59 protein-coding genes, 1 tRNA gene and 1 pseudogene (1 of these 61 running past the window's edge) are annotated in these 55901 nt (G+C 59.0%); 18 read left to right on the plus strand and 43 right to left on the minus strand.

Annotated features, from left to right (window positions below; genetic code table 11):
* Nucleotides 1–308: 308 nt before the first annotated feature.
* The 7 genes from SHIM_RS12320 to SHIM_RS12350 form a co-directional block, all read right to left on the minus strand.
* Nucleotides 309–383 (minus strand) — tRNA-Phe (locus SHIM_RS12320).
* A 79-nt stretch (nt 384–462) separates the two neighbouring features.
* Nucleotides 463–645, minus strand: coding sequence for a DNA gyrase inhibitor YacG (locus tag SHIM_RS12325; RefSeq protein WP_054002977.1), 183 nt, complete (start codon nt 643–645; stop codon nt 463–465).
* Entirely contained in the window at nt 642–1664 is a 1023-nt protein-coding gene (locus SHIM_RS12330) for a ribonuclease E/G (protein ID WP_054002978.1), read from the minus strand. Before SHIM_RS12330 ends, SHIM_RS12325 begins: the two co-directional genes overlap by 4 nt.
* A gap of 11 nt (nt 1665–1675) precedes the next feature.
* The gene (locus SHIM_RS12335) at nt 1676–2251 is read right to left on the minus strand and encodes a Maf family protein (protein ID WP_054002979.1); all 576 of its coding nucleotides are present in this window, start codon (nt 2249–2251) and stop codon (nt 1676–1678) included.
* Nucleotides 2252–2282: 31 nt separating this feature from the next.
* Nucleotides 2283–2501, minus strand: a complete 219-nt coding sequence (gene infA, locus SHIM_RS12340) for a translation initiation factor IF-1 (protein WP_007205486.1) — start codon at nt 2499–2501, stop codon at nt 2283–2285.
* Between the two features lie 214 nt (nt 2502–2715).
* Entirely contained in the window at nt 2716–3186 is a 471-nt protein-coding gene (locus SHIM_RS12345; RefSeq protein WP_054002980.1) for an arsenate-mycothiol transferase ArsC, read from the minus strand.
* A 4-nt stretch (nt 3187–3190) separates the two neighbouring features.
* A complete protein-coding gene (locus SHIM_RS12350; protein WP_054002981.1) occupies nt 3191–3670 on the minus strand; it encodes a UPF0262 family protein in 480 nt (159 codons plus the stop codon).
* Between the two features lie 127 nt (nt 3671–3797).
* Between SHIM_RS12350 and SHIM_RS12355 the strand changes: the two genes are divergently transcribed.
* Nucleotides 3798–4634, plus strand: coding sequence for an SDR family NAD(P)-dependent oxidoreductase (locus SHIM_RS12355; protein ID WP_241488865.1), 837 nt, complete (start codon nt 3798–3800; stop codon nt 4632–4634).
* Here the strand turns inward: SHIM_RS12355 and SHIM_RS12360 are convergent.
* From SHIM_RS12360 to SHIM_RS12420, 12 genes are all read right to left on the minus strand, one after another.
* Nucleotides 4631–6268 carry an ABC transporter ATP-binding protein gene (locus tag SHIM_RS12360; RefSeq protein WP_054002982.1) on the minus strand — a complete coding sequence of 546 codons (1638 nt, stop codon included), beginning with the start codon at nt 6266–6268 and terminating at the stop codon, nt 4631–4633. The genes SHIM_RS12355 and SHIM_RS12360 overlap by 4 nt on opposite strands.
* Complete coding sequence (locus tag SHIM_RS12365; RefSeq protein ID WP_054002983.1) at nt 6265–7080, minus strand: ABC transporter permease; 816 nt, start codon at nt 7078–7080, stop codon at nt 6265–6267. Before SHIM_RS12365 ends, SHIM_RS12360 begins: the two co-directional genes overlap by 4 nt.
* Before the next feature lie 10 nt (nt 7081–7090).
* Nucleotides 7091–8047, minus strand: a complete 957-nt coding sequence (locus SHIM_RS12370) for an ABC transporter permease (RefSeq protein WP_054002984.1) — start codon at nt 8045–8047, stop codon at nt 7091–7093.
* A gap of 1 nt (nt 8048) precedes the next feature.
* Complete coding sequence (locus tag SHIM_RS12375; protein WP_054002985.1) at nt 8049–9632, minus strand: ABC transporter substrate-binding protein; 1584 nt, start codon at nt 9630–9632, stop codon at nt 8049–8051.
* Nucleotides 9633–9918: 286 nt separating this feature from the next.
* A complete protein-coding gene (locus tag SHIM_RS12380) occupies nt 9919–11907 on the minus strand; it encodes a CocE/NonD family hydrolase (RefSeq protein WP_054002986.1) in 1989 nt (662 codons plus the stop codon).
* A 73-nt stretch (nt 11908–11980) separates the two neighbouring features.
* On the minus strand, nt 11981–12616 hold the full coding sequence (locus SHIM_RS12385; protein ID WP_054002987.1) for a trimeric intracellular cation channel family protein: 636 nt from the start codon (nt 12614–12616) through the stop codon (nt 11981–11983).
* The gene (locus tag SHIM_RS12390) at nt 12609–14003 is read right to left on the minus strand and encodes an FAD/NAD(P)-dependent oxidoreductase (RefSeq protein WP_054002988.1); all 1395 of its coding nucleotides are present in this window, start codon (nt 14001–14003) and stop codon (nt 12609–12611) included. The genes SHIM_RS12385 and SHIM_RS12390 overlap by 8 nt, the downstream gene beginning before the upstream one ends.
* Entirely contained in the window at nt 13990–14328 is a 339-nt protein-coding gene (locus SHIM_RS12395) for a (2Fe-2S)-binding protein (RefSeq protein ID WP_082358386.1), read from the minus strand. The genes SHIM_RS12390 and SHIM_RS12395 overlap by 14 nt, the downstream gene beginning before the upstream one ends.
* Nucleotides 14282–15391: an NAD(P)/FAD-dependent oxidoreductase gene (locus SHIM_RS12400; protein WP_054002990.1), complete on the minus strand. Its 1110-nt coding sequence runs from the start codon at nt 15389–15391 to the stop codon at nt 14282–14284. The genes SHIM_RS12395 and SHIM_RS12400 overlap by 47 nt, the downstream gene beginning before the upstream one ends.
* Before the next feature lie 307 nt (nt 15392–15698).
* Nucleotides 15699–16973, minus strand: a complete 1275-nt coding sequence (locus SHIM_RS12410; protein WP_054002992.1) for a bifunctional folylpolyglutamate synthase/dihydrofolate synthase — start codon at nt 16971–16973, stop codon at nt 15699–15701.
* Nucleotides 16974–17033: 60 nt separating this feature from the next.
* Nucleotides 17034–17999, minus strand: coding sequence for an acetyl-CoA carboxylase, carboxyltransferase subunit beta (accD, locus tag SHIM_RS12415; protein ID WP_054002993.1), 966 nt, complete (start codon nt 17997–17999; stop codon nt 17034–17036).
* A 60-nt stretch (nt 18000–18059) separates the two neighbouring features.
* The gene (locus tag SHIM_RS12420; protein WP_054002994.1) at nt 18060–18941 is read right to left on the minus strand and encodes a CPBP family intramembrane glutamic endopeptidase; all 882 of its coding nucleotides are present in this window, start codon (nt 18939–18941) and stop codon (nt 18060–18062) included.
* Nucleotides 18942–19127: 186 nt separating this feature from the next.
* Here SHIM_RS12420 and SHIM_RS12425 point away from each other — a divergent pair, with 186 nt between their 5' ends.
* The 5 genes from SHIM_RS12425 (at nt 19128) to SHIM_RS12445 (ending at nt 24102) form a co-directional block, all read left to right on the plus strand.
* The gene (locus SHIM_RS12425) at nt 19128–19898 is read left to right on the plus strand and encodes a DUF6478 family protein (RefSeq protein ID WP_054002995.1); all 771 of its coding nucleotides are present in this window, start codon (nt 19128–19130) and stop codon (nt 19896–19898) included.
* Between the two features lie 21 nt (nt 19899–19919).
* A complete protein-coding gene (locus SHIM_RS12430) occupies nt 19920–20297 on the plus strand; it encodes a hypothetical protein (RefSeq protein ID WP_054002996.1) in 378 nt (125 codons plus the stop codon).
* A gap of 7 nt (nt 20298–20304) precedes the next feature.
* Nucleotides 20305–20613: a hypothetical protein gene (locus SHIM_RS12435; RefSeq protein ID WP_054002997.1), complete on the plus strand. Its 309-nt coding sequence runs from the start codon at nt 20305–20307 to the stop codon at nt 20611–20613.
* 349 nt (nt 20614–20962) lie between these two features.
* The gene (locus tag SHIM_RS12440; protein ID WP_054002998.1) at nt 20963–22990 is read left to right on the plus strand and encodes an NADPH-dependent 2,4-dienoyl-CoA reductase; all 2028 of its coding nucleotides are present in this window, start codon (nt 20963–20965) and stop codon (nt 22988–22990) included.
* 206 nt (nt 22991–23196) lie between these two features.
* The gene (locus tag SHIM_RS12445; RefSeq protein WP_054002999.1) at nt 23197–24102 is read left to right on the plus strand and encodes a LysR family transcriptional regulator; all 906 of its coding nucleotides are present in this window, start codon (nt 23197–23199) and stop codon (nt 24100–24102) included.
* 114 nt (nt 24103–24216) lie between these two features.
* On the opposite strand, the gene SHIM_RS12450 is transcribed toward SHIM_RS12445, so the two are convergent.
* From SHIM_RS12450 to SHIM_RS12465, 4 genes are read right to left on the minus strand one after another with little or no spacing between them, the layout of a single operon-like run.
* The gene (locus SHIM_RS12450) at nt 24217–25158 is read right to left on the minus strand and encodes an OmpA family protein (protein ID WP_054003000.1); all 942 of its coding nucleotides are present in this window, start codon (nt 25156–25158) and stop codon (nt 24217–24219) included.
* A complete protein-coding gene (locus SHIM_RS12455) occupies nt 25155–25727 on the minus strand; it encodes a peroxidase-related enzyme (RefSeq protein ID WP_054003001.1) in 573 nt (190 codons plus the stop codon). The genes SHIM_RS12450 and SHIM_RS12455 overlap by 4 nt, the downstream gene beginning before the upstream one ends.
* A gap of 12 nt (nt 25728–25739) precedes the next feature.
* Nucleotides 25740–26468, minus strand: a complete 729-nt coding sequence (locus SHIM_RS12460) for a GNAT family N-acetyltransferase (protein ID WP_054003002.1) — start codon at nt 26466–26468, stop codon at nt 25740–25742.
* Complete coding sequence (locus SHIM_RS12465) at nt 26465–27184, minus strand: competence/damage-inducible protein A (protein ID WP_054003003.1); 720 nt, start codon at nt 27182–27184, stop codon at nt 26465–26467. The genes SHIM_RS12460 and SHIM_RS12465 overlap by 4 nt, the downstream gene beginning before the upstream one ends.
* A gap of 60 nt (nt 27185–27244) precedes the next feature.
* On the opposite strand from SHIM_RS12465, the gene sfsA reads away from it, so the two are divergent.
* Nucleotides 27245–27955: a DNA/RNA nuclease SfsA gene (gene sfsA, locus SHIM_RS12470; protein ID WP_054003004.1), complete on the plus strand. Its 711-nt coding sequence runs from the start codon at nt 27245–27247 to the stop codon at nt 27953–27955.
* 243 nt (nt 27956–28198) lie between these two features.
* A complete protein-coding gene (map, locus tag SHIM_RS12475; RefSeq protein ID WP_054003005.1) occupies nt 28199–29065 on the plus strand; it encodes a type I methionyl aminopeptidase in 867 nt (288 codons plus the stop codon).
* A gap of 170 nt (nt 29066–29235) precedes the next feature.
* Here map and SHIM_RS12480 read toward each other — a convergent pair whose 3' ends face one another.
* The 3 genes from SHIM_RS12480 to SHIM_RS12490 all read right to left on the minus strand — a co-directional run bounded on the left by SHIM_RS12480 (nt 29236) and on the right by SHIM_RS12490 (nt 31742).
* Entirely contained in the window at nt 29236–29760 is a 525-nt protein-coding gene (locus tag SHIM_RS12480) for a hypothetical protein (RefSeq protein WP_054003006.1), read from the minus strand.
* Between the two features lie 200 nt (nt 29761–29960).
* Nucleotides 29961–30524: a 16S rRNA (guanine(966)-N(2))-methyltransferase RsmD gene (gene rsmD / locus SHIM_RS12485; RefSeq protein ID WP_054003007.1), complete on the minus strand. Its 564-nt coding sequence runs from the start codon at nt 30522–30524 to the stop codon at nt 29961–29963.
* 9 nt (nt 30525–30533) lie between these two features.
* The gene (locus SHIM_RS12490) at nt 30534–31742 is read right to left on the minus strand and encodes an NAD(P)/FAD-dependent oxidoreductase (protein ID WP_054003008.1); all 1209 of its coding nucleotides are present in this window, start codon (nt 31740–31742) and stop codon (nt 30534–30536) included.
* 86 nt (nt 31743–31828) lie between these two features.
* Here SHIM_RS12490 and SHIM_RS12495 point away from each other — a divergent pair, with 86 nt between their 5' ends.
* Nucleotides 31829–32317, plus strand: a complete 489-nt coding sequence (locus SHIM_RS12495) for a peroxiredoxin (RefSeq protein ID WP_054003009.1) — start codon at nt 31829–31831, stop codon at nt 32315–32317.
* A 42-nt stretch (nt 32318–32359) separates the two neighbouring features.
* On the opposite strand, the gene SHIM_RS12500 is transcribed toward SHIM_RS12495, so the two are convergent.
* The 6 genes from SHIM_RS12500 to SHIM_RS12525 all read right to left on the minus strand — a co-directional run bounded on the left by SHIM_RS12500 (nt 32360) and on the right by SHIM_RS12525 (nt 38268).
* Nucleotides 32360–32656 (minus strand): 4a-hydroxytetrahydrobiopterin dehydratase, encoded by a 297-nt coding sequence (locus SHIM_RS12500; protein ID WP_054003010.1) that lies wholly within the window; start codon nt 32654–32656, stop codon nt 32360–32362.
* Nucleotides 32653–33840, minus strand: a complete 1188-nt coding sequence (locus tag SHIM_RS12505; RefSeq protein WP_054003011.1) for a GNAT family N-acetyltransferase — start codon at nt 33838–33840, stop codon at nt 32653–32655. The genes SHIM_RS12500 and SHIM_RS12505 overlap by 4 nt, the downstream gene beginning before the upstream one ends.
* Nucleotides 33841–33903: 63 nt before the next feature.
* The gene (locus SHIM_RS12510; protein ID WP_054003012.1) at nt 33904–34674 is read right to left on the minus strand and encodes a glycerophosphodiester phosphodiesterase family protein; all 771 of its coding nucleotides are present in this window, start codon (nt 34672–34674) and stop codon (nt 33904–33906) included.
* A gap of 9 nt (nt 34675–34683) precedes the next feature.
* Nucleotides 34684–35145 carry a RidA family protein gene (locus tag SHIM_RS12515; RefSeq protein ID WP_054003013.1) on the minus strand — a complete coding sequence of 154 codons (462 nt, stop codon included), beginning with the start codon at nt 35143–35145 and terminating at the stop codon, nt 34684–34686.
* A gap of 76 nt (nt 35146–35221) precedes the next feature.
* Nucleotides 35222–36538: an HlyD family type I secretion periplasmic adaptor subunit gene (locus SHIM_RS12520; RefSeq protein ID WP_054003014.1), complete on the minus strand. Its 1317-nt coding sequence runs from the start codon at nt 36536–36538 to the stop codon at nt 35222–35224.
* Nucleotides 36535–38268: a type I secretion system permease/ATPase gene (locus tag SHIM_RS12525; protein WP_054003015.1), complete on the minus strand. Its 1734-nt coding sequence runs from the start codon at nt 38266–38268 to the stop codon at nt 36535–36537. Before SHIM_RS12525 ends, SHIM_RS12520 begins: the two co-directional genes overlap by 4 nt.
* A gap of 176 nt (nt 38269–38444) precedes the next feature.
* Between SHIM_RS12525 and SHIM_RS12530 the strand changes: the two genes are divergently transcribed.
* Nucleotides 38445–39224 carry an MlaA family lipoprotein gene (locus tag SHIM_RS12530; RefSeq protein WP_241488866.1) on the plus strand — a complete coding sequence of 260 codons (780 nt, stop codon included), beginning with the start codon at nt 38445–38447 and terminating at the stop codon, nt 39222–39224.
* On the plus strand, nt 39211–39813 hold the full coding sequence (locus SHIM_RS12535) for an MlaC/ttg2D family ABC transporter substrate-binding protein (protein ID WP_054003016.1): 603 nt from the start codon (nt 39211–39213) through the stop codon (nt 39811–39813). The genes SHIM_RS12530 and SHIM_RS12535 overlap by 14 nt, the downstream gene beginning before the upstream one ends.
* A 116-nt stretch (nt 39814–39929) precedes the next feature.
* Here the strand turns inward: SHIM_RS12535 and SHIM_RS12540 are convergent, their stop codons facing one another.
* A complete protein-coding gene (locus tag SHIM_RS12540; protein WP_054003017.1) occupies nt 39930–42098 on the minus strand; it encodes a transglycosylase domain-containing protein in 2169 nt (722 codons plus the stop codon).
* A gap of 258 nt (nt 42099–42356) precedes the next feature.
* On the opposite strand from SHIM_RS12540, the gene SHIM_RS12545 reads away from it, so the two are divergent.
* Both SHIM_RS12545 and amt read left to right on the plus strand, forming a co-directional pair.
* Entirely contained in the window at nt 42357–42695 is a 339-nt protein-coding gene (locus tag SHIM_RS12545; RefSeq protein ID WP_054003188.1) for a P-II family nitrogen regulator, read from the plus strand.
* A gap of 25 nt (nt 42696–42720) precedes the next feature.
* A complete protein-coding gene (gene amt, locus SHIM_RS12550) occupies nt 42721–44037 on the plus strand; it encodes an ammonium transporter (RefSeq protein WP_054003018.1) in 1317 nt (438 codons plus the stop codon).
* 86 nt (nt 44038–44123) lie between these two features.
* Here the strand turns inward: amt and SHIM_RS12555 are convergent, their stop codons facing one another.
* Nucleotides 44124–44477 carry a DUF1992 domain-containing protein gene (locus SHIM_RS12555; protein ID WP_206541365.1) on the minus strand — a complete coding sequence of 118 codons (354 nt, stop codon included), beginning with the start codon at nt 44475–44477 and terminating at the stop codon, nt 44124–44126.
* A gap of 176 nt (nt 44478–44653) precedes the next feature.
* Between SHIM_RS12555 and hemP the strand changes: the two genes are divergently transcribed.
* From hemP to SHIM_RS12565, 3 genes are all read left to right on the plus strand, one after another.
* Nucleotides 44654–44812 (plus strand): hemin uptake protein HemP, encoded by a 159-nt coding sequence (hemP, locus tag SHIM_RS20010; protein ID WP_082358387.1) that lies wholly within the window; start codon nt 44654–44656, stop codon nt 44810–44812.
* Between the two features lie 65 nt (nt 44813–44877).
* Nucleotides 44878–45285: a hypothetical protein gene (locus SHIM_RS12560; RefSeq protein ID WP_152926542.1), complete on the plus strand. Its 408-nt coding sequence runs from the start codon at nt 44878–44880 to the stop codon at nt 45283–45285.
* A gap of 186 nt (nt 45286–45471) precedes the next feature.
* The gene (locus SHIM_RS12565; RefSeq protein ID WP_152926543.1) at nt 45472–46059 is read left to right on the plus strand and encodes a DUF3885 domain-containing protein; all 588 of its coding nucleotides are present in this window, start codon (nt 45472–45474) and stop codon (nt 46057–46059) included.
* 103 nt (nt 46060–46162) lie between these two features.
* On the opposite strand, the pseudogene SHIM_RS12570 reads toward SHIM_RS12565, so the two are convergent.
* The 3 genes and pseudogenes from SHIM_RS12570 to SHIM_RS12580 all read right to left on the minus strand — a co-directional run.
* Nucleotides 46163–46819 (minus strand): annotated as a pseudogene (locus SHIM_RS12570) (aminotransferase class I/II-fold pyridoxal phosphate-dependent enzyme); the annotation flags it as partial.
* 156 nt (nt 46820–46975) lie between these two features.
* Nucleotides 46976–48148, minus strand: a complete 1173-nt coding sequence (locus tag SHIM_RS12575; protein WP_054003022.1) for a mandelate racemase/muconate lactonizing enzyme family protein — start codon at nt 48146–48148, stop codon at nt 46976–46978.
* Nucleotides 48145–49755 carry a GMC family oxidoreductase gene (locus SHIM_RS12580; RefSeq protein ID WP_054003023.1) on the minus strand — a complete coding sequence of 537 codons (1611 nt, stop codon included), beginning with the start codon at nt 49753–49755 and terminating at the stop codon, nt 48145–48147. Before SHIM_RS12580 ends, SHIM_RS12575 begins: the two co-directional genes overlap by 4 nt.
* A 109-nt stretch (nt 49756–49864) precedes the next feature.
* Between SHIM_RS12580 and SHIM_RS12585 the strand changes: the two genes are divergently transcribed.
* Nucleotides 49865–50749, plus strand: a complete 885-nt coding sequence (locus tag SHIM_RS12585; RefSeq protein WP_054003024.1) for a LysR substrate-binding domain-containing protein — start codon at nt 49865–49867, stop codon at nt 50747–50749.
* A 190-nt stretch (nt 50750–50939) separates the two neighbouring features.
* On the opposite strand, the gene plsY is transcribed toward SHIM_RS12585, so the two are convergent.
* From plsY to SHIM_RS12615, 6 genes are all read right to left on the minus strand, one after another.
* Nucleotides 50940–51548, minus strand: coding sequence for a glycerol-3-phosphate 1-O-acyltransferase PlsY (gene plsY / locus SHIM_RS12590; RefSeq protein WP_054003025.1), 609 nt, complete (start codon nt 51546–51548; stop codon nt 50940–50942).
* Nucleotides 51549–52826 carry a dihydroorotase gene (gene pyrC / locus SHIM_RS12595; protein ID WP_054003026.1) on the minus strand — a complete coding sequence of 426 codons (1278 nt, stop codon included), beginning with the start codon at nt 52824–52826 and terminating at the stop codon, nt 51549–51551.
* Between the two features lie 64 nt (nt 52827–52890).
* Complete coding sequence (locus SHIM_RS12600; RefSeq protein ID WP_241488867.1) at nt 52891–53343, minus strand: hypothetical protein; 453 nt, start codon at nt 53341–53343, stop codon at nt 52891–52893.
* Nucleotides 53340–53840: a hypothetical protein gene (locus SHIM_RS12605; RefSeq protein ID WP_054003027.1), complete on the minus strand. Its 501-nt coding sequence runs from the start codon at nt 53838–53840 to the stop codon at nt 53340–53342. The genes SHIM_RS12600 and SHIM_RS12605 overlap by 4 nt, the downstream gene beginning before the upstream one ends.
* Nucleotides 53837–54400, minus strand: a complete 564-nt coding sequence (locus tag SHIM_RS12610; protein WP_054003028.1) for a hypothetical protein — start codon at nt 54398–54400, stop codon at nt 53837–53839. Before SHIM_RS12610 ends, SHIM_RS12605 begins: the two co-directional genes overlap by 4 nt.
* Nucleotides 54401–54509: 109 nt before the next feature.
* Nucleotides 54510–55478: an aspartate carbamoyltransferase catalytic subunit gene (locus tag SHIM_RS12615; RefSeq protein ID WP_054003029.1), complete on the minus strand. Its 969-nt coding sequence runs from the start codon at nt 55476–55478 to the stop codon at nt 54510–54512.
* 172 nt (nt 55479–55650) lie between these two features.
* Between SHIM_RS12615 and SHIM_RS12620 the strand changes: the two genes are divergently transcribed.
* A protein-coding gene (locus tag SHIM_RS12620; RefSeq protein WP_054003030.1) for a uracil-DNA glycosylase crosses the window boundary here: on the plus strand, nt 55651–55901 show its beginning. The gene runs 541 nt beyond the window's last position; the window shows 251 of its 792 coding nt (coding positions 1–251); its start codon is at nt 55651–55653; its stop codon lies off the right edge, out of view.

The raw sequence follows: 55901 nt of genomic DNA on the forward strand, positions 1-55901 counted from the left end.
CGATGACCTCTCAAAGTCAAACTGCCATCTGTCTCAAATTATCTGATGACGGACACGGTCGCTTTCCCTAGGGACGTCGATCATACATCGCTCGTCATCAATTGGTCGAGCACCCGATCACGGCAGGAAAGAGGATTCAGCTCAATGTTTCCCAGACGCCTGCATACTCTTCTAGTCGAGAGAACACATCTGGTATTAGCTTCAATTACTCACTAGTCGATGGCACCCATACGGCACCCAAGCCAGATGCGACGACTAGGATCGCTATGTTCCCGGTCGTGTTTATTCAATAACTTCAAATAATTAAATGGTGCCCAGGGGCGGAATCGAACCACCGACACGAGGATTTTCAATCCACTGCTCTACCCCTGAGCTACCCGGGCACGGGTGAACGTTCAACGTTCGGGTTGCGGCGTTTTATGTCACGCTCGGCATGGTGTCCAGAGGGATTCGCGAAATAATTCAGTGCAAACGGGACGCTTGCTTTTCCAGGTCTTCCAAAGCTTCAGCCGCCCCTTCAGGATCTTCGGATGCCACCGCATAATCACCATCAAACCACTTGCCCAGATCGATATCCGCGCAGCGTTTTGAGCAAAACGGGCGATACCGCTCAACCGCATCTTTTTTGCAGATCGGACAGCTCATTTCAGCACCTCCCGCAGCTCCTGACGCGCTTTTTTGCGTTGCAATTCAAAGTGCCCCAGCGGCGTCCATCCCACCAGAGTGGTGTCAATCGGATCCCGTTTAAACGCCGAGCGCAGCGCGCTTTCAAACCCGCGCCGGTCCTTCTTGGGCATCGGCGCCAAATCCAGCACTACCTGCCCCCCAAGTCCTCGCACTCGCAAAGCCCGCGGCAACGCTCGTGCAGCAGCAAAATTAGCCTTGGTGCCTGCCGCCGGCGAGGTGTCACCACCTGTGTTCACATCTACGGCCACCAAAGCCCTGGTTGGCTCTACGAAAAGGCTCACACCGCTTTCCAGCGAGACGCGGCTGCCTTGAGCGTCCTCCAGCGCGTCCAACACACCATGCGTGTCAAAACTGCCAGCCTCAGTCACCACCTCCGCCGGCTCGGACCAGTCCCGCCATGCAGCCAAGTGCGGACCGTCACCATCGAGCAACTTCTCTGCCGCGCCTTCGGCGTCCGCTAGAACCTGCTCGGCGAGATCAAGCATATTGGCGATGTCTTCGGCGATTTCATCTCGATCCGCGCCCTCGCACGCCGAGCGCAAAATCAATCCAACGCCTTCTTCACGGCTGACCTCATGCGCCACTTCAAGAATGCGGTCACGCTCGTCTTCTTCGTGAATTGACCGGCTCACATTAATCCCCGGCGCATCCGGCGTCACAATCACATAGCGGCTCTTGAAAAGCACTTTCTGCGTCACCGGAATCGCCTTGCCCGGCTCGGCATATCCCGTCACCTGCACCAGCATCACATCTCCCGGGGCCAGCCCTTTGACTTGCCGCAAAAACACGTTGCCGTCCGGGGTCTTCAGGAACATCCCCCCCTGCCCTTTGACAGGTCGGTCTGCCACCGCGCGATAGATCGTCCCGGGTCGCGGCGCATCGCCTTCGACCAGCAAGTCGTCCAATTGTCCGTCCACCATCAGAGCCGCGGCCTCGCGCCCGTTGATCTGGTCGAGAATAATCTGACGTCCCTTCATTGGCGTCCCTTTCAGTCTGATGTGTAAAGCGGATAGCCTGCCGCTTGCAGCAAGTTGGCGGTTTCCGCCACCGGCAAACCCACAATGGCTGTAAATGATCCGGAAATCCACGGGATGAACGCGCCAGCCGGACCTTGGATGGCGTAGCCACCGGCTTTGCCCTGCCAATCGCCCGTCGCCAAATACGCGCTGATCTCGACATTGGACAGCCGCTTCATCTTGACGACGCTTTCCACGTCCTTTTCCCAAATGCGATTGCCTGTGCGCACAGCAACGGCAGTCACAACCCGATGACGACGTCCGGACAACGCGTTTAGGAACGCTGCGGCTTCGGCGGCGTCGCGCGGCTTGCCCATAATCCGACGCCCCAGCGCGACAGTGGTATCTGCACACAGAACAATCTCGTCAGGCGCGGCTGTCACCGCCAGCGCCTTTTCATGCGCAATGCGCCGGCAATACGGCCGGGGCAACTCACTTTTGTGGGGGGTCTCATCAATATCGGGCGGGCGGATGTCATCCGCCACCACACCGATTTGTGCCAGCAATTCCCGACGACGCGGGCTGCCGGAGCCGAGGATCAATCTCATCCCAAGCCTCGCTTTCGCCCGCGCAAGGCGGTTACTTAAAGCGGTAGTTGATCCGACCCTTGGTCAGATCATATGGCGTCATTTCTACCTGGACTTTGTCGCCAGCCAGAACACGGATGCGGTTCTTGCGCATCTTGCCTGCCGTATGTGCGATGATCTCATGGCCGTTTTCCAGCTCGACCCGAAATGTCGCATTTGGCAGGAGTTCCTTTACGACGCCGGGAAATTCGAGCAGTTCTTCCTTGGCCATGGTCTCTCCTTCACATTGCACCCGCTTGTTGCGGGCTGCCCCTAAATGGGACCAATAACGGCGATATACAAGGGGATTCTCTGCGTGTTTGTTCAAATGTGACATGGCCGTCACGCAGGGTTCGGCGGTGTCTTGCCAGCATGGGTCAAGTCGCACGCACCTTCTTGGCAGAAGATTCTGCCACATCGAAATTCTTCAAAGTAGAATTTCCGCCTCAGGCCGCTCCTGCGCCCCACCGGCCCTTCAGTTGTGTCACGATGTCATCTCGCGAACTGCGATAGGCCGCCAGCCGCGCGTCACGTCCGTCACCTGCCCCCGTCGGATCCGAAATCGGCCAAAATTCAAGCTCTGTGTGATAATACTGCGTCAACCGCTCTGCCTCGGCTTTGCTTGCTGGCGTCAGCGCCACAACCAGATCAAAAGACGACAGCTGATCACCGCCTTTTTCCATCTCGTCAAAGCTGCGCGATTGATGGCGGGCCAACTCTACTCCGATTTCCTCACAGACCGAGATGGCAAATCCGTCGATCTCCAGATCAGAGTGAATCCCTGCGGACTGCACGTAGACATCCGTTCCGTAGAGCTTTTTCATGATGCCCTCTGCCATCGGCGAGCGCACCGAATTCTGGTCACAGCAGAACAGGACAGACTGCGGCAATGGTTTATAAGGCGTCTCCTCCGACATTGCCTCAGCCCCCGAAGTGCAGCACGCAAATCAGCGTAAACAACCGCCGCGCCGTGTCCGTGTCGACGTCGGCCTTGCCTTCAAGCCGTTCTTGCAACACCCGTGCGCCTTCGTTGTGAATACCCCGTCGCGCCATGTCGATGGTTTCGATCTGGCTGGGCGGAAGGTTTTTCACGGCGTCGAAATAGCTCTCGCAGATCGCCCAGTAATCCTTCACCACCTGCCGAAACGGCGACAGGCTCAGGTGGAACTCTGCCGCCTTGTCGCCTTCGTCCATCTTCACATCAAACACCAGACGTTTGTCGCGGATCGACAGCTCCACGGCATAAGGCCCCTCGGGCACAACACGATCATCACGCGCGGGCAGCTTGAAACTGTTCTCTTCCAACAGATCAAACACTGCGACTTTGCGTTCCTGATCGATCTCCGGAGTCGGAGGCGGCAGGTTGCGGTCATCAATCTCGATACGGGCGATATAGGACATGGCTGTCTCGCTGGAAGATATTGCAATGCAGCATGACTATCCCAGCCTGCGCCCCGGAGCAATGCGGAGCTTGACTTTGCCTCTTTTGGCCGCAACGTCGCCTTGAGCACAATCAAGCGAGACCTCCATGCCTGACCTGCCTATTTTCGACCTGACCGGCCAAAATGCTTTGATCACCGGCAGCTCCGACGGCCTTGGCCGCAAGGCCGCCGCACTCTTGGCGAAAGCAGGCGCACATGTCTGGATCAACGGAAGGGACCGCGCGCGGTGTGAACGCGCCGCTGCCGAAATCGGGACCGCAGGTGGCACCGCCACAGCCCTTGCATTTGATGTGGCGGACGAAGCCGGCTCTGACGCTGCTTTCGCCACTTTGGCCAACGCGGGCGGCGTCACGATCCTTGTAAACAATGTCGGCATGCGTGATCGTCGCACCTTGCCGGAGTTCAGTCGCGAAGATCTGCGTCGTATGATGGATGTCGACCTGATCGCGCCTTTCCGGCTGTCACAACGCGCCGCGGAGCAGATGGCGCCCGGTGGCTATGGGCGCATCGTGAACATCTCTTCAATCGCCGGTCTGATCGCCCAATCCGGCGACGCCGCCTATACAGCCGCCAAGGCCGGCATCAATGGCATGACCAAGGCTCTCGCCGCCGAGCTCGGCACTCAGGGCATCAACGTCAACGCCGTCGCACCGGGCTACTTCAAGACCGCCCCGAACGAGGCCGCCGCCGCTGATCCAGCCGTCACCGCCAAACTCAAATCCGCGTCCGCATTGGGCCGTTGGGGGGAGCCAGCCGAACTGCCCCCGCCATCCTTTTTCTCGCCTCACTCGCTTCAAGCTATGTCTCTGGCCACATCCTTGCCGTCGATGGCGGGTACACCAGCCACTATTAGGCGCCAAAAGAAGACGCCCCGCAGATCCTGCGAGGCGCTCTTATGTTTTAGCATTGGAATGCCGCCTTAGTTGCCAGCGCTTTCCATCTTGCGGTTGGCAATGACCTCTTCCAACCAACCCAGCTTCATCTCCGGTACGGAACTCAGCAGCAGATCGGTATAGTCGTCAAACGGCGGGCTCAGCACGTCGGTCTTGCCGCCATAACGCACCACTTCGCCCTGATACATCACCGCGATACTGTCCGCGATGGCCTTCACCGTCGCCAGATCGTGGGTGATGAACAGATAGGCCACATCCTCGACCTTTTGCAGATCCAGCAACAACTTAAGAATGCCGTCCGCCACCAGTGGATCCAGCGCAGAGGTGACCTCGTCACAGATGATCAGCTTGGGCTTCGCAGCCAAGGCCCGCGCAATACATACACGCTGCTTTTGACCACCCGAAAGCTCCGCCGGATAGCGGTCGATAAACTCGACCCCCATCTCGATTTCATCCAGCAATTCTACGATGCGCTTGTGCTTTGCTTCGCCCTTTAGACCGAAATAAAGCTCCAAGGGACGGCCGATGATCGTGCCAACCGTCTGGCGTGGGTTCATGGCCACATCCGCCATCTGATAGATCATCTGCAACTCGCGCAGATCTTCCATGTCGCGGCCCGGCAAATCTGGCGACAGATCCCGACCGGCAAAATTCACCCGCCCGACGGTTTGCGGCAAAAGACCCGTGATCACCCGCGCCAGCGTCGATTTCCCCGAGCCGCTTTCGCCCACCACCGCCAACGTTTGACCGGGATGCAGCTCGACATTGATGTTCTTGAGAACATCAAAATTCGTGCCTTTGTAGCGTGCCGTGATATTCTGCACCGTCAAAACCGGCTCCGAAGTCGGTTCTTTTTCCTCGTGCGAAATCGAACGCACCGACACCAGGGCCTGCGTGTACTCTTCCTGAGGATTGTTGATGATCTGATCGACCGGCCCATATTCGACCATATCGCCCATTTTAAGCACGAGGATATCGTCGCTCACCTGCGCCACCACGGCGAGGTCATGGGTGATATAAAGCGCCGCCACACCGGTGTCGCGGATGGCTTCTTTAATCGCCATCAGAACATCGATTTGCGTGGTCACATCCAGTGCGGTCGTCGGTTCGTCAAACACCACCAGATCGGGTTCCGGACAGAGCGCCAGCGCCGTCATACAGCGCTGCAACTGACCGCCCGATACCTGATGCGGATAGCGGCTGCCGATGTTTTCCGGATCCGGCAAGCCCAGTTTGCGGAACAACTCGATCGCGCGTGCTTCGGACTCTTTCCTGGAAAACTTGCCTTGCAGGATAGCGGCCTCAGTGACCTGTTCCATGATCTGTTTGGCGGGGTTAAACGACGCTGCTGCGGATTGGCTGACATAGGTCACCTCCCCCCCGCGCAAGGCGCGAATGTCGCCCAATCCGGTTTGCAGGATATCGCGTCCGTTGACCCAAACCTCGCCGCCGGTGATTTTCACACCACCACGACCATAGGCCATCGACGCCAGACCAATGGTCGACTTGCCAGCCCCGGATTCGCCGATCAGGCCAAGAACCTTGCCCTTTTCCAGCTCAAAGCTGACACCGTGTACGATCTCGATGTCATGCGGTTTTTCCCCCGGAGGATAAACCGTTGCGCCGATCTTGAGGTCTTTAACTGCGAGAAGCTTGTCGCTCATCCGCGGCCCCCTTTCAGCGATGTTGTGCGATTGAGAACCCAATCCGCCACGAGGTTAACCGAAATGGCCAGTGTCGCGATTGCAACAGCCGGATAAAGCGCCGCACCGATGCCGTAAACGATACCGTCCGCGTTCTCTTTCACGATGCCACCCCAATCGGCTTCTGGCGGTTGCACGCCAAGGCCAAGGAACGACAGCGTCGAGACAAACAGCACCATAAAGATGAATCGCAGGCCCATTTCCGCCACCAGCGGTGACAGCGCGTTTGGCAGGATTTCGCGGAAGATGATCCACGTCCGACCCTCGCCGCGCAGCTTGGCGGCTTCGACGTAATCCATCACGTTGATGTCCACCGCCACAGCGCGCGCCAGTCGATAGACACGGGTGCTGTCCAGCAGACCCATCACGAGGATCAGCACCGGCACGGTCACCGGCATCACCGATAGAACCACAAGCGCAAAGATCAACGATGGGATCGACATGATCAAATCGACAAACCGACTCATCGCCTGATCCGCCCAACCGCCCAACACGGCGGCCAGAAAGCCAAGGATAGACCCGGTCGAGAAGCTCAGAATGGTGGCCGCAGTGGCAATGAAAATCGTCGTGCGCCCGCCGTAAATCATTCGGCTCAGCAAGTCGCGACCAAGGTTGTCGGTGCCCAACAAAAACTCGGAGCTGGGTGGCAGCCACACATCACGGCTGACCACTTCGGCCATGCCATAAGGCGCAATCCACGGTGCAAAAATCGCGACAAAGAAGTACGCGAAGGTGAAGATAAGCCCGACTAGGGCAGCAATGGGTATTCTCATAGCTTGTCCCCTATTTCGGATGCCGCAAACGCGGGTTTGCAATGATGGACACGATGTCCGCAATCATGTTCAGGCCGATGTAAACAGCGGCAAAGATCAGACCACAGGCCTGCACCACCGGAATGTCACGCTTACTTACGTGATCCACGAGGTACTGCCCCATGCCGGGATAGGTAAAGACCACTTCGATCACCACCACACCGACCACCAGATAAGCCATGTTCAGCATGACCACGTTCACAATGGGGGCCACGGCGTTCGGGAACGCGTGTTTCCAGATGATGTTGAACATCCGCAAACCCTTAAGTTCCGCAGTTTCAACATAGGCCGATTGCATCACGTTCAGGATCGCGGCGCGGGTCATACGCATCATGTGCGCCAGAACCACCAGCGTCAGAACGGCGACCGGAAGGGAAATTGTGTGCAATTTTTCACCCAACGACATCGAATCGTGGATCGTGGTGACCGACGGCGCCCAACGCAGGCGCACCGACACTACAAAAATGGCGACGTAAGCAATCAGGAATTCAGGCACCGAGATGGATGCCAACGTGACAGCAGAGATGATCTTGTCCGGCCAGCGTTCGCGATAGCGCACGGCCACAAGGCCCAGCAGGATCGCAAGAGGCACAGAAATAAAAGCTGCCCAGAATGCAAGGAACATAGTGTTGCCAAGGCGTTTGCCGATGGCGGTTGCAATGTCCTGTCCTGACGTAAGCGCAGTTCCGAGGTCACCTCGCAAAAGACCGCCAAGCCAGTTCAGATACCGGGTTACAGGCGGATCGTTCAGCCCGAGATCCCGGCGCAAGTTGGCAAGCGCCTCAGGTGTCGCGGATTGACCCAGAATGGATTGTGCTACGTCTCCTGGCAGAATGATCGTGCCAGCAAAGATCAGGATCGAGACGAGAAACAGCAGAAGAAGGCCCAGCGCGATGCGCTGGACCAGTAGTTTCACAATGAGGGGCATTTTAACCTGTCACCCACATGCGCACGGGCGCATAGCTGTTCATCAGTGCAAAGCCTTTGGCGTTCTCAACCCAGCCCGCAACCTTGTCGTTGTGAGCGTCGATGAAATCGTTGAACATTGGACAGATCAAGCCACCTTCGTCACGCTGCAATGCGCCCATGTCGGCGTACATTTGCGTGCGCTTGGCCAGATCCAACTCGGCACGAGCCGCGATCAGCAACTGGTCAAACTGCTCATTTTTGAAACGAGTGTCGTTCCAGTCAGCTGTTGACAGATATGCCGTGGTGTACATCTGATCCTGCGTCGGACGACCACCCCAGTAGCTGGTGCAGAATGGTTTGTTGTTCCAGACTTCAGACCAGTAACCGTCGTTTGGCTCACGCTTGATTTCAAGCTCGATGCCAGCACCTGCCAGCGATTGCTGGAACAGTGCTGCCGCATCAGGAGCGCCAGGGAACGAGTTGTCCGATGTGCGCAGCAGAACCGAACCGGAGTGGCCCGACTTCTTGAAGTGATGCGCCGCTTTCTCCGGATCATATTCGCGCTGCTCAGTTTCGGTGAACATCGGATAAGATGAGTTGATCGGGCTGTCGTTGCCAACAGAGCCATAGCCGAACAGGATCTTGTCGACCATTTCCTGACGGTTGATACCGTGCTTGAGCGCCAGCATCAGGTCTTGATTGTCAAATGGTGCCGTATCGGCATGTGCGATGAACACATAGTGACCCGGACCGCTTGTGGATGCGACAGTGATGCCCGGTGCGCGGGCAACCAGACCGGCGGTGCGCGGAGGCACGCGGTCGATCATGTCCACCTGACCGGACTGCAATGCAGCAACGCGGGCGGTGTTGTCGTTGATCACAATCAGTTCAATCGTCTGTGCATGGCCGATGTCACCCCAATAGTTCGGGTTTTTCTCAGCGACAAAACGCACGCCCATGTCGACTTCTTTTAGGACATAAGGACCGGTGCCGATCGCTGCGTCCGGTGCGGACTTGCCGCCACCCGGCTGTACGATCAGGTGATAGTCCGCCATCAGATAAGGCAGGTCGGCGTTGGCATTGTTCAGCTCGATGATCACGTTGCGACCGTCGGTGCGCACATCTTTGATGTCGCGCAGCAGGCCTAGCGCGCCGGACTTGGTGTCTTCACCAGCATGACGATCCAGAGTCTCTGCAACATCTGCCGCGGTCACGTCCTGACCGTTGGAGAAGGTAAGACCCTGACGCACAGTGAAGGTCCATGTCTTGGCGTCGGCGCTGGCTTCGTAGCTTTCGGCCACTTTGCCGTCGATGCCACCATCGTCAGCCAGCTCAACCAGCGGCTCACCCCAAAGGCGGATCAGCATCAGCGCAACCTGGTTGGTTGCCAGCGCCGGATCAAGGCTGTCAGTGGTCGAACCACCCTGCAGACCCATGCGCAATGTGCCGCCCTTTTGCGGACCTGCAGCCATAACAGCACTGGACATCATGGTCGTCGCAGCAGCAGCTGTCAGACCCAATGCGCCGGCACGGCCGACAAATTCACGGCGGGTCAGCAGACCCGTCGCAGCACGGCGACTGAGATATTTCAGTTCATCATTCATAGTTATACTCCCTATTGAATTCTTGTTTTTTTACATGCTGCGGTTCGCCCGCGGTACAAAGCAAGGAAAAAGTTAAATGGTCGGCCAAGATTTTCGCCGCGTCGTTTCCGACGCTGAACTCACCCTTCGCCATCCCCCTAAAACCGGCGCATCATGTTCTAATTCCGACAGTAGTGTCGGTTTTCGACTTTGGCGACCCTAACACGACGTAATCAGGAATTTTCTCGTTACACGAGAAAATCTGATAGGACATTCCCGAAAAACGACGGAGCGCGATCGCCGCCGCTCAGAGGCGCGGGATCTGCGCATTCCATTCTTTGTAGAAGGCAAGATCCCCCTCCCCCGAGGTGCGCAGGCTGGCAGACACTTCGAAACAGTCGTCCAGACCGGTCATGGTCACATGGGCCTCAACGGTCACTGCCCAACCGCCGCGCGCCATGCGTCGCTCCCACCGAAAATCCGCCACCGCCGAAGACGCGTCGTCCTCTTGAATGGTAAACCGTTCCTGATGTTTGATCCGATGCGACAGCCCTGTCGAAAGATCCTCTTCGATGCCGGTGTCGCTTGCAATTTCAAGTGTCACGCTGCGATCAGAGGCATCCCGGATCACCCGCTTGGCTTCAGAACCGTCGCTTAACATGCGCGTCGCGCGCTTGGGGGCCGCTTTTGGCGGATCAAAAGCCCACCCTTCGCCCATGCCCTCAGGCAAAACAGGCAACTCCAGCGTGCCACTGTCCACCAGCAGGGTAACGGGTTTCGCCTCTGGCCACACGAACGGCCAATAGCTGGTCGAAATCGCCACCCGCAGCTTGTGTCCAACCGGCAACCGATAGCCGCACTGATCCAACACAACCGACACATCCACCATGTCGCCCACAGGCATGTCGACAGCTGTCTCATGCCCAGCGCGATGGCGCAGGTTCAAAAATCCGTGGCAGATCAAAGCGCTGCTGCCATCCGGCGCCACATCACATAGCCGCACCGCCACTTGCGCGCGCGGCTGGTCGCTCGCCAGACGTAGGTTTACAGTTGGTGAACCGACGATATCGCAGGCCTGTTGCACCACAGCTCCGTCAAAACACAGGCTCAGAGCGTCATCCAAACGCTGATCATCCGGCAATTCTCCAGGGCCAAAGCCAAAGGGAAAGAATTCGCCCGCCGCCTGTCCACACGCAAGCGCCGGATAGGCTTGGCGCCCTACCGGCCCAGCCTCTGCCGCCAAGGCCTCAGCGTTGAAATGCAAAACCTCCGGCTGGGGTCGCGCCGACCAATCGTCCAGCGCCACCCAGCGCCCGGGCCGACGGTCATAGCTCAATTTCGGCGGCACGCTGTCCATCACCCAAAGCCGCATATCCGGTAAGTCTTCAGCGCCGTTCTCGATCCCTTTGAGCCAGCGATCCCACCACCGCAGCATCTCGCCGAGAAAATCTATCCGCGGTTCCGGCACCGCAAAATGCGGATACTTGTGGTTCCACGGCCCGATCAGCCCTTTGACCGGCGCATCAAGGTTTTCCACCAAATGGGCAATCGTGTTGCGATAGCCGTCATGCCATCCACCCACACTAAGAACGGCGGCAGTGATCGCGCTGTAGTCCTCGCAAACCGACCCGTGTTTCCAATAATCATCCCGCAACTGATGCTCCGCCCAGCGCCCTGCAAGAAACGGTGTGTCGTCCAATCGTTCTTGCCACATATCCATCGCGCCTTCGCGCACGATCTCCGGATCCGGTGGCAGCGCGAACCACCCCAACACAGTTGCAGCCCACGCCGGATTTTCACCCAACATGATGCCGCCTTTGTAATGGATGTCGTCGGCATATCGGTCCACGGTTGAGCAAATCGACACAACGGCCTTAAGCGGCTCGGGGCGCAGCGCCGCAATCTGCAGGCCGTTAAAGCCGCCCCAGCTGATGCCCATCATCCCAACCGTGCCCGAACACCAGGCCTGCGCCGCCAGCCAGTCAATGACCGCCACACCGTCTGCCAGCTCCTGTTCGGAATATTCGTCGTCAAACAATCCTTCGCTGTCACCGGTGCCGCGCATATCTACCCGCACGCAGGCATAACCATGTCCCGCCATATAAGGATGGGTCAACGCATCGCGCTCGGCGGTGCTGTCGCGTTTGCGATAAGGCAGGTATTCCAAAACGGCGGGCACCGCTCCCGCGCCTTTGGGCCGCCAGATGCGCGCCGACAAGCGAACGCCGTCTGGCATCGGGATCCAGACATGAGGCTCTTCCTCGATTTCAAACGGAAACTCTGTGACATGCTGCATGGCTGCGCTCTCCCAACGATCTCTGTCGCCAGCTTTGCCGCAACGCGCAGAATATTCTAGGGATTTCTGCCCCTCACCCGTCCAGCGCGCTTTCGGCTTTCATGTCGGTCCGTGCAATCACGATCAGCCGCACAATCAACATACCCAGAAAACCGACCCCCACGGCGATTTCTTCCCCGACCCACTTGTCCAAAATTAGGTAGGTTACCCCACCCACCAACGAGATCGTGGCATAAAGGTCTTCTTTCAACACCGACGGCGTCACATTGCACAGCACATCGCGGATCATGCCGCCAACGGTTCCGGTGATCACACCAATGACAACGGCAATCACGACATGGGTTTGCATCTCTTGCGCCACGCGCACGCCCACCAACGTGAACAGCGCCAATCCTACAGCATCAAATTGCATCAACAATTTCAAACGCTTGCCATTTCCCGCCGGCAATCGCGTGGCCACAAAGTATGTCACCACCGCCACCGGCACTGCAGAGTACAGATAGGTTAGGTCGGTGATCCAGAACACCGGCACGCGCCCCAACAACATATCCCGCAAAGTGCCGCCGCCAACCGCAGTCGCCACCGCAATGACAGTTGCACCAAACAGGTCCAACTCCAGCCGCGCGCCCTGAATTGCTGCCGACGCCGCCATCACTGCAGTGGCAATCACAGTCAGGAGAAACATCACTGTCAAAAGCTGGTCAATCATCCTCTGGCCTCTGCGCCTGGCGCGCCATGCCGGCCAGCGCACCAAGGGTCACGGGCTTGATCGGCGGTCGTGCGTTAAGCGTGCCGATCTCGTCTATCTTGGCATCGCTTTCCTGCACAACAATACGCGCCAATGCGGCAGCGCACATGCGCCCCTGACACCGACCCATTCCAGCACGCGTGCTTACTTTGACGTGGTTGATCCCCGTCGCACCGTCCCGAACTGCTTGTCGCACCTCACCCGCGCTGATTTCTTCGCACCGGCACACCGTGACGTTGTCCGCCGGAGCCAGCGCGGCCGCGTAAGGCGGGAACGCCTTTTCGATCAACGGCCGCAAACTCAACTCGAAATCCCGCTCTTCGATCCACCCCGACGTGCGGCGATCCCGTTCCGGGCTATGCACAAACCCCAAGTCGTGGGCAATCGCCAACGCCGCAATCCGTCCTGACAGTTCCGCCGCCCGCGCGCCCCCGATCCAGACACCGTCACCGGCCACCCAGACGCGTGGCACCTCGGTGCGGCCCCAGCTGTCGCAAACAGGCACATGCGCTTGGATTGTCGCGCTCCAGATATGCGGCACACCAGCCGCGCGGCTGGCCTGCACATGCGGCACAACCCCGTGATGCAGCAGCGCTGCATCACAGCTCAACTCCCGCCGCCGCCCGCCACTGGAAAAACTCACCGTGTCCACACGCCGTTCCCCCAAAAGCGCAATATTCGCGCTCGCCATATAGCGAGGAATACCTGCGTTGCGCAGCTCGTTAAGGTCGGCAAGGCTGCGCTGAACATACCGCCCCGCCCGCAACATCAAGCGCCACATCAATAGCGCCCGCCGCGAATCCCGGCGCTGGCGGGTCTCGACCAGGGCCACAGGTGGTGCCCCCGCGCGCAAAAGTTGCACCGCCACCAAATGCAACAATGGTCCTGAGCCCACGAGCACCGCATTCTCAACCGCCAAACCCGATTGCTTAAGCATGATCTGCGCCGCTCCGGCGGCCATCACTCCGGGCAGCGTCCAGCCCGGTACAGGCATCGGGCGCTCAATCGCGCCAGTCGCCAAAAGCACGCTGCGCGCCCCGATCTGACGTGCTCCTTCCGGCGAATTCAACGCCAGCTGCCCTTTCTCGATTGCCCAAACCGAATGGCCCGAAAAGTGGGTGATCGCCTCGTGGTTAATGCCATCTACCAACGGCACCCCACGGAGATACTCTTTGCCTAGCTGCGCACCATAGGTCTTCGCTGCGCGACCCAAGTTTCGATAAATCTGCCCACCGGCGCGCGGCTGCTCGTCCACCAACGCAACCTTCAACCCCGCTTCGGCCGCTTCGCGCGCCGCCGCCATACCGGCCGGTCCAGCGCCAACAATGGCCAGATCAAAGCGATGCATACGGGCCCTCCCACCGCTGCCGCGCCGGACGCACGTCCATGCCAGCCCGCACTTGAACCATACAGGATTGCTGTGACACACCGTCCACCTCAAGCAGGCAATCAAAACAGATGCCCATCATGCAATAGGGCGCCCGCGCCACCCCTTGAAACGGGGTTTGCCGGAACCCATCGATCCCGGCCGCCAACAGCGCCGCCGCAAGGGTGTCACCCTCAGGTAACATCAAGGGTTCCCCGGCGAATTGCACCTCAACCATTGGCGCATCCGGTATCAAAGATTTAAGCCGCAAACCGGGTTTCACCGAACACCTCCAAGTCAGGCGCATAATCGCGCCGCAAAAGCCACGATGGCAGCGATGTCGCGTGAACCGCCGCCAAAGTTACGCCGCTGTGACAGCTGATTAGAAACGCACCCGGACAAGTCGGGCTTTCCTGATAGATCGGCAACCCGTCCGGCGACATCACCCGCAAGGCCCCCCAAGCCCGCAATACCTGCGCGCGGGCCAAAACCGGATAAGCGTCCACCGCCTCGGCTGCCAGTTTCGCCATCCCGTCCAGCGTAACTCGCCGGTCCATTCCGACGTCTTCATTCGTGGCCCCGATCTGGATACCACCCGCGCGGTCCTGACGGGCAATCAGCGATGGCCGTCGGATCAACGGCGGCAACTTTTCAGTGATCAGGATCTGACCACGTTCCGGGCGCAAGGGCGCGGCAAAACCCAGACTTGGCCCCAACTGCGCCGATCCCAATCCGGCCGCCAAGACAACCTTGGCCGCCTGAATTTCCGCGCCATCCGCACACGTCAAACGAAACCCCTCCTCTGCTCCCGCGCGTGCCGCAATATCGCTGACCGACGTGGCCCCGATGATGCGCCCTCCTTGCGCCACCACCGCGCCCGAAAGCGCCGTGATCAACGCCAGCGGATCCACATGCCCGTCGCCATGGTGCAAAATTGCGCTTGTCACTTTGGGGCCGATTTCGGGCTCCTCGATGCTCAATGTCTCGGGGCTCAATATCTCAAATGGATAATCCGCACCCAACTCAGCCTGCAGCGCCTCATGTTCGGTCACCGCGTCTGCAAGGCTGTCGTCGTTGAAATGCAGGTCCAAGCCACCGTCCTGACGCAATCCCACGTCGACGCCACTGGCTTCTTTCAAATTGGCGGCAAAACCAGGCCACAAGTCGGCACTCTCTTTGCTCCACCGTGCGTATCTTGGCTCGTGAACGCCTTTGCCCTGCAACCAGATCAGCCCGAAATTGCCGCGGCTCGCCTTGGGGTCTGCATCGCTGCCGTCCAGCACGACGACGCTCTGACCCGCGTCAAGCAGACCCAATGCCACTGACAGGCCGACAATTCCCCCTCCGACAATGGCAAAATCCGCGTCCATGCGGGACTCCTGCAATAACTTGCTCTCAATTTGACTACGTTAGTGGAGGTTGCCCCGTGGGCCAAGGTTGTCCAGCCACGCCGCGCGGATCTGGCCCCAAAAATTTTCGGGGGGCCTGATGCCCCCCGTTTTCTTGCCTGCCTGTCCCGATAAGTCCGAGGTTTTCCGCATTTTGATTTTTTGCTTCGGAAAACCCGCGTTGGAAGGACTATAGCGCCACCGATTCGAATCAGTCAACTGGGTGATTCGCAAAAACGAATCGCACTGGATAAAAATGGACGAATCGCCCGCGCAATTTGTCAGCCGCTCAGCCGTTGGACCGCAGCACATGCCCCGCCAGATACAGCGACCCACAAATCAGCACCCGCGCGTTTGGGTTTTGCGCAACAATGGCAGCCAAAGCCGCCTCGACGCTGTCCGCTTCCTGCGCCGCCAATCCTGCCGCTCGGGCAGCCGCCGCCGTTTCCGCAGCGCTCAGCGTGGCCGCCTCTCCGGGAATGGACACCGCGTGCAACGCCTCGGCCTGCGCTGCCAAAGGCGCCATATACCCGCCAACGTCTTTTGTGTTCAGCATGCCGCAAATCAAAAAGGTCGGGCGTTTGGGCAAACTCGCCAGATGTGCGCCAAGTGCCTCACCGGCCGCCGCATTGTGCCCGCCATCCAGCCACAACTCCGCCTCCGGCGCGGCCTCAACCAATGGTCCTTCCCGCATCCGCATCATCCGCGCAGGCCAAAACACATCGCGCATTGCTGCCTCACAAGCGGCCTCATCGCAGCCAAGATGGCGCAACGCCGCAATTGCCGCGCCCGCGTTCTGGATTTGATGCGCGCCCGGCAGGGCTGGCAATGGCAGATCCAAAAGGCCGGTTTCATCCTGAAACACCAGACGCCCGCGCTCTTCCCACACGTGCCACTGTTGACCATAAGCAATCAGTGGCGCGCCCAACTTCGCCGCTGTCGCCTCGATCACATCCATCGCCTCATCCGGCTGCGGTCCCACAATCACCGGCACACCGTGCTTGATAATACCCGCTTTCTCGGCGGCAATCTTGGCCACGGTGTCGCCAAGAAATTGCTCGTGATCCTTGCTGATCGGTGTGATCACCGTGAGCTTGGGCGCATCAATCACATTGGTCGCGTCCAGCCGCCCGCCGAGGCCAACTTCAAGCAACGTGTAATCCGCTGTGTTGCGGGCAAACGCCAGCAACCCAGCACAGGTAGTGATCTCAAAATAGGTGATGTTCTCGCGATTGTTGGCGTCCCAGCACTCGTCCAGCACGTCGGTCAGATGTGCCTCGTCAATCAGCGTACCTGCCAGCCGGATGCGCTCATGAAACCGCGCCAGATGCGGGCTGGTGTAGGCATGCACCCGCTTGCCTGCGCCTTCCAATCCAGCGCGGATCATCGCCTGCGTGCTGCCTTTGCCATTGGTGCCGGCCAGATGGATCACCGGCGGCATTTTGCGCTCTGGATGATCCAGCGCGCCAAGCAGCCGCCACATCCGATCCAACGTCAGATCAATGATCTTGGGATGCAGTGCCAACATGCGCGCCAAAATGGCGTCGGAGGTGTTTTCAGTCATTGCCCACTCTTTTTCGCACGGCTGCAACACAGGCGCCCCCCCTCAGGGGCAACGCCGCCTTTATGCCTTCGCTTCAGGCGCTTTCTTTTCCGCGTCAGCTTTCGGCGCTTCGGCCTCAGCCTCGTCTGCTCCGTCTTCTACCATCTCAGGTGACGGCAGATCGCCTTTGACGGCTGGAGTCAGCCCCATCAACATACGGATGATGGTGACCAGCTCGTCTTTCATCTTGGTACGGTCAATCACCCGATCAAGCATCCCGTGATCCAGCAGATATTCCGCCCGTTGGAACCCTTCCGGAAGCTTCTCGCGGATGGTTTGCTCGATCACCCGTGGGCCGGCAAAACAGATCAACGCGTTGGGTTCGGAAATATGCACGTCACCCAGCATCGCATAAGACGCGGTCACGCCGCCGGTTGTCGGGTGGGTCAACACAACGATATACGGCAGGCCCGCTTCTTTCAGCATCTGAACGGCAACCGTCGTGCGCGGCATCTGCATCAAGGACAGAATGCCCTCCTGCATCCGCGCGCCGCCTGCGGCTGAAAACAGAACCATCGGGCGTTTCAATTCCACCGCACGCTCGGCCGCAGCGATAATGGCGTTGCCGACATACATGCCCATGGATCCGCCCATGAAAGAGAAATCCTGCGCCGCCGCCACGATCGGTGTGCGGCCCATTTCGCCTTCGGCCACCAGCATGGCTTCTTTTTCGCCGGTGTTCTTTTGCGCCGTTTTCATACGCTCGGGATATTTCTTGCTGTCACGGAACTGCAACGGATCGGTCACCGGCTCCGGCACATCCACCTCCACGAACACGCCGCCGTCAAACAGCGCTTCAAACCGCGCCCGCGGGGTAATGTGCATGTGATGGCCACATTGCGTACAGACGTTCTGGTTACCTGACAATTCACGGTGAAACAGCATCGTGCCGCAGTCGTCACATTTGGTCCAAAGATTGTCCGGCGTCTCGCGGCGCGAGAAAATCGAGTTGATCCGCGGACGGACATAGTTGGTGATCCAGTTCATGCGATCAGGCCCTCTGATAACGTTGGGGCATGAAATAGGATGCCCCGACGCGAATTGCAATCAGCGTCGCAGGGCAATCCGTGCAGTCAGCCACAAACACACCATGCTCAGGAACTCCAAAGGCATCATGGCCCCCATGACCTCGGCATTTCCGGGCCCATAGGGCAAATGATACAGTGCCAGCCCGCCAAGCTCGTCTTTGAACCCGATCACGCTGAGCGACATAAAGTTATTCAGCATGTGAATCGCAATCGCCGGCCCCAAGGTACCAGCCCGCGCGGTGATATCTGCCATCATGACACCAAACGCCGTCGCCCAAAGCGCCACCAACACGGCCGTATCGCCATAAATTTCCGGCGAATAATGCAGCAGGCCGAACAGCACACTTGGCACACCCATCCAGACCAGCGGTGACCGGCTTTCAGCGGCCAATTGACTTTGCAGATAGCCGCGGAATACCAACTCCTCGGCGCTGCATTGGATGGCCAACAACACCAGCGACAGCGGCAGCAAAGCCAGCCATTTTCCCAATGGCATAACCTGCGTCACCGTCCCGTCTCCGGGATAGGGGACCAAAAACAGGACCGCCCCAAGCAACAGACAGTACTTGCCCACCCGCCACGCCTGAGCCATCGCCAAGGATTTAGGTCCGACCAGGCTGGCCAGATCGCGTTTGTGCAGCACCCCGATCACCATCTTCAGCGCCAGAATAAGCGTGCCAAATCCGCTCATCAGGATGACCATGTGCAACACCGTCCCGCCGCGCAATATCGCGTCAATGTCAGGCTCAACCGGCAAGATAGAGGCCGCGAACACCACCCACATCAGCAAAAATGCGAGATAGAGCGCAATGGTGATCGCCACTCCGGTGCAAAGCCGCAATAACCCGCGACGCGCGCGGGCCGGGGCCACAAGTCCATCAAATGCTGCGTAAGGCTTCATGTCTTTTTCCTAGGCGATTGTGAGAGGCCTGCCTACTGCTGCGTTCGGTTATTCCGAAATTTTTCTGCCTTTAAGACGGTTTAAGTGCAATGCAGGTTTGTCTCACGTCATCCATTTAGGTAGACAGGTAAAAACGGAGGCCGGATTGTTTCGCCTTCAGAAACAATTGAGGACACGCAGAACAGCATGGCGCGCACGGGCGGATTGATCGAACGCATTTATCAATGGGGGCAAGCCCGCTATTGGGCCAAGAACGCGCGTAAGGCCGCCGAGACCGAACTGCCTGCTCTGCGCCAACAGCGTCGCCGCGCCCGAGGATTGCGCCAGCATTTGGATACGTTGATCTCGGTGAGCGAAAGCCGTCTGGCGCTGCCAATCATCGGCTCTAACGCCTTTCCCAAACCCCATGGCACCGACTGGTCATGGCGGCCCGCCCTCTGGCGGGAACCGATCCCGGTCAAAGGCCGCGCCGCAGTGGAGAACAAGGAAAAGCTCGGCGAAGAGGTCACGCTGTTTCACGATTGCCGAATTTCCGAACTCACCCTGCGCCAGCTTAGGAACACCCACGAGAAAGACCTCGCCCCTTTTGGCCTGCGCATGGATGTTTTCCGCTTTGACGGCTCGTTTTTGTCTCTGGTCGTGGACATGCCCACCGAGGCAGTCGAAGGCTTGCTGCGCAGCCACGTCATCCGCATGGACACCATCGTCGAGATGGAAAAACCTCTGGAAATCTTTGCACGCCTCAACATTCGCCACGGCCCCAACACGGAACAAATCGTGCGCGAGCTGCCGCTTCAGGCCGAAGACATCCGTGTGGAATTTGACCTCGCTTACTCCAACCTCAATGAAAAGCGGGTCGAAAAAATGTGGATCGACCTGATTTTTGAAGGGCCCGAAATGAATCAAGTCATTCTGCGGGACCTGACCTTTAGCCGCCGCCCCCGCGCCGAATTTTGACGCAGCCTTAGGAGTCTGAGTATGAGCCTATTGATCCTGACAAAGACCCGGCTGTTTGAAGGCAACTGGGAGGGCATGCTGCACTATGAAGGCGGCACTGGCCCTGAGCCCGCGGTCGAGGTGACATACCTTGAGAAAGCCGTCCCCGGCGTGGTGTTGAGTGCGGCAGGCGACGATGGCAAATGGGCGCTGCGCATTCCGCTGCCGCACGAAAGCCTGTCAGATGGCACCCACACGATCCTGATCGAAAACGCCGCCAACGGTGAGCGGCTGGAAAAAATCACCTTTATCGCGGGCGAGGCTCTGGCAGATGATTTGCGAGCAGAAATTGATCTGTTGCGCGCCGAACTCGACATGCTCAAACGCGCGTTCCGCCGCCACTGTGTCGAAACCATGTGAGGGGTCGATGATCACCGAGATCGTCAGCTTTGACTTGCCCGCGGACATGCCGCGCGACACTGTGCTTGCGCTTTTTGAGCAAACTGTCGCGCGCTGGCAAGGACACCCGGACCTGATACGCAAACAGTACCTTTATGACGCCGGCGCAAATCGTGGCGGTGGTGTTTATCTCTGGGCCACCCGTGCCGCGGCAGAGAGCGCCCACGACAGTGCATGGTGTGACACGGCGGAAACGCTGTATGGCAGCCGTCCGACATTTGCCTATTTCGAAACCCCGTTTGTGGTGGACAACCGCGCCGGTGAGATCCTGCGCTAACGCCTCCGCAAACGGCGGCGCTCCCGCCTCCGCTTGACGTCTGACGACGACGCGCGGCGTTGGGCGTGGCTCAAGGCCGCGCCTTGAGCCTTTCCTCGTTTTGAGGGGCTCTGCCCCTTGGAACCAGCAAGCTGGCACCACCCCGAGGTATTTGCTGAACAGAAAGCCAAAACAGGGCCAGGAAGCGCGCGGACTTTGTGTGCCAATCAATGCGGAGAGGTGTCTGTCTCTTGTGACGCTGGGTCTCATGACGCGGCGTTCAAGATGACAGAGGTCCCGCTTTACGTTTTGGTAAAGCATAAAGCACCCACGCAGTCTTGCGCGCGGGCGCCCCTGAGGAGACACACCCATGACCCAATACCCGCATATGCTGGCCCCGCTCGACCTTGGCTTCACCACGCTGAAAAACCGCGTTCTGATGGGATCGATGCACACCGGTCTTGAAGAGACCAAAGACTGGAACCGCGTCGCTGAATTCTATGGTGAGCGTGCCCGTGGCGGAGTTGGCCTGATTGTCACAGGCGGCATGGCCCCGTCCAAAGAAGGCGGCGTTTTCCCCGGCGCGGCCGGTTTGTTTAACGACCAAGACATCGCCAATCATAAGATCATCACCGACCGTGTGCACGACGGTGGCGGCAAAATCGCGATGCAAATCCTGCACGCAGGCCGATATGCCTATGGCCCCGAATGTGTGTCGGCGTCTGCAATCAAATCGCCGATCTCTCCCTTCCCGCCCAAAGAGCTGGACGAAGACGGCCTCGAAAAACAAATCCAGGATTTTGTCACTGCCACCGTGCGTGCCCGCGAGGCTGGCTATGACGGCGTCGAGATCATGGGCTCGGAAGGGTACTTCCTGAACCAGTTCATCGTCACCCACACCAACAAGCGCGAAGACCGCTGGGGCGGGTCGTATGAAAACCGCATCCGCCTGCCCATCGAAGTGGTGCGTCGCTGCCGCGAGGCCGTAGGCGCGGACTTCATCATCATCTACCGCCTGTCGATGATCGATCTGGTGCCCAATGGCTCGACCCACGAAGAAGTGGTGCAACTGGCACAAGAAGTCGAGAAAGCCGGCGCCACCATCATCAACACCGGCATCGGCTGGCACGAGGCCCGCGTGCCGACCATCGCCACCTCCGTGCCGCGCCGTGCGTTCGCCTGGGTGACCAAGAAGCTGATGGGCAAAGTCGGCATTCCGGTAATCACCTCCAACCGCATCAACACGCCCGAAGTGGCCGAGGATGTGCTGGCCGAAGGTTGCGCCGACATGATCTCGATGGCGCGTCCGTTCCTTGCGGATTCCGACTTTGTCAACAAAGCCGCCGAAGGAAAAGGCAACACCATCGCGCCTTGCATTGGCTGCAACCAAGCCTGTCTGGACCACACATTTGGCGGCAAGCTGACGTCTTGTCTGGTCAACCCGCGCGCCTGCCATGAAACCGACTTGCCGATTCTGGCAACTGAGGATGTCAAATCCATCGCCGTCGTCGGTGCTGGCCCTGCTGGCCTGTCCGCTGCCATGACCGCGGCTCAACGTGGTCACAAGGTCACGCTGATCGACCGCGCCGATAAACTTGGCGGTCAACTGAATGTGGCCAAACAGGTGCCGGGCAAAGAGGAATTCTTTGGTCTGGTCGACTGGTACGAGGTCATGATCGCTGATCTTGGCATCATCGTGCAACTCAACACCGAAGCCACCGCCAATGCGCTGGCGGGCTTTGACGAAGTGATCATCGCCACAGGCATCGTTCCGCGCGACCCCGGAATTCCCGGTCAGGATCGCCCCGAGGTGTTGAGCTATCTCGATGTGCTGCGCCACAAGAAACCTGTGGGCAAGAAAGTCGCCGTGATAGGCGCGGGTGGCATCGGCTTTGATGTGTCGGAATTCTTGGTGCACGAAGGCGAAAGCCTGACAGAGAACCTGCCAGAATGGATGGTCGAATGGGGCGTCTCCGATCCTGAAACCCATCGCGGCGGTCTGGCCCCCGAAGGTCCGCAACCACATGCCGCAGCGCGTCAGGTTATCCTTTTGCAGCGCAAAGCCAAAGCGCTTGGCAAGGGTCTGGGCAAAACCACTGGCTGGATCCATCGCGCAGCACTTAAGATGAAGAACGTCGAAATGCTGGGAGGCGTGAACTATGAAAGGATCGACGACGACGGTCTGCACATCTCCTTTGGGGAAGCGCGCGAGAACCCGCGCGTGCTGGATGTAGACAATGTGGTGATCTGCGCAGGTCAGCTGCCCAACCGCTCGCTGGCCGACGCACTAGAGGCCGAAGGCGTGACCTGTCACGTGATCGGCGGCGCCGACGTGGCCTCTGAACTCGACGCCAAACGCGCCATCAACCAGGGTACACGTCTCGCAGCCGCGCTCTGATCGCACACCTTAAGTAACAAGAGGGCGCCAAACATGGCGCCCTTTTTGTCTCTTTCCCCACCGTTTCCAGCGAAACAATCACTGTTTCTCTGTTTCCTTGCCGCAAACGATCCCCGACAAAATCCAGATATTGTCTGCCCTTTGCCCTCATCCTGCCTGATTTGGGCGTCATTCCTTGTCCCCAACGACGAGAAAAGGACGAGTGGATGGACCGCCTGACTGAAATGGAAGCTTTTGCCACAGTGGTGGACCAAGGTGGATTTACGGATGCAGCCCGCAAAATGGGCATCTCCAAATCCGCGGTGTCCAAACACGTTTCTAGCCTTGAGGCCCGCCTTGGCGCCCGCCTGTTGAACCGCACCACACGCCGTGTCAGCCCAACCGAAATTGGTTTGGCTTACTACGATCGCGCCCGCCGCGTTCTGAATGACGCGGGTGAGGCCGACGCGCTGGTCACCTCTATGCAATCGGCGCCCTCGGGCCTGCTGCGCATCTCAGTGGCCACCGATTTTGGCGTGAACCACCTATCTCCGGTGTTGGGCGAATTTCTATCTGAATTCCCGGAAATCACCGTGAACATGGTGCTCAACAACCGCTACGTTGAGCTGATCTCCGAAGGTTTTGACATGGCGATCCGCATTGGCGAGCTGGAAGACAGCACCCTGCGGGCCCGAAAGTTGACGGAAACCACCAAACGTATGATCGCCTCGCCGGCCTATTTCGAAAAATACGGCCGCCCCGAGAAGATCGACGATCTGAACGATCACAAGCTGTTGCACTATTCGAGCCAATCCAACGGCGCTGTCTGGAAACTGACCGCACCTTCTGGTGAAAAACGTCAGGTTCGCACAGCCGGCTGGCTTTCGGTGAATGACGGCCAATCCCTGTTGAACGCGGCTGTGTCCGGTCTCGGCATCGCTTATCTGCCCAGCTTCCTCTACGCAGATGCGCTGGACCAAGGCTTGGTGATGGACGCGATCCCGGACCTGCCCATGGAAACCCAAGGCATCTATGCGGTTTACCCACCCGGCCGCTTTACCCAGCCCAAAGTGCGCGCTTTCATAGACTTCTTGGTGCACGCGTTTGCCGAAAAAGGCCCCAGCGTCTGGTAACAGCATTCACTACACCGAAATTCCCTGGCTTTCACCGCGAAAGCACCTGCGACCCGGGTTTCTGCATGACCCGGGTCTTTTTTGTCCGCAAAACTGCGGGACACTGCGGCCCCCTCACTCCGTATTCAACAAAACCACTTCAACCCGCCGATTGGCTGTACGCCCGGCGTCGGTTTGATTTGAGGCCACTGGCGCCAAATACCCGACACCCTGCGCCTCAAGCTGTTCCTTGGCGACACCATGCGCTTCAATCAACCGCTGCATGACTGCGACCGCCCGCTTGCGCGAAATCTCGATATTCACGTCCAGACCGCCCTCGGCATCGGTATGCCCGACCAAAGCAACGCGCCGACCCGCGTCTGCATTCAAAAACGTCGCCAACTCGCTGAGCGAGCCAAACGGCCCTGCTCCAAGTTGCGAAGACCCTGTTTCAAATTCCAGATCGCGTAACGTTTTGTACCCGACAGTTTCCAAAGCATAGGCCCCTGTCGACGCCTGCGGGAGTGTCTGTTGATCGGGCACAGATCCCGGCCGCAGCTTTGGCCGCCCGCGCAAAATCTCCTTAGAGGGGCCGACGTCAATCACCTGAACCATACCGGCCTCAGCGGTTCGGCTAATCATGACACCCACCGCGTGCAGCCTCGCATCCGACGATTTTAACGCGGACAGGAACACATAGTCTGACAAATCAACAAACATCTGCGGCGGCAGCATGACTTCGACGTCAAACCGAAAATCAAACCCCCCGCAGGCCGCAGCATCGCACGAGAACACGATGTCATAGTCGTCCTTAAGCAACTGCGACGCCAGTCGTGACGCCAAAGTCGCCGTGCCGTCAAACCCGCTAGCGATCCGCCAGCTACGGCGCCGCACTTCGCCCGGCACGCGATCCACCGGAACCGCCCCGTCCTCGTATGCGCCAGTCGGCAGCGCATAAATCCGTGACTCTGCCGGCTCGGTTGCCACAGCCTGCGCGCCATCCGGCAACGCAGGTTCAAACGCCGCCGCAGGCAGCCCGACCCCAAGGGCCAGTGCTATGGCGACGCGCCATATCATCGCGCGAGCGCGTGGTACTCGTCATTGGGCCGCATGTCGGTCGCCGAAGCGACCCGGTTAGACATGTTGTAAAACCCGGCCACATTGGCAATGTCCCATATATCACGATCCGAAAACCCGACATCGCGCAGCCCTTGGCGGTCGGCCTCTTCGATGGTGTAGCTCGCCATGGTCATTTTCTCGGAGAACAAAAGCATCGCTCGTTGCCGCACATCCAAATCGGCCACACGCCAGTTCATCACCATCATCTCACCCAGCATCGAATCATTTGACAGCTGCCGCACGGCGGCGCCATGCGCCACAAGGCAGTAAAAACATTTGTTGATCGAACTCACCGCCACCGCGATCATCTCACGTTCCAGCTTGCTCAACCCGCTCTCGCCCAGCATCAGGTCGTTATAAAGCGCCGTGAACGCGTTCAGCTTTTCGACGTGAATCGCATAAGCCTGAAGCACATTGGGCACCATGCCCAGCTTTTCCTGACAGATCTCGAAGTAGCGCTGCGTTTCCGGCGGCAGCGGGTCCGCCATCGGAATGTCCAAAGCCGTTGGTTTGCCCTGTGTCGACATGAGTTCTCCTCCTCAATCCGTCGTCTTTTGTCTGTAATGATACTGTCCCACAACCGTCATGCCGAGGGAAGCGTAGAGCCCGTTAGCTCCGTCATTGGCTTGGGTGCAAATCACAGAAAGCGTATGCCCGCCTTGATCAAGCACCCAAAAAGCGGCGCGGCGCATCAAAAACCGCCCGACGCCCTGGCGGCGTTGAAACGGCAAAATCTCAACCGCGTGCACCATGCCGATACCTTCGTGCATCGCCAGAAAAGACGTGCCCGCGGGCTTGTCGTTCCATCGTGACACGAAGCCGGTCTTGGGTTCCTTGGCGCGCTTCATCACATCGATCCGCGCAGGTCCAATGCCGCCCGACGCCCATATCTCTTCCATAACTTTCAGAGGTTCCCACCCCGGAATGGCCGCAGTGCGCGGCGGGCGTTCAGTGGCGATGTCAGCAGCAGATGCCGCGTAGATATTCACCGGATCAATCACGCCATAGCCTCTTTCGGCCAATGCGGCATCCAGCGCGGCGTCCCCGTCACGGATCATGAACAGCTTGACTTGACCCAAGGCCTCCATCGCCGCCTCAGCGCCATCAATGTCAGCCCCGTCAAAGACCCTGTTGACGGTCGCAGCCTCAACCCGCTTGCCGCCGCCTTGCCCGTCGCGAATGGTGAATGGCCCGACGTCAAACCGGTCTGCCGGCGGCCAGGTTGCTTCGGTCACGTCATACAACGTCTGCACCGTAGGCAAGTTCATGCAAACATCCCCGCGAGTTTCGTGATCGCCGCATCAACCCGCGCGCCGTCCGTGCCGCGAATGACAATATTGGCCCCAAACGCACCGTTTTTCTGAAAGGGATAAGACCCAATCGACAGATCGGCAAATTCCGCTGCCAACTCGGCCAAGGGTCCGGCAATATCACCTTCACCGCGATCAATCCGCAGCGTCTGGCTCAACAAAGGCGCGCCGCCCGTGAGGGTCGGCAAAACGCTTGCGACCATCGCTTGAAACACCATCGGCACGCCCGCCATCACGTGCACATTTCCCACGGTAAATCCGGGTGCAACCGACACCGGATTGTCAATCAATGTGGCATGCTCTGGAATGCGCGCCATGCGTTGACGCGCGGTGTTAAACTCCTGCCCGCTGGCATCGTAATGCGCCTGCAACAACGCGGCCGCATCAGCGCGCACATCAATGCTTTGACCAAAGGCCTCTGCGACACAATCAGCCGTAATATCATCATGCGTTGGCCCAATGCCGCCCGACGTGAACACGGTGTCGTACCCTGCGCTCAGCGCTTGCAACGCCGTCACAATCTGCGGCGTGTCATCTGCCACAATCCGCACTTCACTCAGACTGATCCCCAACTTGGTCAACTCGCCCGCAAGGAAATGCATATTCGCATCGCGCGTGCGCCCTGACAGGATCTCATCGCCAATCACCAACATTGCCGCCGTCGGATTTGCCATAGCGTCTACTCCCGTTTCCATCACTTGCCAGAGGATACAGCCCTCTATACGTCTGGGGTCATGCAGTTTTCCACCCCCCTTGTACCCGCCGTGCTGATCCGCCGCTACAAACGCTTCCTTGCGGACGCCCGTCTGGCGGACGGGTCTGAAATCACGGCCCATTGCGCCAACCCCGGCTCGATGATGGGTCTGGCTGATCCGGGTATGAAAATATGGCTGGAACCCAATGATGATCCCAAGAAAAAGCTCAACTACGGCTGGCGTCTGGTGGATCACGAAAACGGCCACTTCACCGGCGTCGATACCTCGGTGCCCAACCGCGCCCTCAAAGGCACGCTGCTGAACCGCGAAATTGCTGCCCTCGCCGAATATCCAAATGTGCGCCCCGAAGTGAAATACGGCGAGAACAGCCGCATCGACTTTCTACTGACCGATGACACAAAACCCGACCTCTATGTCGAAGTGAAATCCGTCACGTTATCGCGTCAGGCCGGCCTCGCCGAATTCCCTGACAGCGTCACCGCGCGCGGCACGAAACATCTGGCCGAACTGCAATCCATGATCGGACAGGGCCACCGCGCGATGATGCTTTACCTTGTGCAACGCACTGATGCGGACACCGTCACACTTGCCTCAGACATCGACCCGACCTACGCCTCCGCCTTTGACGCCGCCATCGCATCAGGCGTCGAAGTGATGGCCCTGAGCTGCAATATCACACCCACCGCCATCGAGGTTGGCGACCCTTTGCCATTCAAACGTCACCTCTGATCGCCATGCCCTCCCGCCTCTTTGCCCCCACAGCAAGCTGCGCGTCAATGTGTTGGGCGTGGCTCAAACTTGCGGTTTGAGCCTAAAACCTCCCGTCATCTTCCTTTTGCACCAAATATCCTGGGGGAGTCACAAACCCTGTTTGTGACGGGGGCAAAGCCCCCGTTTTGCGCCGCCTCTGGTTCTTTGCGCAAAGAGCCCTTAAATAGCCTCAGACCCACTTTTTTTACGGAGCACCACAAGATGATCGGCAAGGCCCGCCAGACCAAGGACGGCATCCGCATCCACGATTCTTCCGACTTCGCCGGCATGCACGCCGCCGGCGCGCTGACAGCGCGCATTCTGGATGAGATCGCTGAACATGTCTTTCCGGGGCAATCCACCCGCGAACTCGATCGGATCATCGAGGAAAAAGTCGACGCCGCCGGCGCCAAATCCGCGACAATCGGCTACCGCGGCTATGAACACGCCAGCTGCATTTCAGTAAACCATGTGGTGTGCCACGGCATTCCCGGCGCGCCGATTCCCAAAAGCGCCGGCGAAACCGTCTCCAAAGACCTCGAAAAACGGCGCACCAACGACAGCCTTCAGGATGGCGATATCCTGAACATCGATGTGACGGTAATTGTTGACGGCTGGTTTGGCGACAGCAGCCGCATGTACATTGCCGGAACCCCATCGAAACACGCGAAAAAGCTGATTGATGTCACTCATGACGCGCTCATGAAGGGTATCGAGGCAGTCAGGCCCGGCAACACGTTTGGCGACATTGGCCACGCCATCCAAAGCTATGCCGAAAGCCACAAGATGTCGGTCGTGCGCGATTTCTGCGGCCATGGTTTGGGTCAGGTGTTCCACTCAAAGCCCAACGTGCTGCACTATGGCAAACCCGGCACAGAATCCGTTCTGGAAGAGGGCATGTTCTTCACCATAGAACCCATGATCAATCTGGGTCGGCCGGAAACTTTCACGCTCGCAGACGACTGGACCGCCGTCACGCGCGACAAAAAACTTTCCGCACAGTTTGAACACTCCATCGGAGTGACGGCGACTGGGTTTGAGATCTTTACTCTATCCCCGACCGGCATTTTTCACCCGACCCGCCGCTGAACAAAACCGCTGCATCTGATCAAGGCCAACGCAGCGACCAACACTTGGCGTGGCCTTGAATCGGAACCGGAACGTTCGTTCCACACCGTTCCAATTGCCTTGTTTGCGCCCCATAAAAAGGGTTCCCTCAAGGTGTTCTGTCACGTCGCGCTACGTAAACCGCTGCGTTGTCAGGCCACGTCGTATTGATAGGCATAGCCCGCATCGACCCTATTTTTCGTCAATGCACCAGCGATCTCGCCAATTTTGAAGGACCCCGGGAACCCTGGCAAATCGTGGAATACCCCAGATGCCTCAGCCATGCTGGAAACGATGTATTCACCCGTGCCCGGGTTCACAAGGGCGACCGGGCTTTCGATGTTGCGATCCTGCCGCCCTGCGCTCACAGAGTGTTCCCCGATCTCGGCTTGCGCGGCGACATCACGCCAATACTCGTCCTGGCTCAACTCGGTCACCACCCAAAGCGGCTCGCACGGCGCCAGAAACGTGTCCTTTGCAAACTCATGCGCCAGCCCGTTTTGCCCAAGATCCGGCCCATCGGATCCTGTGGGTATGACCCACACCTGCCAACCGGAAAGGTCTTTCAAATCGGCGCCCGCGTTTTGAAAGGAAGCGATTTCGCCCCCGTCATTTGCCGTGCCGAACGAATTGGGCATGATATGTCGAAACGTAATGCCTTCGAGATTGAGTATCATAATAAGTGCTCCGAAATAAATTTCCGCTATCGAAACCATAAAAAGTATGGCGTTAACGGAGGTCTAACGCACTCAATCCAAATCGAAACCACGCGCAACCAGCACGTCAATTCTCAACAAATTTGGGCCCCCCTTTGCTCAGAACGGATCTTCCGGTGCGGGAATCCACCCATCCGAGCCTGCTCTCTCGCCCTGCGCCGTTAATCCGCTGGTTCCAAAAAGGTCACATGCGTGTCGCCATACCGACGCTGATCCAAAGTCGAAAACCCGACTGGCGCCTGTTTTGGTGTACTTTCTTCCCAGACAACCAGCGCCGCGTCGTCTATCCAGCCGCCCTTGGATGCGGCCCCAAGCGCGGTTTCTCCCAATCCCTTACCATAAGGCGGATCGAGAAAGATCAAATCAAAAGGCGCCTCCGTGTTTTCTGGTAGCCGGGTTGCATCCGCCGCCATCAACCGGGTGCGCGGCTTGGCGCGCGTGATGCGAATGTTGTCGCGGATCAACTGACCGGACTTTCGCCCGTCATCGACAAAACACACATGGTCCGCCCCGCGTGACAACGCCTCAAGCCCCAACGCTCCGGTCCCTGCAAACAGGTCAAGGACCCGCGCACCTTCGATCGGGTTGCCAAATTTACCGCCCAAAAGCACGTTGAAAAGGCTTTCGCGCACGCGATCCGTCGTGGGCCGCAAGTGCGCGCCTGCATCGCCTTTCCCCACGCTCGCCAGTGCCACCCCGCGAAACTCTCCTGCTATAATCCGCATGACTGCTCCTTAGCCACGCATCAGCGCCTTGAGATCTGTATCAGGGTTCGAAATCGCCGCCGCATCCGGAGATTTTCCGCTTTCAATCAAGCGTTTGCCCACCATGTAATCGCGCGGCGCATTCATCGCGTCCACCGCCAGCAACGCATCACCCAGGTAGTACCAGAACGACACTGACCCACCTTCGCCGTCACGCCGTACCACGTGGTCGTATCCCGTGTTCAGACCTGCAATCTGCAACTTCACATCATACTGATCCGACCAAAACCACGGCTTGGCGACATATTCTTTGCCCGCCCCCATAATGTTCTCGGCCACCACCTCGGCTTGATCAATCGCGTTTGGCACGCTTTCCAGCCGGATTCGGGTGCCGCGATACGGAAAAGACGCGCAATCGCCCGCCGCCCAGACATCCGGATCAGAAGTCCGTCCCTGCGCGTCAGTCTTGATACCATTGTCTATCTCAAGCCCTGCCGCCTCCGCCAAGGCCGTCGCAGGCCCGATGCCCACGCCAACGATTACAAAATCCACATCCAGACTGCGCCCGTCACTCAAATCAGCACCGCTTACGCGCCCCTCACCGGTCAGGCGCTCAAGCCCGACACCTTCGATGATCTCGACGCCATGTGCGCTGTGTAAATCGCGAAAATAGTCGCTGGTTTGTGGCGCCGCGACCCTTTGCAGGATGCGATCCTCCATTTCCACCAACGTCACCTTAAGCCCTTTGGACGCCGCCACCGCCGCGGCTTCCAACCCGATGTAACCGCCGCCCACGATCAGCGCGCTGCGCCCCTCGGCAAACTCAGGCGCCATGCCGTCTACGTCAGCCAACGTCCGCACAACATGAACGCCCTCAAGCGCGCCACCGATTGCTGGCGGCAACCGCCGTGGCACCGATCCGGTGGCCAGCACCAGCGAGTCATAGGAAACCTGCTGCCCGCCTGCGATCACCACTTTGTCGGCGCGGTCAATCGCGGTCACGGTTTCATTCAAATGCAGGTCGATGGCGTTCTCGCCATAGTAACTCTCGGGCCGCAGATAAAGCCGTTCGACGTCCATCTCTCCCAACAGGTATTTCTTGGACAAAGGCGGACGCTGATAAGGCGGTACATGTTCTTCGCCAATCAAAGTGATCTTGCCGCTAAACCCACCTGAACGCAGCTTTGCAACACAAGACGCTCCGGCCTGTCCGGCCCCGATCACAACAATCTGCGTCACGTCACTCTCCCTTATTTGATTTGCCTAAACCGCCCGCGAGCCTATATCGCCATCCACAGGAAACGCAAACAAAGAGACCACCTCCCATGACAATTTCAGCTGGCGATACATTGCCCTCGGGCACCCTCATGAAACTTGGCAACGCCGGTCCCGAACCGGTCGCTCTCGAAAGCCTCACCAAGGGACGCAAAATTGTGCTTTTCGGCCTGCCCGGCGCCTATACCTCGACCTGTTCTGCCGCGCATTTGCCAAGCTTTATGCGCAACGCAGACGCCCTCAAAGCCAAAGGCATCGACGAGGTGATCTGTATGTCGGTAAACGACCCTTGGGTCATGGACGCCTGGGACAAGTCAATGGGCGCGTCCGAGGCAGGCGTGACCATGCTCACCGATCCGGACGGCACGCTGACAGTGGCCATGGGGCTGGATTTTTCCGCGCCTCCCGTGGGTTTCATCAACCGCACCCGCCGCTTTGCCGCGATCGTAACCGACGGCGTTGTGGACCTGTTGAACGAAGAAGAAGAGCGCGGCGTCTGTACCTTCACGGCCGGTGAAACCATCCTCGACGCACTTTAACTTACGCCACTTGCGTCGTCCGCGCGTCAAAACGCGGACGACCTAGTTGACCAACCCGTCCATTTTGCGGGCCAGCTTGGCATCCAGCGCCGAAAGCCCGCCCACATCATGTGTGCTCAGCACCACGTCAACGCGGTTGTAGACGTTGAACCACTCCGGATGGTGGTTCCATTTTTCCGCCCACATCGCGGCCCGCGTCATCCAGCCAAACGCCTCCACAAAACTGCCAAACTTGAAAGTTTTGGTGATCGCGTCGCGACCCTCAACCATGTGCCAGCCGCTCTCAAACAGCGGCCCCAAGACGGCGTCCCGCGCCGCGTCGCTCAATACTTCGCTCATTCGTGGTCCTCCTGTGGTGCGTTGCGAAATGGCCCCCAGCCGGTCAACACCTCAATCTCTTCGCTGACAGCTGCCCGCTCCGCTTCCAGATAGTTGGCAATCGCCTCGCGAAACCCCGCGTCGCGTATCCAATGCAGCGAATGGGTCTCCACCGGCAAGTACCCCCGCGCCAGCTTGTGTTCGCCCTGCGCGCCCGCTTCCACGGTCTTCAACCCATTGGCAATCGCCCAATCAATCGCCTGATAGTAGCACAATTCGAAATGCACGCAGGCATGATGCTCCCCACAGCCCCAATACCGCCCATAAAGCGTCTCGCGTCCGATCATGTTCATGGCACCGGCCACAGGCACGCCATCGCGCATTGCAAAAACCATCAGAATGTCGTCGCGCAGGGTGTCATGCGCGATGTCAAAAAACGCCCGCGTCAAATAAGGCGAGCCCCATTTGCGCGCGCCGGTGTCCTGATAAAACTGCCACATCGCGTCCCAGTGTTGAGGCTCAATATCGCCGCCTGTGACAGCAATAATCTCACCACCAAACGCCTGTGCGGTGGCGCGCTCCTTGCGGATGTTCTTGCGTTTGCGCGAACTCAGTGCCGCCAGAAAATCATCAAAACTGCCGTAGCCGTCATTCACCCAATGAAACTGCTGCCCTGTTCGGTGCAACAAGCCCATTTCGCGGCCCGCCGCCGCCTCTGCGTCGCTGCAAAAGGTGATATGCGCGCCCGATACCTCATTGTCCGACGCCACTTGCACCATGCCTTGCACCAAGGCTGCTTGTCCCGCAGCCTCAAATCCCGGACGCGTCAGAAACCGCCGTCCTGTTACGGGTGAAAACGGCACTGCCACCTGTAATTTCGGATAATACCGCCCGCCGGCATTTTCATAGGCATGCGCCCAGTTGTGATCGAATACATATTCGCCCTGACTGTGCGACTTGGCATAAAGCGGCGCCACCGCAATCATATGCCCGTCAGATTTGGCCGTCAGGTATCGCGGTTGCCAGCCCGTGCCCGGCCCCACCGATCCGCTCTCTTCAAGTGCGCTTAGAAACCGATGTGTGGTGAATGGATCATTCGCGCGCTCACCGTCTTCGGCTTCCGGACAGGCGCAAGCGTCCCACACTTCACGCGGGATCGACGCCAGCGACATGTGCAATTCGATTTCGATCTGTCCGCCGTCCATTTGCGCCTCCTTGCTCTGATACTATCTGGCAAGTTTTACGCCGGCTGCAAGCACATGGATCGCTCAGACGTCGGGAAATGCCGCGAGGTAGCCCTCAAAGGTCACGTTTTCCGCAACCTGCCGCGCAATGGCGTCCTGCTCGGCCGACCGGATCGTCCAGGTGAACACATGCGCGCCCGCCGCCTTAAGCTCCGCCACCCGTGGCCGCTTCAGGTCGCTGGCCTGATGGCTGATGAACGACGCGCCCACGCGGTCGTACTCCGCAATCTGGCGCAACTCATCGCGCACTGCTGGCTTAAGCAGTTGCCAATCCTGCGCAGAATAGCCATCCGTCACTATCCCGCGCGGCACATCCGGTGCCAATTCCGCCAGTTTCGCGACGCTGTGCGGATTGAACGACATAAAGGCCAAAGGCCCGTCGTAGCGTGCCACATCACGCGCCGCCGCCTCTTCCAGCGCGCCGATGTTTGGCCCCATCACACCGTCCTGATCCTTGATCTCGACCAACACAGGCACCCGCCCCGCCACCAGCGCCAGCACCTCGGCGAATGTGGGGATGCCTTCATCTCCGCCCTTAAGCGGGATCCCGGCCAACTCTGCCGCGGTGCGCTGCTGAACAGCGCCCTTGGCCTCGGCCAACCGCTCAAGCTGATAGTCATGAAATACTATTGCCACGCCGTCGCGGGACAATTGCAGATCTATTTCAATGCCATAGCCATGGTCAATAGCCGCGCGGATCGCCGCGCGGCTGTTTTCCGGACGCCCGTCAGTGACATCGTGCAAGGCCCGATGCGCCAATGGCGTCGTGACAAAACGAGGGTCCAATTTGGGCATAGCGCCCCCTTATTTGATCTGGAAGATGCCTTCGATCTCGACAGCAACACCCAAAGGCAGTGCTCCGGCGGATACAGCAGACCGCGAATGACGGCCCTTTTCGCCCAGCGCTTCGACAAGGAAATCAGACGCGCCGTTGATGACTTTGGGCTGCTCGGTGTAATCGCCGGTCGAGTTCACGAACCCGGTCAGCTTGACCACCCGCACCAAACGGTCCAGATCGCCGCCACAGGCAGCTTTTACTGCAGCGAGAAGGCCAATGGCGCATGTTTTGGCGGCTGCGGCACCTGCGTCGGTCTCAAGGTCGCGACCGAGTTTGCCGAGGATCAAACCATCGGCATTCTGTGAAATCTGACCAGAGATATAGACGATGTCACCGACCTGAACGAACGGCACATAGTTGGCGGCAGGTGCCGCCACATCAGGCAGGCTCACACCCAGTTCTGCAAGACGTGTTTCAATAGCACTCATGATTTAGCTCCCATCACGGTTGTCGCGGCGACGCTAATCCGCCACGACCCGTTTTAAAAGTGCAAATCCACCACGTTTAATTCTCGCGGAAGGCCTTCACGAAATAGTCCGACAACGGCTTGATCAAATACGCCAGCGGTGTGCGGTCCTGCGTGCGCAAATAGGCGTCCACCGGCATGCCCGGGATCAGCGCGACATCTGTGGGCAGTTTGGTTTCCTCGCCCTCCGCCAACTCAATCTCGGTGCGGTAAAACGACATGCCCGTCGCCTCATCCTGAAACGCATCCGCCGAAATCTGCGTCACCCGCCCGATCAACTCGGGTGTGGTGCGCTGGTCAAACGCCGAAAAGCGCAAGGTCACGTCCTGGCCGGGATAAACCTGATCGACGTGGATTGTCGGCACTTGTGTCGCGATCACCAGCGGCCGGTCCTGTGGCACCACGAACAGCACTGGATCAGCTGGCCGGATTACAGATTGCAACGCAAACACCTGCAGACCATAGACCACGCCTGCCACCGGAGACCGTATCTCAAGCCGGTCCAATCGGGACAAGATACTTAAGCGCTTCTCGATCAACTCCAACTCGCTAAATCGCAGATCCCGCAGTGTGGTGATCGCTTCTTCGCGCCGCGCCGTCGTCAGCTTTAGCTTTTCAATGTCGATCTCGGTGATGCGCCCTTCGGCTTGCGCGCGGTTCGCAGTCAACTCGCCCACGCGCCCCGCAAGGCCCGCTTCTTCGCGTTGCAATCCCAAGACCCGCGCCGCCTGCGCCAACCCTTTGTCCAAAAGTTGCTGTTGATCCGCCAATTCCTGCTGAATGAGGGTCAATTGCACGCCCATCGCCTGAATCTGTGCATTGATTCCTTCAATCTGGTTTCCGATCTGCACAACCTGTTTGTTCAGTTGCTCGTTGGCTTGCTTCAACGTATCGCGACGCGCGTGAAACAGGTTGCGCTGGCCGCCGACGATCCCGGCCACATCGCCGTCCTCTGCCGCCGCCTTCAGAAGATCCAGCTCAAAGGCAATCTCTTCCAACCCGTCACGTTCCGCCTCAAGCCGACCGCGACGCGCCATCATCTCCCACAATTGGCCTTCCACCACCGTACGTTCGGACTCCAGCAACGAGTCGTCCAAGCGGATCAACAGCTGTCCCGCCTCTACGATGTCGCCCTCATCAACTTTGATTTCGGTGACAATGCCACCGTCAATGTGTTGCACCACCTGACGGTTGCGGTCCACCTCGACCCGGCCCGATGCGATGATGGCGCCGGAAATCTCGGTCATCACGGACCATGTCCCAAATCCGCCCAACAACACCGCCAGCGCGAGGATGCCAAAGATCAAAGGTCCGCGCACACCAAATTGGTTCCGCGACTTATCCGCGTTGCTCATTGCACGCCCCCCGGACCGGCCCCGCCCTGCACATCCTGATAATTTTTCAACACGTCTTTCATCACTTCGTCCCGTGGGCCAAACGCCCGCCGCCCGCCATTCTCCAGCATCAGCAACAGATCGCATTCTTTGATCGCAGCCGGCCGGTGCGCCATAATCAGCACAGACCGCCCTTCCGCTTTCGCAGCCCTGATCGCATTGTTCAGCGCATTAGAGCCTTCGTTGTCGAGGTTGGAGTTCGGCTCATCAAGCACCATAAACACCGGATCGCCATACATCGCCCGCGCCAACCCGATCCGTTGGATCTGTCCACCAGACAGGCGCCCGCCATGTGCGGCCACTTGCGTGTCATAGCCGTTCGGCAGCTTCAGGATCATCTCGTGCGCATCCGCTTTGCGCGCAGCAGCAACAACCATCTCAGGGTCCGGCGCTTCGGCCAACCGCGCAATGTTTTCCGCGATTGTCCCGTCAAAAAGCTCAACCCGCTGCGGCAAATATCCGATGTATTTGCCCAGATCATTGGGGTCGTATTGCTCCAATGCGGCCCCATCCAGTCGCACTTTGCCACCGGCAGGACGCCACACACCGGTCAAGGCCCGTGCCAAGGTTGATTTCCCTGCACCTGACGGCCCAATCACGCCAACAGCCTGACCGGGCTTCAATTCAAAACTCACCATGCGCAATGTGGCTTGCGACTCTCCGGGCGGCAGCACCGTCAACTGCTGCACTTCAAGCCGTGCGTCCGGCACCGGCAACTTGGTGCGCTGCGGCTCGGGTGGCACTTCACTCAGCAACGCCGCGAGGTTCGTCCACCCACGGCGCGCGGCCTGCACAACTTGCCATTGGTTCACCGCTTGCTCCACCGGCGCCAAAGCGCGACCCAACAGAATTGAACCTGCAATCATCGCCCCTGGGCTGACTTCGCCCTTAAGCGCCAGATAGGCCCCAAGCCCCAACATCGCCGACTGCAGGAACAGCCGGAATGTCTTGGTCACCGACGAAAATCCGCCCCCGCGATCCGATGCGGCCAAGGTCGCCAACAACGACCGGTCGCGGGCTTTTTCCCACCTGCCGAACGCTGCCTCACGCATGCCCAGCGCACTGACCATTTCGGCTTCGCCCTGCATTTGCGACGACATCCGGTTGGCGTAATGGCCAGCTGTGGCCATCTCCGCCGACAAACGGCGGGTTGAGAACTGGTTGATCACCGTCACCACAATCAACACACCACCCCCGACAATCGCCAAAGCGCCCAGCCAAGGGTGAAAAAGTGCGATGCCCACCAAAAAGACCGGCGTCCACGGCAAGTCAAAAACACTCATCAAAACCGGAGACGTCATCAAGCGTTGCACCGATTCCAGATCCGACAACCCGGTTTCCGCCCGCTGCGACGTACCCAGCGCTGACCGGCGCATCGCCGCGTCAAACACCCGGCGGTCCATCCGCGCCTGAAACCGCGCCCCAACGCGTGCCATCACACGCCCACGCGCAAAATCCAGAATACCCATCATGGCAAACAGGAACGTCGCCAAAAGGGCCATCGCAAACAGCGTCTCTTCGGACTGACTGCCCAACACGCGGTCATAAACCTGCAACATAAAAAGCGGTCCGGTCAGCATCAGCAAGTTCACAAAGACGCTGAACAATCCCACGGCCCAATACAGCGTCCGGCTTTCCGCCCGCGCGCTGCGCAATTCTTCCAATCCGTTGTGGGGGGATCTGGCGTTCATCAATCAATCCTGCGTCTTCTTGCTTTGGCCTGCCACAAAACTATGGCAATCATACCCGAAGGGGCCTTACTGTTTCTAATTGGCCACAGGCGCTACAGAATCTCTGCGCACCATTTTGGTCCATGATTTGTTCGACTAAATGTCCTTGAAGTGTTTACTAATTGAGAAATTATACGGTGTCATCTCGTCTAAAGATCACGCGCAACGCGATTTTACGACCCGCCATACTGTGCGCGGCCCTTTTGGTCACGGCCTGTGGCTCTGCCAACAAGGTCGATCGAGGACTGGTTTATGACCCCTATGAGGGCAACAACCGCGCTGCCCACGGCTTCAACAAAGGCGTAGACAGAATCCTGCTGTCGCCCGCGTCCAACGGATACGGCACCGTCGTTCCCCAAGAGATCCGTGACCGCGTCACAGACTTCAGCGATCACTTGTCGTTGCCCAATGACGTTATCAATAATGCTCTGCAAGGTGACTTGCCCGCCGCTGGCAACAGCGCCGCGCGCTTTGTGATGAATACGGTGCTTGGCTTTGGCGGCTTCGTGGATGTGGCCTCGCTGTTTGGTATGAAACGCCACGACTCCGATTTTGGTGAAACTCTGCACGTCTGGGGCGCCGGCGAAGGCGCATATGTCGAACTGCCGTTCCTCGGCCCGTCCACCACACGCGACTCTGTGGGCCTGATGGTGGACATTGTCATGGATCCTTTCTTTGTCGTCCTGCGTGACCCGCAACGCTACATTGGCCCTGCCGCCTATGTCGTGAACGCCATGGGCAACCGCTACGACTACAGCGACACGGTTGACTCAATCCTCTATGACAGCGCCGACAGCTATGCGCAGGCCCGTATCATCTATTTGCAAAATCGCCGCTTCGAGCTTGGGATAGACACCACATCCGAAGGCGGCGAAGCTGGCTTTGACCCTTACGAGGACCCGTATGACGATTTCTAAGGTTACCCGCAGACGCTTTTTTCTGACTTCCACCGCTGCCTTTGCCGCTCTGGCTGTACCGGCTTTTGCGCTGACGGATGCTCAGGCCAGATCACTGATCGATCGCGCTGTCGCTGACATCAACAAGGTCATCGCGTCGGGCAAATCTCTGAACGTAATGATCCGCGATTTCGAAAAGGTATTCGCCAAATACGCCGACGTGAACGTCATCGCCCGCAGCGCGCTTGGCCCGGATGCCCGCGGCTTGTCCAGCAGCCAGACCCGCGCCTATACCAAAGCATTCCAAGGCTACATCGCGCGCAAATACGGCAAGCGGTTTAACGAATTTGTTGGCGGCCAGATCGAGGTGCAAGGTGTGCGCAAGGTCAAGAGCTTCCACGAGGTCAAAGCCCTCGCCCGCCTGCGCGGCCAATCGCCGTTTGAGGTCAACTTTCTAGTGTCCGACCGCTCCGGCAGCAGCAAGTTTTTTGACATGATCATCGAAGGCATCTCGCTGCGCCTGTCGGAAAAATCCGAAATCGGCGCAATGCTCGACAAGAATCGCGGCGACATCAACGGGCTGATCGCGGACCTCAAAAAGGCCGGATAGGCAGAGCGTAAGGCGCCCATTATCAGCGCCTTTTCTGGCCAGGTATCTTTGGCATATCCCGTCCACTTCCGCGCAAAGACCGGCAACAAAGAACATCGCCGACGCCGAGCTTCGCCTTAGCGACCGCCAAAAATGTCCTTCAAAATCCCGTTCACAACGCCTTCCAGCCCATTTTGCTGACGACGCTGACCGGCGCGTGCTTTCGGCGCTTGGGGCTTTGGCACAAAGGCTGGCAAGGGTCGCGGCTCGATCCCCTCATGCACGCGCGTCATGGTTTCCCGCCAGATCTCCGCCGGAAGACCGCCACCCGTCACCCCAGTGAGCGGCGTGTTGTCGTCATAGCCCATCCAGACGCCCGCGACATATTCATTGGTAAAGCCGATGAACCAAGCGTCGCGCGCAGCCTGTGTTGTGCCGGTCTTTCCGGCCACCTGCCAGCCGTCAATCTTGGCCCGTCCACCGGTGCCTTCACTGACGACTTTCTCCATCATCCACACCAACTCGCGCGCCGCCGCGCCCGAGATCACCCGCTCGCCAATACCGCCACCCGTGCCCATCAGCGGATCTTCATCCCCCATCAGGCGCAATTCAACCAACCCATAGGGCGTCACCGACGACCCACCGTTCAGAATACCGGCGTACGCACCCGCCATCTCAAGCACACTGCTTTCCGATGCACCCAACGCCAGTGCCGGTCCCGCTGCGAGATCACTTTCGATGCCAAACATATTGGCCACGGTGCGCACGTTTTCACGTCCTGCTTGTTCGGACACTTTCACCGCCGGAATGTTCAGCGAATTCATCAGCGCGAAGGACAGCGTCACGTCACCATAATACTTGCCGGTATAATTCTTCGGACACCATTCGCCCGATCCCGGAATGGTCTGGCAATAGGGCTCATCAACGACGCGGTCGTCATAGTGCCCGCCCAGATCAAGTGCCGTGGCATAGACAAACGGCTTGAACGCACTGCCGGTCTGCCGTTTTGCCTGCACCGCGCGATTGAAGGCACCGCTGACTTTGGTTTGACGCCCGCCAACCATTGCGCGCACCGCGCCATCCGCGCTCATGACCACAATCGCTGCCTGCGCCTTGGACCCTTCGCGCACTTTGTTCTCAAACACCCACGCCAGCCCGTCTTCGGCGGCCTGCTGAATGCGCCCGTCAAAAGTGGTCTTCAAAATCACATCTTCTGTGGTGTTGCGGGTGAAAAACTCGGGGCCCGTCGACATCACCCAATCCGCAAAATACCCGCCCGCGTTTTCCGCAGCGGCCACGGACAAAGTCGCCGGATTGGTCTGCCAACGGGCGGTCTCCTCATCCGTCAGATACCCCTGCTCGTTCATCAGGCGCAGCACGGTCGCCGCGCGATCCTGAGAGCGCGACAAATTGGCCGTAGGCGCCAATGACGACGGCTTGGTCAAAAGCCCCGCCAACATTGCCGCCTCGGCAGGCGTTGCGTTGGCCGCCGGCTTACCGAAATAGCGCTGCGTCGCCGCTTCCGCCCCATAGGCTCCACCGCCCATATAGGCGCGGTTCAGATAAACAGACAGGATTTCGTTCTTGGTATATTTGGTTTCCATCGCCATCGCATAGACGGCCTCTTTCACCTTGCGCCACAGCGATCCCTGACGACAGTCCTGCACATAGGCCGCTTCGCTCTCCCAGTCTTCGGCTTTGTAAGGTTCACCCAAACACAAAAGCTTGGCGGTCTGCTGCGTAATGGTAGAGCCGCCATGACCCGACAATGGCCCGCGGCCTTCTTTCAGGTTGATGCGCACAGCGCTCGCGACACCGCGCGGGCTCACCCCGAAATGCCAATAAAACCGCCTGTCCTCGGTCGCCACCACCGCGTTTTTCAAATGTTCCGACACGGTTTCTGCGGTCACCGCACCGCCAAATTGGTCTCCGCGCCAGGCGAACACTCTGTCGTCGCGATCCAACAATGTCACCGACCCGCGTGCGCGTCCATCCAACAGCTCGTCCACGTCAGGCAATTGCAGATAGACAAATCCAATGGCCAAGCCGACCACAAGGCCAACCACCAGACCAATGCGCCACGTAAATGCCCAGGTCACCCGCCAGATCCAACCGAAAATGCCCAGAAAAAACGCAACAATTGGATTGCGCTTCTTGGCCGGACGCTTCGGAGCCGCGCGCCGCTTGCGCGCTGTCTTCTTTGGCGTGGCCTTGCTCGTACGTTTGGTCGCGCTTTTTTTCGTCGTGGCTTTGCCAAAACGCTTCTCCGCCACCAAAGGCGGTTTCTTCCGACGTGAATCACTCATCAAGTAGCCCTGCTCGCCACGATATTTTTGCTCAGTCTAGCGAAGTCCCACCCCGTTGTAGAGCCAAAGGCAGCGCCAAAACCGTACACTATTCGATTAATTTTTAAGCGAAGCGCCTGTATCGCCTATTTTTTGAGCATATGCCGCCGTTTTTGGCGCCCAAATTCCAATCAAGCCTTCGTTTTCGGCAGCCCAGAGGTCTTTTCTGCGACTGCAAAGACGCGGAGGGACGCTCCGCTCACGACAAAGGGGAACAAGGTGAAACTGATTATTGCAACGATCAAGCCGTTCAAACTCGAGGAGGTCCGCGAGGCGCTGACCAACATCGGTGTACGCGGCATGATGGTCACCGAAATCAAGGGCTTCGGCTCTCAGTCGGGCCACACAGAAATCTATCGCGGCGCGGAATACGCTGTGAACTTCGTACCGAAGGTCAAACTCGAACTCGTGGTTGCAGCCAACATGGCCGACCAGGTTGTCGAAACCATCACAACAACCGCCCAAACCGGCAAAATCGGTGACGGCAAAATCTTTGTGCTCGACGTGCAGCAAGCCATTCGCGTGCGCACCGGCGAAACGGACGCAGACGCCATCTAAGGCGCCGCAAGGAAGGAATACGCTTATGAAAACCCTCACGAAACTGGTCCTGCCCGCCGCGCTGATCGCGCTGCCGAGCTTGGGCTTTGCACAAGAAGAAGCCGCTGTGCCGGACTTCAACGAAATCGGCCCCTACATCATGACAACCCTGTTGTTCCTGGTGGGTGGCTTCCTTGTGTTCTGGATGGCCGCAGGCTTCTCGATGCTCGAAGCAGGCCTCGTGCGCTCCAAGAACGTGACCATGCAGCTGACCAAAAACATGGCGCTCTTCTCCATCGCGGCCATCATGTACTGGCTGGTTGGTTTCAACCTGATGTACCCTGGCGACTTCAACGGCTTCTTCGCATTCAACTTCGTCCCCACAACGCTTGAGCCTGTTGGCCTTGGCGCTGCAGACGCTGCTCTGGATTACGCTTCCGTTGGCTCCGACTTCTTCTTCCAGCTGATGTTTGTTGCCGCAACCGCGTCCATCGTGTCCGGTGCTTTGGCAGAACGCATCAAACTGTGGCCCTTCCTGGCCTTCGTTGTTGTCCTGACAGGTATTCTCTACCCGATCTCCGGTTCCTGGCAGTGGGGCGGCGGCTGGTTGTCTGAACTCGGCTTCTCCGACTTCGCTGGCTCCACCATCGTACACTCCGTAGGCGGCTGGGCTGCTCTCGCTGGTGCCATCGTACTGGGCCCACGTATCGGCAAGTACAAAGACGGCCGCACCATTCCGATGCCTGGTTCCAACCTTGCGCTCGCCACTCTGGGTACGTTCATCCTGTGGCTCGGCTGGTTTGGCTTCAACGGCGGCTCGCAGCTGGCGATGGGCACCGTGGGTGACGTCACCGACGTATCGCGCATCTTCGCCAACACCAACATGGCCGCAGCAGCCGGCGCACTGGCCGCTCTGATCCTGACACAGCTTCTCTACAAAAAGCCTGACCTGACCATGATCCTGAACGGCGCACTGGCTGGCCTCGTGTCGATCACTGCAGAACCTCTCGCACCTTCCCTCTTCGGCTCGCTGCTGATCGGTGGTGTCGGTGGTGTCATCGTCGTGCTGACCGTGCCAATGCTCGACAAACTGAAAATCGACGATGTCGTCGGTGCCATCCCGGTTCACCTCTTTGCAGGCATCTGGGGCACCATCGCTGTTGCCTTCTCTGGCTCCGCCACCATCGGCGCGCAGCTGACAGGTATCGCAGCTTACGGTGTCTTCACCTTCGTAGCCTCGCTGGTTCTGTGGCTCATCCTCAAAGCAGTCGTGGGCATCCGCGTCAGCGAAGAGGACGAGATCAACGGTCTGGACGTCTCCGAACTGGGTATGGAAGCCTATCCTGACTTCACCAAAGGCTAAGCCTTGGCGACATAATCAAACAGAAAACCCCGGGCCATTTGGTCCGGGGTTTTTCTTTGGTCAAACCGACACCAAAAAGCCGAGGCTCATCCGTATTTCTGCATCGCTTCCAGCTCAAGGTGAAACCGCGTGTCCAGATCCGCAATCAACTGCATCTGCTCCTTGCGTTCTGTCGGCTCTGTCATGGTCCGCAACCGCGCCCGCGCCTGCGTCAGTTGCTGATTGATACACACGCCCAACGGCTTGGCGTTGGCTTCCTTCATCAGCTTATCAAGCACCGAATCCTGTGGGCTTCTCAGAAACGCCAGCGGCTCGCCCGCGCCGGGCAAATCCTGAAACAAATCCGCCCGTTCTGCTGCCTGCAATGCCATCTCAATGGCGGGGTTCATCACATGTGCCATCTCTTCGTCCAATCTATTGCCTGTAATGCTCTGCCCCACAGATAGGGTGCGCCAGTTGAACTTGCCGCGTCGCCGCTTTCAATTGGCGGAAATTCGCCAAACCTTGACGGGAAATCTTGGGGCTTGATAATTCCGACTATTTCAGTCAGATTAATTTGAGCAGCCACCCGACCACGCGGGAAGCCACGAATTCAACCCGCAACCCCGAGGCTTCCATGACCTTTCAATTCAGCGATTCATCTTCGATCACCTCCACGCCCGTGCACGATGCCGATCTTCTGACCGGCACCAACGGACTGGCCCACATCCGCTTGAACGACCAGCTTTACACCCTGCGCATCACCCGCGCGGGCAAGCTGATCCTCACCAAATGAGCCGCCCCCGCAATCCCGGCGCACGCCGCGTAGGCTGGCTGGCCGACCTCCCCGCCGCAGAGCGCATGGCCGTACGGTGCCTTCGCGCCATCGGCCGCGATGCCGCCTACGACACGCAACTGACCGCCGACTTGGCCCTCGCACTTGGCCCCGCCCGCGGCCACAGCACCAAAGCGGTGCTCAACGAACTGATGCAGGTCGCGCAATACTACGGCCGCCGCCCGCTGTGCCGCCATGCCGACACCTGCGATTGCCTCGGCGCGGATGAAGCCGTGTTTGCCGCCCTCGTGGGCTATGCCGTGAATGGCGCGCAAGAGGACGCGGCGCTCATGGCATCCTTGCTGGTGCGCCCCGACATGGCGCAATGTTTCGCGGGGCTGGCCACTGAATTCGGCCTCGCCATGGACGCCATGACCCGCACCGCCGCGCCCTTCGTGCCACAAACCCATCGTGCGCAGATGGTGGTGCACTGAGCGTCCACCTCAGACAGCACCGCGCCCGAACCGAGGGGGGGAAGCAAAGCGCCCACCCCGTTGGGGCGGTTCGGGCGCTGCCAAAGCAAGGCTTTGGCAATAGGGGAACACTGGATTGTTCTGGCCACATTGATTGTCGGGTATGCGGACGTTGCTGCCGTTCGGCAGAATAGCTATTCGTATGGCATGATAGCGAACGAATCCGGTGTACAGCCAAATGATTTTTCCAAAGTATGGCGGCGATCCTTTGGAGTTAGCCCGCCGCTAGGGCATGTGCTGAGACATGAACATTCCAATGTTTGGACGAGATTTCATGCCTTGCCTGAGTCCAAACGATATGCGGAAAGTGACGAAGATAACGGCACGATTGTCGAACGAGCGAATATACTTGCAACGGAGTGCTTTGGTGAGCAGGCGACCATCTGGATCGCTGCCGGTTACCTCTCGGATTTTGCCTTAGAAAAAGACGATCTTCCTGTTCGCATGAATATGTCGAAAGCACTGGTCTGGATAGACCCGGACGAAGAGTTGGAAGACCAATCTGAGATGTCATTTTATGTGTCTCGGCTTGAATGGGAGCGAAGCTCTTTGGACAGACTTTTTCTGGAAATAGCTGAAGACCAAGAGCGAGCAATTCTATTCTCTGAAGATACTCAAACTGTGCTTGCCCCATATGATGGAGGCTTTGACATAATCAGCTTCGAACCAGAAAAAATTGTTCAACTCGAGAAAAACTACCGCATGTGGATGTCGAGTAGATCAGACAAGTTGTAGGTAGGTATGGGCTCTTAACCGACCTTCGCCGCGTTTACCTACCCAAACAAAAAAACGCCCCGCTGTTCCCAGAGAGGCGCCTCCATATTCCTCGCAACCCCAATCAGACGCCAGCGTCGATGATCGCCTGTGCCAGCGTCGGGATGGTGTCTTTGTTCAAACCCGCGATGTTCATGCGGCTGTCGCCCACCATGTAAATCGCATTGTCCACGCGCATTTTCTCCACCAGATCCGGTGTCGTGCCCAGCAAGCTGAACATGCCGCGGTGTTGCGCCAAAAAGCCAAATCGGTCCGACCCGCTCAAGCGCTGCAATTCGTCCGCCAACTGCTGGCGCAAGGCCAACATGCCCAGACGGGTTTACTCCAGCTCGGCCATCCAATCGGCCTTCAGTTCGGGATCGGTCAGGATCTTGGTCACTACCCGCGCGCCGTGATCGGGTGGAAACGAGAAGTTCTGGCGGTTCAGGTGGTTCAGGTTGCCCTGCGTCACCGGCGTGTCCGCCGCGTCTTTGCTGATGGCCATCAACAGACCAGTACGCTCACGATAGATACCAAAGTTCTTGGAACACGACGCCGCGATCAGCAACTCAGGCACTTGTGACGCCACCAAACGGGTCGGCGCGGCGTCTTCTTCCAGACCATCGCCAAAGCCCTGATAGGCAATGTCGATCATCGGAAAACAGGCTTTGTCGAGGATCAGGTCAATCACCGACTGCCACTGTGTCAGGTTCAGGTTCGCACCCGTCGGGTTGTGACAGCAGCAAAATCGGCAAAAGTTTCACCGGTGCCCGCAGCAAAGCTCTCCATGCGGTTTTTGCTTTCTGCCGCAACCCACACCCCACCTATGAAATGGCCGCGCGGCAGTCTGGCAGGGCGCCGGTTTCAAATTAGCTTGAAATCATCCGCTCGGACGTCGTCATGCGTGCTCGCTGCATTTGTAGGTGGACGTGGCCAGCCATTCCGGGCATATTTCGGCGCCCCACCCTGGGGCATCGGTCACAACTGCCTGGCCGTCAGTAATGGTGAAGGGATCGTTCCGGAACAATTCGCGCTGCCACGGGTAGTAATCGTCGCCCTCGATCGAGAATTCCAGATAGCGGCCCGGATTGGGCACCGCTCGCAGGAGGTGCATGGTGAACAGCGTGACCAGCGATAGGTTGGCTGCATGCGGTGTGCAGGGCAGGTCGGCGACGTGGCCCATGCGGGCCACCTCCATGCCGCGCACCATACCACCCAGGTAAAGAATGTCGGGCTGGATGATGTCCACCGCGCGCATCGCGACAATGCGCTTCCACTGCTGCAGGTCCCAGTCCTGCTCGCCGCCCGCCACGTTAATCGACAGCTCCCGGGTGACCTCGGCGGTCTGCTCCAGTTCCCAATACGGGCAAGGTTCCTCGAAGTGTTCGTAGCCGTTGGCCTCAAGCATCCGCCCGACCTCCACCGCGCGGACCGGGCCAAAGCCGGAATTGCCATCCACCAGCAGCGCCGCGTCCGGGCCCATGGCCTTGCGAATTGCGGGAATGATCGCCTCGGTGCGGCCTTCCCATTCGTCCCGGTCCTGGCCGCATTCCGCGCCAACGCGCACCTTGAAGGCATCAAAGCCGAAATCGTCACGCAGTCGCTGCAGCCGTGCCGCTTCGTCCTCGGGCGTGATGTCACGCCGCATCGAGGACGCATAGGCCCGCAACGGCCCTGCCGAACCGCCCAGCAGTTCGGCTACGGGCTTTCCCGCAGCCTTGCCGCGCCAGTCCCAGACTGCAGTGTCCAGACCCGCCATGGCCCTGCGCAGATAGGTGCCGGGGAACTTGTGCTCCCGCAGCGGGATTTCGGCGATCACGTCCTCCAGCGCGTCCATGCCGCGCCCCAGCGCCCAGGGCGCCACCTGCCGGTGCAGGATCTCGCAGGTCAGGTCGCTGCTGTACGTAGAAACTTGCCCCCAGCCCATGGTGCCGTCCTCGGCAGTAACCCGAACAAATCCGACCAATGGCGTGCAGAATGTCTCGATCCGCGCTATCCGCGACCCGGTGTCGTCATTGCCGCGAATGTCGGAAACCGGCACTGCGCCGGACATTGAATAAGGCGTGCTCATGCGTCCTCCAGAATGAGATCAGCGGCGCGGTGCGCCAGCATCATGGTCGGGGCATTGGTGTTGCCCGAGGTTAAATTGGGAAAGACCGAGGCATCGGCAACCCGAAGCCCCTGCAGCCCATGCACCTTCAGGCGCGGACAGACCACTGAGTCCCGCGCGTCCTGCCCCATCCGGCAGGTGCCGACCGGGTGAAATACGGTGCCGCAGCGCTCGCGGAAATCCGACAGAATCCGGTCGTCATCCATTCGACGCAGATCCGGATCCATCGCCGATTCCACCAGCCCATCCAAAGCCGCAGTACTCATCAGCCGCTGGCACATGCGCCCGCCTGCCACGATCTGTGCGTGGTCCTCTTCGGTGGCCAGAGAATTGGGACGGATGCGGGGCGGGGCGGCCGGATCGGCGGAGCTGATGTCGATACGGCCGCGACTGGTAGGACGGGTTGGCTGGAAGCCGATGATGAAGCCTGGAAACGGGTCGGGCTGCACCACCGTGCGCTTGCCGTTCGGCGTGGTGGTATAGGTCACCGGATTGAAATACAGCTGCTGGTCGGGCTGGGCTTGATCTGGGCCGGAGCGGAAATAGCCGCCGCACTGGTTCACCGACAGAGCCAACGGCCCACGCTGGGTCAGCGCGTATTGCAGTGCTGCGCGGAGCTTGCCAAAGAACGGGCGCAGCATATTATTCAGCGTCGGTTCGGTTGCGCGGAAATAATAGTTGATGCCCAGATGGTCCTGAAGGTTTCCGCCCACCTGCGGAACATCCAATAGCGGCGTGATGCCGTGGGATTTCAGCAGGTCCGCCGGACCGATACCCGAAAGCTGCAGCAACCGCGGCGAAGTTACGGCGCCCGACGACACTATGATTTCGCGGCCCGCGCGCAGAGTTCGCTTTTTCCCATCCCTCACCACTTGAACGGCTACAGCGCGCGTGCCTTCAAAGATGACCCGCTCGGCCTGCACCCCGGTCATCAGTGTGACGTTGGCCCTCTTGAGCGCGGGCTTCAGGAAGGCCCGCGCCGAGTGCATCCGGCGGCCGTCGCTGGTGTTGATCTGGTAAGCCGCCGCACCCTCACTGTCGCGGCCGTTGATATTCTTGGTGCGCGGCAGCCCGAGTGCCTCGGCCGCAGCAAAGAAGTGCCGGTTCACCGGGTGGAGCTGGTCCGACACATCCTGCACATGCAATGGTCCACTGCCCTGACGCCCGCCATTGATATCGAGCCGGGTTTCCATCGCTTCATAGGTCCGGTGTACCGTTTCCCAGTCCCAGCCCGTCGCCCCCGCCGCTGTCCAGTCATCGAAGTCCCGCGGCAGCCCACGCGCATAGACTAAGGCGTTGATCGCACCGGACCCGCCCACAACTTTACCGCGCGGCCAGTAGCCGACGCGCCCGGCCAGCGCAGTCTCCGGCTCCGTCTGGTACTTCCAGTTCACTTTTGGGTCGAAAAAGGTCTTGCCATAGCCAAGCGGCAGCGTAATCCAAGGCGACCAGCCGCGTCCGCCGGCCTCAATCACCAGCACTTTGTGGCGCCCGGAAACACTCAACCGGTCAGCCAGAACGCAGCCGGCGGAGCCGGCGCCTACGATGATATAGTCAAAGTTTTCCACGGCGTTCCCTGCCAACTCTCAAAGTGTTTCTGGCACAAACAACTGGCGTGTTCTAAACAAATATTTTTTTGATACATACGTGGAAAAATTTGAAATGTAGGAACGCCACATGAACGACATACCTCCTTTACCTTGGCTGCGCGCATTTGAGGCAGCCTCACGAAACGGTAACTTTTCCAACGCCGGAGACGAACTCGGACTGACGCCTGCCGCTGTCAGCCATCAGGTACGGTCGCTCGAAGAGCATTTGGACTATCAGCTGTTTTCCCGCAAAAAACGGCCCATGGAACTGACCACAATGGGGGAGCTTTATCTGCCCTGGGTGATCAAAGCCTTCGAAACCCTTCGGCTGGGTACGCGAGATGTTTTTGGCACCAGGCACATGCGCCCGCTGAGGATCCGTTGCCTGCCGACATTTGCGCAGCTCTGGCTTTTGAAGCAGTTGCCTGATTTCCGGGCGCGATATCCGGAGATCAATATGCAATTGCATATGGGCACTTGGGCCAGCGCGATCCAATCAAGCCAACTTGATATCGAAATTCGATTCGGAAACGGGGATTGGCCAGGGCAGCGCGCAACGCTGCTGGGGCGTCCGCCCGTAGTCCCGGTCTGCCACCCAAGCCTGCAGCCCAGTGACGAAACGCTTGAGGCTTTGCGAGACTCACCTTTGATCGAGATCATCGGTGTGGCCGACAACTGGCACCAATTTTTCCGTCAAGAGAACTTGGCGCCGCCCAGGCAAATCCCTGCGCTCAATGTGGATCAAAGCATTGCCGCCTTGGAACTTGCCGCAAATGGGATGGGACATGCGCTGGTGTCAGAACTTTTCGCGCTTCCCTATCTGCAAGACGGGCGTCTGGTGCGCTCACTGCCTCTCGAGAAACACACCGATCAGGCGATCTATGTCACCTGCCCGGCGGGCCCGGTCAGCTATGGGTCTCAAATGTTTCTGGATTGGATAGTCGAGCGGTCTTCCCCGATGCGCCAAGTGTGACTGAACTCAGAACCAAGTTCATAGTGCTCCAGCAACAAACGGCAGCTTTTCACTGCTGCGGCAGGGCCAAAATCAAATCTGCAAACGGGTTTCCCGATCTTCGCCCGATCACCGGACATTGCACAGCGCGATTGTTGTGCATTCGGACGTTCGGCGCGGGTGTACTGGCATGTACGCGCCGTCGCGGGTATCAGCCCTTTTGCCCTATCTTTGGCTCAGTGCCCGCGCGCATTCGGCGGATGTTGTCGCGGTGGCGCCAGAAGACGATGAGAGTCAGAACAACACCAAGCAAGAACGCGGTGTCGTGGCCCAGAACCACCATCCAGATCGTGGACATGCCAGCCGCAAACAGAGCCGCGAAAGACGAGATGCGCGACACGGCAGCACCCAGCAGCCATGACAGGCAGCAAGCGAGGCCGACAGGCCATGCCAGCGCCAGCATCAGGCCAAGGAAAGTGGCGACGCCCTTGCCGCCCTTGAACTTGAGCCAGACCGGATAACAATGGCCGATGAAAGCCAGAAGACCGGCAATCTGTGCTGCGTCTTCGCCAACCATCGCGCGGGCCAATAGCACGGCGACCGCGCCTTTGCCGCCATCCAGAAGCAGCGTCAGAGCAGCCGCCTTTTTGGAGCCGGTACGCAAGACGTTTGTGGCGCCGATATTGCCCGAGCCGATGTCGCGCAGATTGCCCAGCCCCATGACGCGCGCAAGAACCATGCCAAAGGGGATCGACCCCATCAGATAGCCGAGCACCGCCCAAAGCAGCAGGACGGCGGGGGTCGATTCTATGACGGGCATTTAGTCTCTCCGGTAGACGGCCTTTCCGGCCACATAAGTGGCGAGCACCTTACCCTGCATCTTGGCGCCGTCAAACGGGGTGTTCTTGGATTTGGACTGCAATTTAAAGCGATCCAGTATGAACGGTGCGTCAGGGTCAAACAAAACGAAATCCGCAGGCGCGTCTTGTTCGATGCGACCCGAAGTGAGGCCGAGGCGGTTGGCTGGGTTGAGCGCCATCGCCTTAAAGAGTTGCGGCAGGGTCAGATCGCCGTTCTGATAAAGCTGCATCGCGGCAGGAAGCAGGGTTTCCAGCGCAACTGCACCAGAGGCGGCTTCCTCAAACGGCAGGCGTTTGGATTCTTCGTCCTGCGGTGTGTGCATCGAGCAGATGATGTCGATCAGGCCGGATTTCACCGCCTCAACAAGCGCAAGCCGGTCAGTTTCGGCGCGCAGGGGCGGTTTGATTTTGAAAAACGTGCGGTAATCCGCAACGTCCAGCTCGTTCAGCGTCAAGTGGTGGATCGATGTCCCTGCGGTGACGTCAAAGCCGTTCTTCTTGGCGCGTTCCAGTGCGGGCAAGGCGCGGGCGGCGGTGATCTGGTCAGCGTGGTATTTCACGCCGGTCATTTCGACCAATGCCAGATCGCGGTCCAACCCCATGCGCTCGGCCATAGGCGACACGGCAGGCAGGCCGCGCAAGGCGGCGAATTTTGACGCGTTGGCAGCCGCCCCTTTGGACAGGCCCGGATCTTGTGGGTGGCTCATGACCAGTGCGCCGTTGGCGCGGGCATAGGTCATGGCGCGGCTGAGCACTTTGTTGTTGGTCACAACGTGGTCGCAATCGGTGAAGGCAATCGCACCGGCATCCATGAGAAAGCCGATCTCGGTCATCTCTTTGCCTTCGCGACCCTTGGTCAGCGCGGCCATTGGCACGACGTTGACGGGCGCGGCTTCGTTGGCGCGGCGCTCAACAAATTCCAGCACTTCGGGCGTGTCGATGGCGGGCAGCGTGTCGGGGCGGGTAACCATTGTGGTGACACCGCCAGCGGCAGCGGCGAGTCCAGCGGTCTTGTAGCTTTCTTTGTGGCGCTCGCCCGGCTCGCAAACTTTCACGCCGATGTCGACGATGCCCGGCGCGAGGCATTTGCCGCCGCAATCGATGGTCTTGTCTGCGGTTTCAGATGGTGTGCCGTTGCCGAAAGCGGCAATTGCGCCATCTCGCACAAGCACCCAGCCGGGGGCGTCACTGTCGCGGGCGGGATCAATCAGGCGGGCGTTGGTGAAGAGTGTGGTCATTGGAGCTCTCCTTGTAAGGCGCGGGGGTGATGAAAAATTGGGGACAGGGCCGAGGTCGGTCGGATCATCGAGAGCCTCCGGCTTTGGCAGATTGGATGGCGGCGATGGTCGCGGCGGGGTCGGCCTGAAACTTGATCAGGTGCTTGTCGCCTGAGTGGGTCACGATCTGCACGACACTGCCCATTGTGTTGAGTTGGTCAATGGACGTGAGGGCGATGTCACGCTCGGCAGGGCCAAGCACGCGTTCTGTGGTGAGATCCCAGCGCGTCGCCATTTCTTCGCTCATCATATAAGCGGTGCGCACGCCAATGGCGGCGAGGCCACCGACGCCGCCGGTCCAGACATGGGGGTTGCCCATCGCCCAGAGCGCGATCATGCCAAAGGCCATTGCGCCAGCGGCCAGCCATGCGGATGCGCGGATATAGGTCATGCGGTCAGCGGTGAAGCTTTGCGTAACGGTTTCACCGTCGGCCAAGTTCGTGCTTGGGACCATGCGGGCGGTGTTTTTGGTGCTCATGTTTTGGCCTCCGAAGCCTTGTAAGCGGTCACGGCGGCGTTGATTTTCTGGGCCACGTCGCGGCGGTCTCGCAGGTAGGGCATCATCATGGCGCCGTGTGGTTGAAGGCGCAGGCGCACGGACCACCACATCCAGCTTTTGGCTGTGTCGCAGTCGGCGAGGGACATGGTCGCGGGTTCGGCTTCGTCCGAAAGGTTCACAAACAGGATGCGCCAGTTGGTCAGCACCCAATGGTCGTCGCGTCGCTGGCGCCATTCGAAAACATCGTCAAACACAAACGCATAAAAGACGGCCCCAAGCAAAAGGCTGATCGGCCAAGCAAGCAGTCCGCGAAACTCGGTAAACGACACAAGGATCGGGTTGACGCAGGCCGCAGTCAGGATCGACACAAAAGCCAATTTACGCAGGAAGACGGATAAGGCGGGGCGCCAGAGCGCAATCAAATGCTCGTCGGGGTGCAGGCGGATGTCGTCGGGCAACTTGGGGATTTGGCTCATGGGGCATCCCCCCACAGAAAGAGCAGACCCAGTGCCAAAGCGGCGGCTGGCAGAGCGAGGATAGCCAGAAGCACGGTTTTATAAGGATTGGCGGGGCGGGCTTTTGTTTTGGGCGGCGTCAGCGGCGCGCCTTTGGAGGCAGCAGAGGGCAAGGGCTCGTAGCGAGCCCGCGCGTTTTCTTCTTTGTAGGTGCCAAGCCAGCGCAACGGCTGGCGCGGCGACAGGGTTTGTTCGGTGCGGCTGAAGGCGAAAGACAGCACAACCAACACCCAGCCGCGCTGTGCCGAGAGGCGGTTGCCATCCTCGCGCACGTCCTGTTCGGAGATGCCGAGGCCCTGCACCATGTAGCCGGGCAGGCCGAGGCCCTCGAGGTCGCGCACGTTGAACAGTTCGATGTAGTCTTCGTCCAGTTCATAGGCCCCAAGCGCAGTAAGCAGCGGCCAGTCAATCACGTCGCCGTCTGCGTCACACACGGTGTCGCGAAATGCGTCGATGCTTTCGGACGGCAGGTCAACGGCAAAGAGCCGCACCAGACCGTGTTCTGAAGCAGAGACGCGCATGCGATCAGCTCCCGATCCAGATAAAAAGGCCGACGAAGATAAACATGGCAATGAGCGCCACGGTTGCGACGCGGCCGCTCATTTTTGGGTCCTTGGGATCGTCCACCTGTTACACCTCAACCGGCTGGTTGGCGGCGGCTTCGGCGCGGCGCGCACGCAGGTTTTGCGCCAGCAGATCCATCGCGGCGGCGCGCACAGCGACGCCCATTTCGACCTGCTCCTGAATGACGGAACGGGTTGGGTGATCGGCGATTTCGCTGTCGATCTCGACGCCGCGGTTCATCGGACCGGGGTGCATGATGATGGCGTCATCTTTGGCGTGGGACAGCTTGGCGGCATCAAGGCCATAGCGGTGATAGTATTCGCGCTCGGACGGAATGAAACCGCCGTCCATGCGTTCTTTCTGGATGCGCAGCATCATGACAACGTCGACATCCTTGAGGCCTTCTTCCATGTCCTCATAGATTTCCGCGCCAAATTCGGAAAAGCTGGACGGCACCAGTGTGGGCGGGCCGATCAGGCGCACGCGGTTTTCCATTTTTCCAAGCAGGATCAGGTTGGAACGCGCCACGCGGGAGTGGGCGATGTCGCCGCAGATTGCGATGTTGAGGCGGTGAATGCGGCCTTTGGCGCGGCGGATGGTCAGCGCGTCCAGGAGGGCCTGTGTCGGGTGCTCGTGGCGGCCGTCGCCCGCGTTGAGCACCGCGCAGTTCACCTTTTGCGCCAGAAGATCGACAGCGCCGGAGTGCGGGTGGCGCACGACCAGAAGATCCGGGTGCATGGCGTTGAGCGTGGTGGCGGTGTCGATCAGGGTTTCGCCCTTTTTTATCGAGCTGGCCTGCATTGCCATGTTCATGACATCCGCGCCAAGACGTTTGCCTGCGATCTCAAAGCTCGCCTGCGTGCGTGTGGAATTCTCGAAGAACATGTTGATCTGGGTCATACCCGCGAGCACATCGGAATGCTTGTGCGTGGTACGGGCTTGGTCGGCGTATTTGTCGGCCAAGTCGAGAATCGTGGTAATTTCGTCGGGCCGCAGGGGCTCGATCCCCAGAAGATGGTTGTGGCCAAAGGTCATTGGGGCTCTCCTTCTGTCTCGATCGGGACGCTTATATGTAGCCCATATAGGGCGGGCAAGCGTGGCTTTTATGGCCTGAGACAATCCAGCCATTATTTTTTGGCAAATCGGCGATGAATTGCCGGTATTTCGTGGTCTTTCACCGGCTTGGCTGAGCGGGTAGGGTTCGGGCATGGAATCGGCACTGGATTATTTCGCGGCAGAAGCGCTTTTGACCTGGCAAGTGGAGCTGGGCGCAACAGAAGCGATTCTGGACACGCCCGTCGATCGCTATGAAACCCCCAAGCAAGCGCCTAAAGCGACCGTTGCTACACCTGCCTCTGTGGCGGAACCTGCGGCCGCCAAGCCGGTCGAGGTGGACGCTGTTGCCGAGGCCAAAAAGGCAGCGCAGGGTGTTTCCGATCTGGATGGATTGCAGGATGC

The organism is Shimia sp. SK013 (genome assembly GCF_001292625.1).
Lineage (GTDB): Bacteria > Pseudomonadota > Alphaproteobacteria > Rhodobacterales > Rhodobacteraceae > Shimia.

Bases quoted from the DNA above. Each gene is read 5' to 3' on its own strand.
- SHIM_RS12400 (WP_054002990.1), bottom strand. From the start codon at position 15,391: ATGGACGCGGATTTTGCCATTGTCGGAGGGGGAATTGTCGGCCTGTCA.
- SHIM_RS12585 (WP_054003024.1), top strand. From the start codon at position 49,865: ATGAACGACATACCTCCTTTACCTTGGCTGCGCGCATTTGAGGCAGCC.
- amt (WP_054003018.1), top strand. From the start codon at position 42,721: ATGAAAACCCTCACGAAACTGGTCCTGCCCGCCGCGCTGATCGCGCTG.
- SHIM_RS12335 (WP_054002979.1), bottom strand. From the start codon at position 2,251: ATGAGATTGATCCTCGGCTCCGGCAGCCCGCGTCGTCGGGAATTGCTG.
- SHIM_RS12370 (WP_054002984.1), bottom strand. From the start codon at position 8,047: ATGCCCCTCATTGTGAAACTACTGGTCCAGCGCATCGCGCTGGGCCTT.
- SHIM_RS12465 (WP_054003003.1), bottom strand. From the start codon at position 27,184: ATGGCAAATCCGACGGCGGCAATGTTGGTGATTGGCGATGAGATCCTG.
- SHIM_RS12520 (WP_054003014.1), bottom strand. From the start codon at position 36,538: ATGAGCAACGCGGATAAGTCGCGGAACCAATTTGGTGTGCGCGGACCT.
- SHIM_RS12495 (WP_054003009.1), top strand. From the start codon at position 31,829: ATGACAATTTCAGCTGGCGATACATTGCCCTCGGGCACCCTCATGAAA.
- accD (WP_054002993.1), bottom strand. From the start codon at position 17,999: ATGAACTGGATCACCAACTATGTCCGTCCGCGGATCAACTCGATTTTC.
- hemP (WP_082358387.1), top strand. From the start codon at position 44,654: ATGACCTTTCAATTCAGCGATTCATCTTCGATCACCTCCACGCCCGTG.
- SHIM_RS12380 (WP_054002986.1), bottom strand. From the start codon at position 11,907: ATGCAGCATGTCACAGAGTTTCCGTTTGAAATCGAGGAAGAGCCTCAT.
- plsY (WP_054003025.1), bottom strand. From the start codon at position 51,548: ATGCCCGTCATAGAATCGACCCCCGCCGTCCTGCTGCTTTGGGCGGTG.
- pyrC (WP_054003026.1), bottom strand. From the start codon at position 52,826: ATGACCACACTCTTCACCAACGCCCGCCTGATTGATCCCGCCCGCGAC.
- SHIM_RS12430 (WP_054002996.1), top strand. From the start codon at position 19,920: ATGAGCCTATTGATCCTGACAAAGACCCGGCTGTTTGAAGGCAACTGG.
- SHIM_RS12395 (WP_082358386.1), bottom strand. From the start codon at position 14,328: ATGCGCCTGACTTGGAGGTGTTCGGTGAAACCCGGTTTGCGGCTTAAA.
- SHIM_RS12445 (WP_054002999.1), top strand. From the start codon at position 23,197: ATGGACCGCCTGACTGAAATGGAAGCTTTTGCCACAGTGGTGGACCAA.
- SHIM_RS12365 (WP_054002983.1), bottom strand. From the start codon at position 7,080: ATGAGAATACCCATTGCTGCCCTAGTCGGGCTTATCTTCACCTTCGCG.
- SHIM_RS12390 (WP_054002988.1), bottom strand. From the start codon at position 14,003: ATGCATCGCTTTGATCTGGCCATTGTTGGCGCTGGACCGGCCGGTATG.
- SHIM_RS12345 (WP_054002980.1), bottom strand. From the start codon at position 3,186: ATGTCGGAGGAGACGCCTTATAAACCATTGCCGCAGTCTGTCCTGTTC.
- SHIM_RS12510 (WP_054003012.1), bottom strand. From the start codon at position 34,674: ATGCCCAAATTGGACCCTCGTTTTGTCACGACGCCATTGGCGCATCGG.
- SHIM_RS12330 (WP_054002978.1), bottom strand. From the start codon at position 1,664: ATGAAGGGACGTCAGATTATTCTCGACCAGATCAACGGGCGCGAGGCC.
- SHIM_RS12385 (WP_054002987.1), bottom strand. From the start codon at position 12,616: ATGATTGACCAGCTTTTGACAGTGATGTTTCTCCTGACTGTGATTGCC.
- SHIM_RS12420 (WP_054002994.1), bottom strand. From the start codon at position 18,941: ATGAAGCCTTACGCAGCATTTGATGGACTTGTGGCCCCGGCCCGCGCG.
- SHIM_RS12605 (WP_054003027.1), bottom strand. From the start codon at position 53,840: ATGAGCCAAATCCCCAAGTTGCCCGACGACATCCGCCTGCACCCCGAC.
- SHIM_RS12360 (WP_054002982.1), bottom strand. From the start codon at position 6,268: ATGAGCGACAAGCTTCTCGCAGTTAAAGACCTCAAGATCGGCGCAACG.
- SHIM_RS12440 (WP_054002998.1), top strand. From the start codon at position 20,963: ATGACCCAATACCCGCATATGCTGGCCCCGCTCGACCTTGGCTTCACC.
- SHIM_RS12355 (WP_241488865.1), top strand. From the start codon at position 3,798: ATGCCTGACCTGCCTATTTTCGACCTGACCGGCCAAAATGCTTTGATC.
- SHIM_RS12325 (WP_054002977.1), bottom strand. From the start codon at position 645: ATGAGCTGTCCGATCTGCAAAAAAGATGCGGTTGAGCGGTATCGCCCG.
- infA (WP_007205486.1), bottom strand. From the start codon at position 2,501: ATGGCCAAGGAAGAACTGCTCGAATTTCCCGGCGTCGTAAAGGAACTC.
- SHIM_RS12480 (WP_054003006.1), bottom strand. From the start codon at position 29,760: ATGATACTCAATCTCGAAGGCATTACGTTTCGACATATCATGCCCAAT.
- SHIM_RS12610 (WP_054003028.1), bottom strand. From the start codon at position 54,400: ATGCGCGTCTCTGCTTCAGAACACGGTCTGGTGCGGCTCTTTGCCGTT.
- SHIM_RS12515 (WP_054003013.1), bottom strand. From the start codon at position 35,145: ATGAGTGCTATTGAAACACGTCTTGCAGAACTGGGTGTGAGCCTGCCT.
- SHIM_RS12560 (WP_152926542.1), top strand. From the start codon at position 44,878: ATGGCCGTACGGTGCCTTCGCGCCATCGGCCGCGATGCCGCCTACGAC.
- SHIM_RS12410 (WP_054002992.1), bottom strand. From the start codon at position 16,973: ATGACTGAAAACACCTCCGACGCCATTTTGGCGCGCATGTTGGCACTG.
- SHIM_RS12425 (WP_054002995.1), top strand. From the start codon at position 19,128: ATGGCGCGCACGGGCGGATTGATCGAACGCATTTATCAATGGGGGCAA.
- SHIM_RS12600 (WP_241488867.1), bottom strand. From the start codon at position 53,343: ATGAGCACCAAAAACACCGCCCGCATGGTCCCAAGCACGAACTTGGCC.
- SHIM_RS12455 (WP_054003001.1), bottom strand. From the start codon at position 25,727: ATGTCGACACAGGGCAAACCAACGGCTTTGGACATTCCGATGGCGGAC.
- SHIM_RS12615 (WP_054003029.1), bottom strand. From the start codon at position 55,478: ATGACCTTTGGCCACAACCATCTTCTGGGGATCGAGCCCCTGCGGCCC.
- SHIM_RS12575 (WP_054003022.1), bottom strand. From the start codon at position 48,148: ATGAGCACGCCTTATTCAATGTCCGGCGCAGTGCCGGTTTCCGACATT.
- SHIM_RS12500 (WP_054003010.1), bottom strand. From the start codon at position 32,656: ATGAGCGAAGTATTGAGCGACGCGGCGCGGGACGCCGTCTTGGGGCCG.
- SHIM_RS12505 (WP_054003011.1), bottom strand. From the start codon at position 33,840: ATGGACGGCGGACAGATCGAAATCGAATTGCACATGTCGCTGGCGTCG.
- SHIM_RS12350 (WP_054002981.1), bottom strand. From the start codon at position 3,670: ATGTCCTATATCGCCCGTATCGAGATTGATGACCGCAACCTGCCGCCT.
- SHIM_RS12540 (WP_054003017.1), bottom strand. From the start codon at position 42,098: ATGAGTGATTCACGTCGGAAGAAACCGCCTTTGGTGGCGGAGAAGCGT.
- SHIM_RS12565 (WP_152926543.1), top strand. From the start codon at position 45,472: ATGATAGCGAACGAATCCGGTGTACAGCCAAATGATTTTTCCAAAGTA.
- SHIM_RS12450 (WP_054003000.1), bottom strand. From the start codon at position 25,158: ATGATATGGCGCGTCGCCATAGCACTGGCCCTTGGGGTCGGGCTGCCT.
- SHIM_RS12435 (WP_054002997.1), top strand. From the start codon at position 20,305: ATGATCACCGAGATCGTCAGCTTTGACTTGCCCGCGGACATGCCGCGC.
- SHIM_RS12525 (WP_054003015.1), bottom strand. From the start codon at position 38,268: ATGAACGCCAGATCCCCCCACAACGGATTGGAAGAATTGCGCAGCGCG.
- rsmD (WP_054003007.1), bottom strand. From the start codon at position 30,524: ATGCGGATTATAGCAGGAGAGTTTCGCGGGGTGGCACTGGCGAGCGTG.
- map (WP_054003005.1), top strand. From the start codon at position 28,199: ATGATCGGCAAGGCCCGCCAGACCAAGGACGGCATCCGCATCCACGAT.
- sfsA (WP_054003004.1), top strand. From the start codon at position 27,245: ATGCAGTTTTCCACCCCCCTTGTACCCGCCGTGCTGATCCGCCGCTAC.
- SHIM_RS12460 (WP_054003002.1), bottom strand. From the start codon at position 26,468: ATGAACTTGCCTACGGTGCAGACGTTGTATGACGTGACCGAAGCAACC.
- SHIM_RS12375 (WP_054002985.1), bottom strand. From the start codon at position 9,632: ATGAATGATGAACTGAAATATCTCAGTCGCCGTGCTGCGACGGGTCTG.
- SHIM_RS12535 (WP_054003016.1), top strand. From the start codon at position 39,211: ATGACGATTTCTAAGGTTACCCGCAGACGCTTTTTTCTGACTTCCACC.